The following is a 57671-nucleotide window of genomic DNA, read 5'->3' as shown; positions in this document are numbered from 1 at the left end:
CGCGGCGCGTGGCCAGGTCCGCCAGCAATTGCTTGAGCGAATCGCCGAATTGCAGGCTGCGCAGGCCCGGGGTGTTCGGCGAGCTGACGTTGACCGTGACGTAGCTGGCGTGGGCGTAGACCTTGTCCAGGCAGATCAGGTAGTCATCCACCGCGCGCTCGACCGGGGTGTCGAAGTTCTTGCCGATGTTGATCCCCAGCACGCCTTTGTATTTGGCCGCCGCCACCCGCGCCAGCAGGTTATCCACACCGAGGTTGTTGAAACCCATGCGGTTGATGATCGCCTCGGCTTCCGGCAGGCGGAAAATCCGTGGTTTCGGGTTGCCCGGCTGCGGACGCGGGGTCACGGTGCCGATTTCGACAAAACCGAACCCCAGCTGGGCGAAGCCGTCGATGGCCGCGCCGTTCTTGTCCAGACCGGCCGCCAGACCCACAGGATTCGGGAACTGCAGGCCCATGACAGTCACCGGCAGCGACGCCGGCGCCTTGCACAGCAAGCCGTTGAGGCCCAAACGCCCGCCCGCGCCGATCAGATCCAGCGACAGATCGTGGGAGGTTTCCGGGGAAAGTTTGAACAACAGCTGACGGGCCAGGGTGTACATGGACGGCTATGACTCGGGCGGCGAAAAGAGGCGGCGATTATAGCCGGGCATCGCCCCGCCGCGCGAGGCGCACGGGTAAATCGGTGCGCATGGCATATGCCTTGCACCTTCCTCGGCATCAGCCTGCAGGCCAATGGTGGCGTGCAGGCAAGGACAATGGCGTCGTCTCTCGGTTTTGCGCGGGCAAAGCCTGGGACGGCGTTTTTTTTGAGGGTGGCTTTCATGACTCAAACCTCCGCCGGGCCGCTGGCCTGGGTCAACGGCAGCGATGCCCCGGAAAAAAGCGCGATCAACCTGGGCTTCATGGCCCTGAGCGACTGCGCCTCGCTGGTGGTCGCCGCCACCCAGGGCTTTGCCCAGCCTTACGGCCTGACCCTGAACCTCAAGCGCCAGAGTTCCTGGGCCAACCTGCGGGACAATCTGGTCAGCGGCGAACTCGATGCCGCCCACAGCCTCTACGGCCTGATCTACGCGGTGCACCTGGGCATCGGCGGCGTCGCGCCGACCGACATGGCGGTGCTGATGGGCCTGAACCAGAACGGTCAGAGTCTCAACCTGTCCCACGGTTTGCAGGGCCTGGGCGTGACCGGTCCTGAAGCGCTGCACCACCATGTGCACCAAACCCGCGCAAAACTGACCTTCGCCCAGACCTTTCCGACCGGCACCCATGCCATGTGGCTGTATTACTGGCTGGCGAGCCAGGGCATTCATCCGTTGCAGGATGTCGACAGCGTGGTCGTGCCGCCGCCACAAATGGTTGCGCACCTGCAGGCCGGTCGCATCGACGGTTTCTGCGTCGGCGAGCCGTGGGCCGCCAGCGCCGTGCAACAGAATCTTGGCTTCACACTGGCCACCAGCCAGACCATCTGGCCCGATCACCCGGAAAAAGTTCTCGGCTGCACCCGCGCCTTCGTCGAGCAATACCCCAACACCGCCCGCGCGCTGGTGATGGCGATCCTCGAAGCCAGCCGTTTCATCGAAGAGAGCCCGGAAAACCGCCGCAGCACCGCCCAGTTGCTGAGCGCAGCGGAATACCTCGACGCCCCGGTGTCCTGCATCGAACCGCGCTTTCTCGGCGACTACGACGACGGCCTGGGCAATCGCTGGCAGGACCCGCACGCCCTGCGCTTTCATGGCGATGGCGCGGTAAACCTGCCTTACCTGTCGGACGGCATGTGGTTCATGACCCAGTTCCGCCGCTGGGGTTTGCTGCGCGATGACCCGGATTACCTCGCCGTCGCCCGGCAGGTGCAACAACTGGAGATCTATCGCGACGCGGCGACTGCCGTGGGCGTCGCGGCCTGGGGCAAAGACATGCGCAGCAGCCAGTTGATCGACGGCAAGATCTGGGACGGCAGCGATCCGGCCGCCTATGCCCGGAGCTTCAAGCTCCACGCGCTGAGCGACAGCGCGCCCCTTCTCGCCCAGCGCTGACAGGAGACCGCGAACATGCTGCGCATTCTGCTGATCAACGACACCGCGAAAAAAGTCGGGCGCCTGAAAGCCGCGCTGACCGAGGCCGGTTTCGAGGTGATCGACGAGTCGGGCCTGACCATCGACCTGCCGGCGCGCGTCGAAACGGTGCGTCCGGACGTGATCCTGATCGATACCGAGTCACCGAGCCGCGATGTGATGGAACAAGTGGTGCTGGTCAGCCGCGACCAGCCCCGGCCGATCGTGATGTTCACCGACGAGCACGACCCCGGCGTGATGCGTCAGGCGATCAAGTCCGGGGTCAGTGCCTACATCGTCGAGGGCATTCACGCACAACGCCTGCAGCCGATTCTCGACGTGGCCATGGCCCGTTTCGAGAGCGATCAGGCCTTGCGCGCCCAGCTTCAGGCCCGCGACCAGCAACTGGCCGAACGCAAGCGCATCGAACTGGCCAAGGGGTTGCTGATGAAAATGAAGGATTGCAACGAAGAAGAGGCCTACACCCTGATGCGCCGCCAGGCCATGAGCCGCCAGCAGAAACTGATCCAGGTCGCCGAACAGATCATCGCGATGAGCGAATTGCTTGGCTGAGCTGGCACAGATCTCGCTAAGCAATCGCTACAGGTAACCAACGGCGGTTGCCCCACCCACGACAAAGACGTCGCTCACCTTCTTCGCCCCTTTCGGCGATCCGGGTAGCGGCGTTTTTGCGTTTTGGCCCCATTGACCGGGGCCGGTGGTGCGGCCGTGGCGGCGCCCCACTGTGCTGGTTCTGATTCCTTCCCGAGATTCTCTACCGCTGAGGTGCGCGATGAATAAAAGCTTCTGGAAATCCGGCCACACCCCGACCCTGTTCGCGGCCTTCCTGTATTTCGATCTGAGTTTCATGGTCTGGTACCTGCTCGGCCCTCTGGCGGTACAAATCGCCGCTGACCTGCACCTGACCACCCAACAACGCGGCCTCGTGGTGGCCACGCCGATTCTGGCCGGCGCCGCGCTGCGCTTTGCGATGGGCATGCTTGCCGATCGCCTGTCGCCGAAAACCGCCGGGCTGATCGGCCAGGTGATCGTGATCTGCGCGCTGTTCGGCGCCTGGAAACTCGGCATCCACAGTTACGAACAAGCCTTGTTGCTTGGCCTGTTCCTCGGCATGGCCGGCGCTTCATTCGCCGTGGCGCTGCCGCTGGCCTCGCAGTGGTATCCGCCGGAGCATCAGGGCAAGGCGATGGGCATCGCCGGCGCCGGCAACTCCGGCACCGTATTCGCGGCGCTGATCGCCCCGGTACTGGCAGCGGCGTTCGGCTGGAGCAACGTGTTCGGTTTCGCCCTGATTCCGCTGATCCTGACCCTGGTACTGTTTGCCTGGCTGGCGAAAAACGCGCCGGAGCGGCCAAAGGCCAAATCCATGGCTGACTACTTCAAAGCTCTGGGCGACCGCGACAGTTGGTGGTTCATGTTTTTCTACAGCGTCACCTTCGGCGGTTTCATCGGCCTGGCCAGCGCCCTGCCCGGTTACTTCAACGATCAATACGGCCTGAGCCCGGTCACCGCCGGTTACTACACCGCCGCCTGCGTGTTCGGTGGCAGCCTGATGCGACCGCTGGGCGGCGCGCTGGCTGACCGTTTCGGCGGGATTCGCACCTTGCTGGCGATGTACACGGTGGCGGCGGTCTGCATTGCAGCGGTCGGATTCAACCTGCCCAGTTCCTACGCGGCGCTGGCGCTTTTCGTCTGCACCATGCTCGGTCTTGGCGCGGGTAACGGCGCGGTGTTCCAACTGGTGCCACAGCGCTTTCGCCGGGAGATCGGCGTGATGACCGGGCTGATCGGCATGGCCGGCGGCATCGGCGGTTTTGCTTTGGCGGCGGGCATGGGCGCGATCAAACAGAGCACCGGCAGCTATCAACTGGCGCTGTGGTTGTTCGCCAGCCTTGGCGTTTTGGCGTGGTTCGGCCTGCATGGGGTCAAACGTCGCTGGAGAACCACCTGGGGTTCGGCGGCCGTGACCGCCGCCCGGGTCTGAGGCCCGCATGGCACTGCGACTGAGCTTCGCTGAAGCCAGCGCCACCGGCCCCCGCGCGGAGAATCAGGACGCCTTGCGCCTGGTCACTCCGGCCCCGGCGCTGGCCGCCAGCAAGGGTTTCCTGTTCGCCATCGCCGACGGCGTCAGCCAGTGCGCCGATGGCGGTCTGGCTGCGCGCTCGACCTTGCAGGCGTTGGCGCTGGACTACTACGCCACCCCGCAGACCTGGAGCGTGGCCCAGGCGCTGGATCGCCTGTTGCTCGCGCAAAATCGCTGGTTGCAAGCCAATGGCGGTGGCCAGCCGTTGCTCACCACCGTCAGCGCGCTGGTCCTGCGCGGCAGGCGCTTCACGCTGGCGCATGTGGGGGATTGCCGGGTCTATCGCTGGCATGCCGACACCCTCCAGCGCATCACCGAGGATCACGTCTGGGAACAACCGGGCATGCAGCACGTGCTCAAGCGCGCACTGGGGCTGGATCAGCATCTGGTGCTGGACTTTCTCGACGGCGAACTGCGTGAAGGCGAAAGCTTCGTGCTGCTCAGCGACGGTGTCTGGGCCGCGCTCGGCGACACGGCCATCGCCGGGATCCTGCGTGATCAACCGGATCTGCACAGTGCGGCACAAACGCTGGTCAACGCCGCGCATCTGGCCGGCGCCCAGGACAACGCCAGTGCCTTGCTGGTGCGGGTGGATGCCGTGGGGGAAGCGAGCATCGGCGATGCGCTGATTCAGTTGCAGCAATGGCCGCTGCCCCCGACGCTCAAACCGGGTCAGACCTTCGAGGGCTGGCAGGTGCAAGGCATCGTCGGCCAAAGCCAGCAATCGTTGCTGTATCGCGTCCTCGATGGCCAAGGACAGGCGTGGCTGTTGAAGACCTTGCCCCCACGGCTGGCGGACGATACCCACGCAGGTCAGGCACTGTTGGCGGAGGAATGGTTTCTCAAACGCGTGGCCGGGCGACATTTCCCTGAAGTCCATAGCGCCAGTCAGCGTCAGCATTTGTACTACGTGATGCGTGAATATTCGGGGATCACCCTCGCGCAGTTGTTCGAGCGAGCCGGCCCACTACCCCTGGCTCAGTGGCAGGACGTGGCCGAACGCCTGTTGCGGGCCGTCGGCCTTCTGCATCGGCGGCAGATTCTGCACCGCGACATCAAACCGGAGAACCTGCTGCTGGGGGACGACGGCGAGTTGCGTTTGCTGGATTTCGGTCTGGCGTATTGCCCCGGTCTTTCGCAGGACACGCCGTCGACGCTGCCGGGAACCCCGAGCTATATCGCACCGGAGTCCTTTCGAGGGGATGCGCCCCAGGCTCGTCAGGATCTGTATGCGGTGGGCGTAACCTTGTATTTCCTGCTCACCGGGCATTTTCCCTACGGAGAAGTCGAAGCCTTCCAGCGTCCGCGTTTCGGGCTGCCGGTGAGTGCGGCTCGTTATCGGCCGGATCTGCCGGAATGGCTGGCGCAGTGTCTGGAACGTGGTGTCTCGACTGACCCGCTGCAACGCTATGAAACCGCTGAAGAATGGCTGCTCACGCTGGAACAGGGTGAACGCCGCAGCCTGAATGTACGTCCTCGTCCCTTGCTCGAGCGGGAGCCGCTGAAGGTCTGGCGGACACTGGCGCTGCTGGCGCTACTGGGCAATCTGGTGCTGCTGTTTCTGTTGTTTCATGGCTGATCCGACGCTCCATTAGCGAGCAGACTGCTTCCATTCAGTGCAAAAACCACAATGAACATCTGGCCAATTCCAGCCCCACCCCAATGAATTCGTGTCTGAGCGCGAATTGGCACAACCACTGCATTAACGTTTCCAACTGACATAAAGCCCGACCTTCAACGACGAAGGCCAGGCTTCCCGAGAGAACGGGACAAGGACAAAGGCGTCCTCGCTAGGTAACTGGCGGGACGCCTTTTTTGTTTGCGCCATTTTGTCGAGCAAGGCCTGACTGCCCACAAGAGGCAAGCCCGATGCTCCCGGAGAACCTGATGAAAAAACTCAAACTGGTGATGATCGGCAACGGCATGGCCGGGGTCCGCACCCTGGAAGAACTGCTGAAACTGAGCAACGAGCTGTACGACATCACGGTCTTCGGCGCCGAACCGCACACCAACTACAACCGCATCCTGCTGTCGCCGGTGCTGGCCGGCGAACAGACCTTCGAAGAGATCGTGCTCAACGACCTCGACTGGTACCTGGAAAACGGCATCAAACTGCTGCTCAACCGCAAAGTGGTGGAGATCGACCGGGTCAAACGCCGTGTGATCGCCGAAGACGGCACCGAGGCTGAATACGATCGCTTGCTGATCGCCACCGGCTCGACCCCGTTCATTCTGCCGATCCCCGGCAACACCTTGCAGGGCGTGATCGGCTACCGCGACATCGCCGACACCCAGGCGATGATCGACACCGCCAAGACCCACAAGCACGCCGTGGTGATCGGCGGTGGCCTGCTGGGCCTCGAAGCGGCCAACGGCCTCATGCTGCGCGGCATGCACGTCACCGTGGTGCACCTGGGTGAATGGCTGCTGGAGCGGCAACTGGACAAGACCAGCGGCCAGCTCCTGCAAACCGCCCTCGAATCCCGCGGCCTGCACTTTCGCCTGTGCGAACAGACCCAGGCCCTGCACGACGCCGGCAACGGTCGCGTCGGCTCGGTGCAATTCAAGAACGGCGACATTATTCCTGCCGATCTGGTGGTCATGGCCGCTGGCATTCGCCCCAATACCGAACTCGCGGAAAAGGCCGGCATCCCGTGCAATCGCGGGATTCTGGTCAACGACACCCTGCAAACCTACGACCCGCGCATCTATGCCATCGGCGAATGCGCCAGCCATCGCGGCATCGCCTACGGCCTGGTCGCGCCGCTGTTCGAACAGGCCAAGGTCTGCGCCAACCACTTGGCGCAACTGGGTTTCGCCCGCTATCAGGGCTCGGTGACCTCGACCAAATTGAAGGTCACCGGCATCGACCTGTTTTCCGCCGGCGACTTCATGGGCGGCGAAGGCACCGAGACCATCACCCTCTCCGATCCGATCGGCGGGGTGTACAAAAAACTGGTGATCAAGGATGACGTGCTGGTCGGCGCCTGTCTGTACGGCGATACGGCGGATGGTGGTTGGTATTTCCGGCAGATTCGTGAGAATCACGACATTCGGCAGATCCGCGATCACCTGATGTTCGGCGGCTCTTCTTCTATGGAGCATGCTTTAGGCGATGTAGGACATCAGGGCCAGGACAAAGCCATGAGCATGGCCGACAACGCCGAAGTCTGCGGCTGCAACGGCGTGTGCAAGGGCACCATCGTCAAGGCGATTCAGGAACACGGCCTGTTCAGCGTCGACGAAGTGAAGAAACACACCAAGGCCGCCAGCTCCTGCGGCTCCTGCGCCGGGCTGGTCGAGCAGATCCTGATCAACACCGTCGGCGGCGCGGCGGACGTCAAACCGAAAAGCGAAAAAGCCATCTGCGGATGCAGCGACCTCAACCACGGCCAGATCCGCCAGGCCATTCGCGAACAGCATTTGCTGACCATCGCCGGCACCATGAGCTACCTCAACTGGCGCACCCCGAACGGTTGCGCCACTTGCCGCCCGGCGCTCAACTATTACCTGATTTCCACCTGGCCCGGCGAAGCCAAGGACGATCCACAGTCACGTCTGATCAACGAACGGGCCCACGCCAACATTCAGAAGGACGGCACCTATTCAGTGGTGCCACGGATGTGGGGCGGCGTGACCAACCCGTCGGAACTGCGGCGGATCGCCGACGTGGCGGACAAATATCAGGTGCCGATGGTCAAGGTCACCGGCGGCCAGCGCATCGACCTGTTGGGAATCAAGAAGCAGGACCTGCCGGGGGTCTGGAAGGACCTCGACATGCCGTCCGGCCACGCCTACGGCAAATCGATCCGCACCGTGAAAACCTGCGTCGGCAGCGAGTTCTGCCGCTTCGGCACGCAGAATTCGACCCAGTTGGGCATCGATCTTGAACATGACCTGTTCAACATGTGGTCGCCGCACAAAGTGAAGTTGGCGGTCTCCGGATGCCCACGCAACTGCTCGGAAGCGGGGATCAAGGACGTAGGCATCATCGGCGTCGATTCCGGCTGGGAGATGTACATCGGTGGCAACGGCGGGATCAAGACCGAAGTCGCCGAATTCTTCGTCAAGCTCAAGACCGCCGAAGAAGTGCGCGAATACAACGGCGCGTTCCTGCAGCTGTACCGCGAGGAAGCCTTCTACCTCGAACGCACCGTGCACTACCTGCAGCGGGTCGGCATGGAGCACATCAAGAAAGCCGTGCTGGAAGATCCCGAACGCCGCAAGGCCCTGAACGAGCGCCTGCAATTCTCCCTGTCGTTCGAACAGGACCCGTGGAAAGAGCGCCTTGCCCAGCCGCAACTGAAGAAAGAATTCGACGTGATCCCCGTGAAAAATCTGGAGGTGCCGGCATGAACTGGCTCGATATCTGTGCCTTGGAAGAAATCAACGCCCTCGGTTCGCGGATCATCGCCGGCCCCAAAGGTGACATTGCGATCTTTCGCACAAGCGACGACGAAGTTTTCGCACTCGATGACCGCTGCCCGCACAAGGGCGGTCCGCTGTCCCAAGGCCTGATCTACGGCAAACGCGTGGCCTGCCCGCTGCACAACTGGCAGATCGACCTGCAATCCGGCGAAGCCCAGGCGCCGGACGTCGGCTGCGCGCACCATCACCCGGCCCGTGTGGAAAACGGCCGTGTGCAACTGGCCCTGCGGGACGCCGTCTGATGAACCGCCAGACGACCGCCTCGACCTGCTGCTATTGCGGGGTCGGCTGCGGCGTGCTGATCGAGCATGACGGCGAGCGCATTCTCGGCGTCAGCGGCGATCCGGCGCATCCGGCCAACTTCGGCAAACTGTGTAGCAAAGGCTCAACCCTGCACCTGACCGGTGACCTCGCGGCCCGGGCGTTGTACCCGGAATTGCGCCTGGGCAAAGGCTTGGCGCGCAGTCGTTGCGACTGGGACACCGCGCAGGATCACGCCGCCAATGTGTTCGCCGACACCATCGCTAAACACGGCCCGGACAGCGTGGCGTTTTACATCTCCGGGCAGTTGCTGACCGAGGATTACTACGCGTTCAACAAACTGGCGCGGGCGCTGGTCGGCACCAATAACATCGATAGCAATTCGCGGTTGTGCATGTCTTCGGCGGTGGTTGGCTACAAGCGCAGCCTTGGTGCCGACGCACCACCGTGCAGCTATGAAGACCTGGAGCTGAGCGATTGCGTGATGATCGTCGGCAGTAACATGGCCTACGCCCATCCGGTACTGTTTCGCCGCCTCGAAGAGGCCAAATCCCGCCGTCCGCAGATGAAAGTCATCGTCATCGACCCTCGGCGCACCGACACTTGCGACCTCGCCGACCTGCATCTGGCGATTCTGCCGGGCACCGATGTCGCGTTGTTCCATGGGATTTTGCATCTGCTGTTGTGGGAAGACTGGATCGACCGCGACTTCATCAAGGCGCACACCGACGGGCTCGCCGAGCTGAAAAGCCTGGTGCGCGATTACACCCCGGCCATGGTTTCGCAGCTGTGCGGGATCAGTGTCGAGCAGTTGCAGCAATGCGCCGAATGGATCGGCACCGCGCCGAGTTTTCTGTCGTTGTGGTGCATGGGCCTGAACCAGTCCACCGCCGGCAGTGCGAAGAACAGCGCGCTGATCAATCTGCACCTGGCCACCGGGCAAATCGGTCGGCCAGGTGCAGGACCTTTCTCCCTGACCGGTCAACCGAATGCCATGGGCGGGCGGGAAACCGGCAGCCTTTCCAACCTGTTGCCCGGCCATCGTGAAGTAGCCAATCCAGAGCACCGCGCAGAAGTCGCGGCGTATTGGGGTGTGGATAAGCTGCCGGAAAACACCGGCCTCAGCGCCATCGAACTGTTCGAACAGGTGCGCAGTGGCCAGATCAAGGCGCTGTGGATTGCCTGCACCAACCCCGCGCAATCGATGCCGGACCAGAACGCCGTCCGCGCGGCGCTGGAAGCCTGTCCGTTCGTGGTGTTGCAGGAGGCGTTTCGCACCACCGAAACCGCGGCGTTTGCCGATCTACTGTTACCGGCGGCCAGTTGGGGCGAGAAAGAAGGCTCTGTGACCAACTCCGAGCGGCGGATTTCCCACGTCCGCCAGGCGATTGCCGCACCGGGGGAAGCGCGTCCGGACTGGGCGATCACCGTAGATTTCGCACAGCGCCTGGAGAAACGTCTGCGCCCGCAACAGCCGGGTCTGTTTGCTTTCGAGCAACCGGCGCAGTTGTTTGACGAGTACAAACAACTGACCCGGGGGCGCGATCTGGATCTATCGGGGATCAGCCATGGGTTGATTGATGAGCTGGGGCCACAGCAATGGCCCTTCCCCGCTGGCGCCCGCCAAGGTACAGCCCGGCTGTATGACGACGGGATCTTTCCTACAGCGAACGGGCGGGCGCAGTTCGTTGCCGATCCCTATCGCGCCGCCAAGGAACAACGCGACGCACGTTTTCCCCTGACCCTGATCACCGGCCGCCTGCGTGATCAATGGCACGGTATGAGCCGCACCGGCACGGCGGCGCAGTTGTTCGGGCATGTCAGCGAAGCCGTGCTGAGCCTGCACCCGGACGAGTTGCGCCGGCACCGTTTGCAACCGGGGGATCTGGTGAGCCTGAAAAGTCGTCGTGGCGCAGTGGTCGTGGCGGTCGGCAGCGATGACAGCGTGCGTCCTGGTCAGGCATTTCTGCCGATGCATTGGGGTGATCGTTTTCTCAAGGGCGGCGTGAACTGCCTGACGCTGCCCGCCTTCGATCCCCTGTCGAAACAACCTGAACTCAAGCACAGCGGAGTACGCCTGGAACCGGTGAATCTGCCCTGGCAACTTTTCGCACTGATCGAGGGTGATGTTCAGCGGCATTTTGAGGCACTTCGCCCGCTGTGTGAGGCGTTTTCCTACGTCAGCCTCAGTCTGGTCGGTCGCGAGCGGCCGGCGCTGCTGATACGCACTGCCAGCGCCGCCGCACCCGATCCGCAATTGCTGCGCGAAATCGACCAGTGCCTGGCTCTGATCGACGGCCCGGTACTGGCCTATGACGATCCGCGCCGGGCGATCGGCAAACGGGTACGCATCGAAAACGGGCGAATCACCGCGATCCGCCTCGCCGGCGAAACCCTTGCCCGACACTGGTTGCAAGGCCTGTGGCTGGAGGGCCGCGCAGACGAACAACTGCGGCGCTGGCTGCTGGCGCCAATGAGTGCGCCGCCGGGCAATGCCGGTGTGCAGAGCGTTGCCGACAAGACCCTGTGCAATTGCAAAAACGTCAGCCACAGCGCGGTCTGCGCCGGCATTCGAGAAGGTCTGGATCTGCAGGGTTTGAAAAACACACTGGGCTGCGGCACGCAATGTGGTTCCTGCGTCCCGGAAATCAAGCGTTTGCTGGCCGCCGAAACGCGGCCGGTCGCCGTCATCTGAAGAGGAAAACACCATGAACGCAAAAGTCTGGCTGGTGGGCGCAGGTCCTGGCGATCCTGAATTGCTGACGCTCAAAGCCGTACGTGCCTTGCGCGAAGCGGATGTGGTGCTGATCGACGATCTGGTCAACGACGCAGTGCTGGAACACTGCCCCGCCGCACGGATCATTCCGGTCGGCAAACGCGGCGGCTGTCGCTCGACGCCACAGGCGTTCATTCATCGGCTGATGCTGCGTTATGCGCGCCAGGGCAAATGCGTGGTGCGCCTCAAGGGCGGCGATCCCTGCATCTTCGGCCGTGGCGGCGAGGAAGCGCAGTGGCTGCGTGAGCGCGGGGTTGAAGTGGAGCTGGTCAATGGCATCACCGCCGGGCTGGCCGGGGCGACGCAGTGTGACATTCCGCTGACGTTACGCGGCGTAGCGCGGGGGGTGACGCTGGTCACCGCGCACACTCAGGATGACAGTCAGGTGAACTGGCAGGCCCTGGCGCAGAGCGGCACGACGCTGGTGATCTACATGGGGGTGGCCAAGCTCAGCGAAATTCGTGAGCAGTTGCTGGCAGGCGGAATGGCGATGGAGACGCCGGTGGCGATGATCGAGAACGCATCCCTGCCACAACAACGTGAATGCCGGAGCGATCTGACGGGGATGGAGGAAGCAGCCTGCAGGTTCCAGCTCAAGAGCCCGGCCATTCTGGTGATTGGTGCGGTGGCGGCTTCTGCGGACCGATCCGGTTTGCTCGCCTGGCCCGCCAATCAGTCAGCCTGACCCTCTGGTTTTACCAAATCGCAGACAAAGAAAAGCCCGGCCTGAGCCGGGCTTTCCTCAAAGCAGCGAGCTAATTACTTAGCTTGAGCTTCAACCTGAGCTTCTACGCGACGGTTAACGGCGCGGCCAGCTTCGGTTTTGTTGTCAGCAACTGGACGGGTTTCGCCGTAGCCAATCGACTGAACGCGGGACGATTCAACACCGTACTGGTTAACCAGAACTTGCTTAACGGCGTTTGCACGACGCTCGGACAGTTTCTGGTTGTAAGCGTCAGGACCGACGGAGTCAGTGTGACCTTCAACAGTGGTGTGAGTCGATGGGTACTGCTTCATGAAGTCAGCCAGGTTCTTGATGTCAGCGTAGCTGTTTGGCTTGACGACCGACTTGTCGAAGTCGAACTTCACGTCCAGCTCTACACGAACAACTTCAGCAACTGCCGGGCAGCCATCAGCGTCAACAGTTACGTTGGCTGGGGTGTTCGGGCACTTGTCAACGTTGTCGCAAACGCCATCGTTGTCGCTGTCGGAGCAGACTTCAGCTGGTGCTGGAACTGGAGCAGCGGCAGGCTTGTTGCCGCCACCGAAGTTCACGCCCAGACCGATTACTGGAGCGTAGTTCCAGCGACCGTTGTCCAGCTTGTAGTCAGCGTCTACACCAGCACGGGCGTAGAAGTTTTCAGCGAAGTAGTACTTGACGCCAGCGCCAGCAGTCAGGTAGGTCGACTGATCGCGACCGGTGTGGCCGTCAGCAGCTACGTTGGTCAGGCTGCCGTGCTTAACACCACCGGAAACGTAAGGACGCAGAGCGTCGCCAGCGTTGTTGAAGTGGTACTGAGCGTTCAGACCGAAGTTGTCGCCGTGCAGTTTCTGGCTGCCGGTGCCGTCGTTCGAACGGGTGTGGTTGTTCTTGTCGTAGGTCAAGTTCAACGATACGTCGTCGGTCAAGAAGTAACCGATAGAGGCGCCTGGGTTGAAGCCGTCTTCGACATGGTTAACGCTGTCGTTGTACTGCTTCTTGTAGAACAGTTCGCCTTCAACTGCGCCTTGGCCTTGTGCCAGTGCGCCGAACGAAGTAGCGGCAATCAAAGAACCAATGGCCAAGCCCAAGGTGTTTTTCAGTTTCATCCGTTAAATCCCCATCTGGTGATTGTGAAGCAGTCCCGCAAACCGGGGGACAACTCGGCGGCAAGTCTATCAGAACTTGCCTACACGTAAGAGATATTTGCGCTGAACTAAGTTTCAGCAATGCCTGCAAATTTCTCACGCAATTTATCTAGAGCACGTTTGTACCGCATTTTTGTCGCACTCAAACCCATGTGCATGATGTCTGCGATCTCCTGAAATTCCAGCTCTGCGACAAAACGTAGCACCAGAATTTCACGGTCAATCGGGTTCACATACACCAGCCAGCGATCGAGTCCGCCCTTCTCCTCGGGTTTCGGCGCCTTTTCTTCGGACGCTTCCTCGAGGGGGTCAAGACTCAGTGCGTCCATCAAGCGACGCTTTCGCCGTTCCTTCCGATACTGTGTGATGCATTCGTTGTAGGTGATGCTATACAGCCACGTCTTGAACTTCGATTTGCCCTCGAAGTTCTTCAGGCCATACAGCACCTTCAACATCACTTCCTGACAGACATCGTCTGCGTCGCGATCGTTCCCAAGATATCGTGCACAGACGTTAAATAATGTCCGCTGGTAACGCCGCATCAGTTCTTCATAGGCGCGCGTCACGTGAAACAGCTCGGTATGCGAGCGCGCGACCAACTCCTCGTCAGAGAGCTCGCGGGGGTCGTAGCGCGTGGATAGCGTTTGGGCTTTATTCAAAACAAGTCGTGCCGACAGTCAGGTCAATGTCCACCGCTGCCAGCATCAGCTGGCATTTTGCGGCGGCATACATTAGCAGGGTTTGCCGGGTTAGCGGCTACTCACATGCTGTTCCAGCAGGATCCGATTGGAGAGAGAGACTAGCTCACCCTCATCGGTCAGCAATGTGGTTTTAACCGTGCCGATCTCTTCGATCTGGCCTTCGACCTCGCCAACACGCACTTGTTGCCCAACCTGATACAACTCACGCACATAGATTCCCGCAAGAATCTGACCGGCAATTTCCCGGCTTCCCAGGCCCATGGCCAGCGCAACCGCCAGACCAACGGTAATCAATACGATGACGATCACATGGTTCAGCAGGTCGGTCTTGACCTCAAGCTGACTGATCGCGACCGAGATACTGATGATGATCACCAGGCCCTGGGCAATTCGCCCAAGTCCTGAAGCGTAGTCCAGTCCTACGCCTTCTGCCGCACCGCGCACCAGTCCGTTGGCCAGTTGCGCCAGCAATACACCCACCAGCAGCACCAGCGCAGCGCCGAAAACTTTTGGCACATACAGCGCCAACATGTCCAGCGTAGCTGAAACTCGCTCAAGTCCAAGGGATTCTGCCGCAGAAACCAGGAAAATCAGCAGAACAAACCAATAGACGATTTTTCCGATCAGGGTCGAGATCGGCACTTGCAGTCCCGCACGGGACATCAGTTTGGTCAGGCCGGTGCCGCCCATCAAGCGGTCGAGGCCGAGTTTGGCGAGCAGCTTGGACAGCAATGTGTCCAGCAACTTGGCCACCACGAAGCCCAACAGCAGCACCACCAGTGCGCCGAACAGGTTCGGGATGAAATTAGCGACTTTGGTCCACAACGCTGTCATTGCCGTGACGAGGCTCTGAGTCCAGAGATCAAGTTCCATATTCAATCAGCCTTATCAGCAGTGCGAGCGGTAGGTTTACGGAGACGGGAAACCGGCGCGACATGAGCCGAGCCGTTGTTCAGGGCGATCATCAGCGCAGGCAGCCAGCGGCCCAGCAGGCTGAACAGATCACCGGCGCCGACCTGGCGGTTGGCGGTTTTGAGTACGCGGCCCAGGCAGGCATCGTCGTCGCGGCCGGACGGCGAGGCGTTGAGCATGTCGCGCAAAGACTGTTCAAACGGATCGTGCATACGCACCTCTCGTGATGTCTGTGAAAGACGCGGGCAAATTTGGTCGGGTCACATGACCCATCGTCAAACCCAGCGCAATCGGCGGAACAACCACCATTGTCCGAGCGCCACCAGGACCATCAGCAGGCATGCCACCAGGAAGCCGTAAGGGCTTCCGGAAAGTGGAATTCCGCCGACATTGATCCCCAGCAGGCCGGTGAGAAAACTCATCGGCAAGAAGATCCCGGTGATGATCCCGAAGCGGTACATGGTGCGATTCATGCGCACGCTCAAACGCCGGTCTTCGGTGTCCAGCACAAGCCCCACGCGCTCTCGGGTCAATTCGAGCTCTTCGAGGTAGCGGGTCAGGCTGTTGTTCAATTCATTCCAATAGTCCGCGTCGTCATCGACGAACCATGGCAGTTTTATTCGCGTCAGCTGTCCGAAAATATCGCGCTGCGGTGCGAGAAAACGCTTCAGTCCGGCGGCTCGACGACGGATGTGCAAAACCGCTCCGTGCTCGGGGGTATACCGTTCGTCGGCGTCCAGCTTTTCTTCCTCTTCATCGACCACTTCCGAGAGGCAAGTGACCAGATCCTGCACCTTGTTGGTGAGATATTGCGCAAGATAAAGAATGAGTTCGGACGACGTTTTCGGGCCCTTGCCCTCCCCCAGCATCGCCAGCAGTTCATCCGTGGCGCGCAATGGGCGCAAACGCAGGGAAATCACACGCTGGGCCGAAGCGAAAATCCGTACCGAGACCATGTCTTCCGGCTCGGCCCCAGGATTGAGGTTGACCCCGCGCAAAAACAGCAGCAACTCGGAATCGGGCAGCGGCAACAGCCGTGGACGGGTGTTCTCTTCCAGCAGCAGATCGCAGGTGAATTCGTTCAGTCCGCTGGACTTGCGCAGCCAGGTCTGGGTCTGCGGGTGACTGCGATCCCAGTGCAGCCACAGGCTTTCATGGGCCTGCAGCTGCAAATCGTCGAGTTCAGTCCGGGCTATCGAACGCGCACCGCCTTTACCATCCAGCACCAGGGCATGCACCAGCCCCCATTGCGCGTTTTCTTCCTCGAACATCCTCACCCCAGTGCTTGCCGCGATTTATTCAGGCATCTTCAGCGGGCTCGGCGAGATAATCACGCCGTTGTTGTCCGCATAGATGTATTGGCCCGGATGAAACGTAACGCCCGCAAAAGTCACCGGCACGTTGAGGTCGCCGATACCCCGCTTGTCGGTCTTCATCGGGTGGCTGGCCAGTGCCTGCACGCCGAGATCGGTCTGGGCGATGACGTCCACATCACGGATGCAGCCGTAGATGACCAGCCCTTCCCAACCGTTTTTCGAGGCTTTCTCGGCGAGCATGTCGCCCAGCAGCGCACGCCGCAGGGAACCGCCGCCATCGACCACCAGCACCTTGCCGTTGCCCTTGAGTTCAACCTGTTCCTTGACCAGCGAGTTGTCTTCGAAGCACTTGATGGTCACGATTTCGCCGCCGAAGGAATCACGGCCACCGAAATTGCTGAACATCGGTTCCAGCACCTGCACCAGCTCCGGATAGGCGTCGCACAGGTCAGGCGTGAGGTAATGGTTCATCGAATAACTCCTGTAACAAGGAAGACGATCAAGGATGTCGCACTCTTTTGAAACGAGATCCGACGGTCGCTGTTTACCTTAGTCCATGCAATGGTCGCTGAGTGAACCTGAACACAGGCTGAAACGTAATAGCGAAACAGCCACCAAATGTGACCGGAACCGTCCAATGCGTCATATCTTAGCCGCAAGCCGACCCGAACGAAATGCCCTTTTCAGAGCCCTCCGCTCATCCTGCCGCCGCCAGATCCATCTTTTCGCCAAGTAATGGCGTGTGCTGGTCAGCCAGCCAGCGCGCCACCAGTGGCCAGACTTCGGCCTGGGCAGCCTTGCTCACCAGCATTTCGACATGACCGAAATTTTCGCTGAAGCCCTGTTCACGACCCAGATTGATAAATTGCTTGTGCTCGGAGCCGACCTGATCGAACAACTTGCGGCAGGCCCAGGCCGGATCCTGATGATCCCCGACCGCCGTCACGGCCAACACCGGCACCTGGACATCGGCGAGCCCCGCCCACCAATCCTTGTCCTTGTCCCCGAAACGCCCGAACAGGCCATACCAGCGCATGCTTTCCAGCGCGAGGCCGATCGGCTCGTCTTCCGGGCCACGCTTGAGACGCGAGCCGGACAACTGGGCAAAACGCTTGAGAATGAAACGCCCGCTCCATTCCACCGGCGGAATTTTCAGCGGCCAGTAGGTACGACTGACCTGCGTGCCGAAAAACGCTGCCGACGCTACGGCCGGTTCGCCGAGGTATTCGCCGCCCAGGGCGGCCGCGAGCGTAATGCCGCCCAGCGAATGACCGATCCAGTGCGGGATCTGCCCGCTCTGTTCACGCACGAACGCGGCGATGGCCGGCAAATCGTAACGGGCGTAATCGGCGACGCGGTTGCGGCGATAGTCCTCGTTGCGCTGGGACATGCCGTGGCCGCGCATTTCCGGGATCCATACATCGAACCCCAGACGCGTCAGATAAGCGCCCAGCCCCAGACCTTTCGGGGAGAACCAGAAGCGCCGGTTGGAGAAGCTGCCGTGCAGCAAGATCACCGGCACGCCGCGTGTCGCCGGTTCATCGGCCATGCCGAGACGGGTCACCGCGATTTCCACGGACCAGTCAGGGCTGTTGCCCGGCTTCAAACGGTAGATGTCTTCGCTCAGATCACCGCGTCGTTCAGCGCTGATCAGGGCGACAGGAAATAGGTTGCTGCTGCTTTGCATAATGCTCTTGCACAAAAAAGGGCGGCATCCGGAGAGCTCGCCCTACTTCAATCTTAAAGCCCCGGCCCGGGTCAACGGGCCGGGGCTTCATTCACGGTTTATTCCGCCGCCTGGCCTTCGGCAAGGAAGAACCAGGTTTCCAGCACGGTGTCCGGGTTCAACGATACGCTTTCGATGCCCTGCTCCATCAGCCACTTGGCGAGGTCCGGGTGGTCCGAAGGGCCCTGACCACAGATGCCGATGTACTTGCCGGCCTTGTTGCACGCGGCAATCGCGTTGGCCAGCAGCTTCTTGACTGCCGGATTACGCTCGTCGAACAGGTGCGCGATGATCCCGGAGTCACGGTCCAGGCCCAGTGTCAGCTGGGTCAGGTCGTTGGAACCGATCGAGAAACCGTCGAAGAATTCGAGGAACTCTTCAGCCAGGATCGCGTTGGATGGCAGTTCGCACATCATGATCACGCGCAGGCCGTTGTCGCCGCGCTTCAGGCCGTTTTCGGCCAGCAGATCGACCACCTGGCTGGCTTCGCCCAGCGTACGGACGAACGGCACCATGATTTCGACGTTGGTCAGGCCCATCTCGTTGCGCACGCGTTTCAGCGCACGGCACTCGAGTTCGAAACAGTCACGGAACGATTCGCTGATGTAACGCGAAGCGCCACGGAAGCCCAGCATCGGGTTTTCTTCTTCCGGCTCGTACAGCTTGCCGCCGATCAGGTTGGCGTATTCGTTGGACTTGAAGTCCGACAGACGCACAATGACCTTCTTCGGCGCGAACGCAGCGGCCAGGGTACTGATGCCTTCAACCAGTTTCTCGACATAGAAACCGACCGGATCATCGTAACCGGCGATGCGCTTGTCGACGCTTTCCTTGATGTCCTGAGGCAGGCCGTCGTAGTTCAACAGCGCTTTCGGGTGGACGCCGATCATGCGGTTGATGATGAATTCCAGACGGGCCAGGCCCACACCGGCGTTCGGCAGCTGCGCGAAGTCGAAGGCGCGGTCCGGGTTGCCGACGTTCATCATGATCTTGAACGGCAGCTCCGGCATGGCGTCCACGGAGTTCTTCTTGATGTCGAAGCCCAGTTCGCCTTCGAAGATGTAACCGGTGTCGCCTTCGGCGCAGGACACGGTCACGCCCTGGCCATCCTTCAGCAGCTGGGTGGCGTTGCCGCAACCGACGACAGCCGGAATACCCAGTTCACGGGCGATGATCGCCGCGTGGCAGGTACGGCCGCCACGGTTGGTGACGATGGCGCTGGCGCGCTTCATCACCGGTTCCCAGTCCGGGTCGGTCATGTCGGAGACCAGCACGTCGCCCGGCTGGACCTTGTCCATTTCGGAGACGTCCTTGATGATCCGCACCTTGCCGGCGCCGATGCGCTGACCGATGGCACGGCCTTCCACCAGCACGGTGCCGGTTTCTTTCAGCAGGTAACGTTCCATGACGTTGGCCTGGGTGCGGCTCTTCACGGTTTCCGGACGGGCCTGCACGATGTACAGCTTGCCGTCGTCACCGTCCTTGGCCCATTCGATGTCCATCGGGCAGCCGTAGTGCTTCTCGATGATCATCGCCTGCTTGGCCAGCTCGCTGACTTCGGCGTCGGTCAGGCAGAAACGCGCGCGCTCGGCCTTGTCGACATCAACGGTTTTCACCGAACGACCGGCCTTGGCCTCGTCGCCGTAGATCATCTTGATGGCCTTGCTGCCCAGGTTGCGGCGCAGGATCGCCGGGCGACCGGCCGCAAGCGTGCCCTTGTGGACATAGAATTCATCCGGGTTCACCGCGCCTTGTACGACGGTTTCGCCCAGGCCGTAGGCGCCGGTGATGAACACCACGTCACGGAAACCGGATTCGGTATCGAGGGTGAACATCACGCCGGCAGTGCCGGTTTCCGAACGCACCATGCGCTGCACGCCAGCCGACAGGGCGACCAGTTTGTGGTCGAAGCCCTGGTGCACGCGGTAGGAAATGGCGCGGTCGTTGAACAGGGAAGCGAACACTTCCTTGGCCGCACGGATGACGTTTTCCACGCCACGGATGTTCAGGAAGGTTTCCTGCTGACCGGCGAACGAGGCGTCCGGCAGGTCTTCGGCGGTGGCGGAGGAACGCACGGCCACCGCCACATCGGGATTGCCGGCCGACAGCGCGGCGAACGCGGTGCGGATCTCGGTGTTCAGTTTTTCAGGGAATTCGGCTTCCATGATCCATTGGCGGATCTGGGCGCCGGTCTTGGCCAGCGCGTTGACGTCATCGACGTCCAGGGCGTCGAGAGCCTTGTGGATCTGGTCGTTGAGGCCGCTCAGCTCGAGAAAGTCGCGATAGGCCTGCGCCGTGGTGGCGAAACCGCCGGGGACCGACACACCGGCACCGGCCAGGTTGCTGATCATCTCGCCCAGGGATGCGTTCTTGCCCCCCACATGCTCAACATCGTGTTTGCCGAGCTTATCGAGGGAAACTACGTACTCTACCAAGGTGATCTCTCCACTAACTGTGTTGGAAAAGCTCAGAAACCGGCGGCTCGGGGGAGCATCGGCCGGTTGTATGGCCTGGACCTGGAAAATAAGTGAGAATGCGGGCCGATGGCGGCCGGCAAATCGCGCCTATCATATCCAGAAATACTCATTAGCTTAAGGCCCAAGGTGCAAATGAAACGATCTGCTTTCTTTATCTCCGATGGCACCGGCATTACTGCCGAAACCCTGGGTCAAAGCCTTCTGGCGCAGTTCGAAAACATTACCTTCACCAAGCTCACGCGGCCCTACATCGACAACGCGGACAAAGCGCGGGCCATGGTACAACAAATCAACAAAGCCGCTGAAACCGATGGTTTCCGGCCGATTATCTTCGACACCATCGTCAATCAGGACATCCGTGAGATTCTCGCAACCTCCAATGGTTTCATGATCGACATTTTCTCGACGTTCCTCGCCCCGCTCGAACAGGAACTGACCGAGCACTCTTCCTACACCGTCGGCAAATCCCATTCGATCGGCCACAACTCCAACTACATGGAGCGGATCGAGGCGGTGAACTTCGCCCTCGATAACGACGACGGCGCCCGCACCCACTATTACGACAAGGCCGACCTGATACTAGTGGGCGTGTCGCGTTGTGGTAAGACGCCGACGTGTCTGTACATGGCGATGCAGTTCGGCATCCGCGCGGCCAACTACCCGCTGACCGAAGACGACATGGAACGCCTGCAATTGCCGACCGCCCTGCGCGCCCACCAGCACAAGCTGTTCGGTCTGACCATCGACCCGGACCGCCTTACCGCGATCCGCAATGAGCGCAAGCCCAACAGCCGCTATTCGAGCTACGCCCAGTGCGAATTCGAAGTGCGCGAAGTGGAGAACCTGTTCCGCCGCGAAAACATCCCGCACATCAACTCCACGCATTTTTCCGTGGAAGAGATTTCGGCGAAGATCCTGGTGGAAAAAGGCGTGGAGCGGCGTTTCAAGTAACCCCGACGCGCCCAACCTGTCCGCAGGCTGAATGAAGTATCACAAGCTCGCCTGCGGGCCGTGTTTTTTACGCCTTTGTAACATTCCGAAATATACAATCCGCGCAAGTTGCGTATCCGGCCACAAACCGGATGCGCCAACCCTCTCGGCCCGCTGAATTCAACGGGCCCGCAGCATCCAGCCTCCCCATTGAAGTCAAGGAATGAGCGTCCGTTCATTCCCGGGTGCGCCGTGCAGACTGAAGCTACGTTCAGACTGCCGCGCCTCCATTCAGAGCACTGCAGGAATCACTGCTTATGAATAAGGTGTTCCGTCACTACATACCGGCCTCGACCCGACGTCTGCTGCCCAATCGCTGGGACTTGATCGCCCTGCCGCTGGTGATCGGCTTCCTGCTGTTTTTCTCGATCGGTGCCCGGGAAACCTGGGCCCCGATCGGCACGCTGCAAAGTGAAGTGGTCTCACTCGACCCGAGCCATTTGCCGGAATACGCCATGCGCACCACCCTGCGCATGCTCGCGGCGATGGTGGCGTCACTGGTGTTCACCCTGCTCTACGGCACCTTGGCGGCCAAAAGCCGACGCGCCGAAAAACTCCTGGTGCCGGTGCTGGATATCCTGCAATCGGTGCCGGTGCTGGGTTACATCTCCTTCACCGTGACCTTCTTTCTGTTGCTGTTTCCCGGTCGGGTACTGGGCGCGGAATTCGCCGCGATCTTTGCCATTTTCACCAGCCAGGCCTGGAACATGACGTTCAGCTTCTATCAGTCGCTGCGCATGCTGCCGCGGGATCTGGTGGAGGTCTCGACCAACCTGCAACTGTCCGGCTGGCAGAAATTCTGGAAGCTCGACGTACCCTTTGCGATGCCCGGGCTGGTCTGGAACATGATGATGAGCATGTCCGGCGGATGGTTCTTCGTGGTGGCCTCCGAAGCGATCACCGTCGGTGACCAGACCATCACCCTGCCCGGGATCGGTTCGTTCCTCGCCCTGGCCATCGCGCAAAAAGACATGCACGCCGTGGGTTACGTCATCCTGACGATGATCGTGGTCATCCTGATCTATGACCAGTTTCTGTTCCGCCCGCTGGTGGCCTGGGCCGACAAGTTCCGCATGGAGAACACCGCCTCGCAGACCGCTGCGCCGGAGTCCTGGGTGCTGAATCTGATTCAGCGCACCCGGATGATCCAGCGCATTTTGCGCCCCATCAGTCGCGCCACCAGCCGCCTCGGCAACATGCGCCTGAACCTGCCGCGTTCGGCGCGCAAGGTCATGACTTCGCAAAGCCCCGCCACCACCAAGGCCATCGACTGGATCTGGGGCTCGTTTATCGCGCTGCTGACCGCGTATGCGCTGTACCACATCGTGCTGTATGTCGGCACCGAGGTGACGTTCGCAGAGGTCGGGCATGTGTTGCTGTTGGGGCTGTTCACTCTGTTGCGAGTGGCCGGGTTGATCTTCATCGCCTCGCTGATCTGGGTGCCGCTGGGCGTGATGATCGGTCTGCGCCCGGCATTGGCGGAAAAGATCCAGCCGCTGGCGCAGTTTCTCGCGGCGTTTCCGGCAAACCTGTTGTTCCCGGTATTCGTCATCGTGATCCTGCGCTACCAGTTGAACCCGGACATCTGGCTGAGCCCGCTGATCGTGCTCGGGACGCAGTGGTACATCCTGTTCAACGTGATCGCCGGGGCCAGCGCCTTCCCCAATGACTTCAAGGAAGCCGCCGCCAACTTCCGCATTCGCGGCTGGCTGTGGTGGCGCAAGGTGATGCTGCCGGGGATCTTCCCGTATTACGTGACCGGTGCCATCACCGCCTCGGGCGGCGCATGGAACGCCAGCATCGTCTCCGAATTCGTTTCCTGGGGGCAGGACAAAGTCGTCGCCCACGGCCTCGGCGCCTACATCGCGCAAACCACGGCCGCCGGCGACTTCCCGAAAATCACCCTCGGCGTGGTGGTGATGTCGTTCTTTGTCGTGGCCTTCAATCGCGTGGTCTGGCGACCGATGTACGCCATGGCCGAAAACAAACTTCGCCTGAACTGACGGGATTCGATGTGATGAATACCTATACCGAACACACGGGTGCCACACCCGAAATCTACTCGCTCACCGACGTCAACCGAGTGTTCGGCAAGGGCAAGGACGAGCTGCAGGTGCTCAGCGGGATCAACCTGGCCCTGCACGAAGGCGAAATAGTCGGCATGCTTGGCCGCTCCGGCTCGGGCAAGTCCACCCTGCTGCGGATCATCGCGGGCCTGATCGAGCCCTCGTCCGGGGAAGTGCTGTACAACGGCAAGCCGCTGGACGGCCCGGCCGAAGGCGTGGCCATGGTGTTCCAGACCTTTGCCCTGTTCCCGTGGCTGACGGTGCTGGAAAACGTCGAGGCCGGCCTGCAGGCCTTGCAGGTCGAACGCAAAGAAGCACGCAAGCGAGCGCTGGCGGCCATCGACCTGATCGGCCTGGACGGTTTCGAAAACGCCTACCCTCGCGAACTGTCCGGCGGCATGCGCCAGCGCGTGGGGTTCGCTCGCGGGCTGGTGGTCAACCCGACGCTGCTGTTGATGGACGAACCCTTCTCGGCGCTGGACGTGCTGACCGCCGAAACCTTGAGAAACGATCTGCTGGACCTGTGGAGCGGCAAGCAACTGCCGATCAAATCGATCCTGATCGTGACCCACAACATCGAAGAAGCGGTACTGATGTGCGACCGCATTCTGGTGCTGTCGTCCAACCCGGGGCGGCTGGTGGCGGAAATCAAGGTGCCCTTCGCCCATCCGCGCAATCGCCTGGATCCGGTGTTCCGGCAAATGGTCGATGACATCTACGCGCAGATGACCGACCGCCGCAGCGCCGACGCTGGCACCGGCAAACCCGAACTGAAGATCAGCAGCCCGCTGCAGGAAGTATCCACCAACCTGATGGCAGGCCTGATCGAAACCCTGGCGGCCGAACCCTACAACGGTCACGCCGGCCTGCCCACCGTGGCCGAACGTCGCTTGCTGGAAGTGGACGACCTGTTTCCGGTGGCCGAAATGCTCGAATACCTGGGCTTCGCCGAACTCAAAGGCGCGGATATCACCCTGACCGAGGCCGGGAAACTGTTCGCCGACTACAGCACCCAGGCACGCAAGACCCTGTTTGCCGAACATCTGATCCGCTACATACCGCTGGCCGCGCGGATCCGTCAGGTATTGCTGGAGCGCAACGGCCACCGGGCGCCACGGGTGCGTTTCGAGCAGGAACTGGAAGATTCGCTGACCGAGGCCTTCGTCGAGAAAAACCTGGAAATCGTGATTGCCTGGGGTCGCTACGCCGAGATTTTCTCCTACGACGACAACACGGAGACCTTCAGCCTGGAAGATGTCGAGGGCAGCCTGTAGCCCTCGACAATCCCGGCGATTCAGATCACGAACAAGTCGACAAAGCGGTTCACCGGCGTCGCCTCTAGCCGCACCTGATCCTTGCACAGCGCAAGGATCTCGGCGCCGCGCTGGCCGGTAAAACGCGTGGCCAGGTTCGCCCTGAACTTGTCCTCCAGCAACGGAATGCCCTCGGCCCTGCGCCGACGGTGACCGATCGGGTACTCCACCACCACATTTTCGGTGCTGGAACCGTCCTTGAAAAACACCTGCACCGCATTGGCAATCGAGCGTTTGTCGGGCTCGAGATATTCGCGGGTGAAACGCGGATCTTCGACGATGACCATTTTTTCGCGCAGCACATCGATGATTGGATGGGCCCTGTGGAAATCGTCCTCGTACTGCTCGGCCACCAGATTGCCGAACGCCAGCGGCACGGCGGTCATGTACTGGATGCAGTGATCGCGGTCGGCGGCATTGGCCAGCGGCCCGACCTTGGAAATGATGCGGATCGCCGATTCGTGGGTGGTGATGACGATCCGGTCGATCTCATGCAGACGATTGCGCACCTGCGGATGCAGTGTCACGGCGGCTTCGCAGGCAGTTTGCGCGTGGAATTCGGCGGGGAAGCTGATCTTGAACAGCACGTTTTCCATCACGTAACTGCCGAACGGCCGCGAGAAGCTGAAGGCGCGCTTGCCTTCGGGCTTGAGTGCCAGATCGTTGTTGGTGTGGCTGAACAGCACGTCGTAGAAACCCCACTGCTTTGCCGTCAGTACACCGGGAATTCCCATTTCACCGCGCAGGGCGATGTCGGCAAGGCGCACGCCCCGGCTCGAGGCATCCCCCGCCGCCCAGGACTTTCGCGATCCGGCATTTGGCGCATGCCGGTAAGTGCGCAACGCCTGACCATCGGCAAACGCATGGGACAACGCCGACAACAACTGCTCGCGATTGGCGCCCATCAGTTTGGCGACGACGGCTGTCGAAGCCACTTTCACCAGAATCACATGGTCGAGGCCTACGCGGTTGAAGGAGTTTTCCAGGGCGATCACGCCCTGAATCTCGTGGGCCATGATCATCGCTTCGAGCACATCGCGCACGGTCAACGGCGCTTCGCCATTGGCCAGACGCTTTTGTGCCAAGTGATCGGCCACCGCGAGAATCCCGCCGAGGTTGTCCGATGGATGCCCCCATTCGGCGGCGAGCCAGGTGTCGTTGTAATCGAGCCAGCGTACGATGCAGCCGATGTCCCACGCGGCCTTTACCGGATCCAGGCGATAGGAAGTGCCCGGCACTCGGGCGCCGAACGGCACGACGGTGCCTTCTACGATGGGGCCCAGGTGCTTGGTGCATTCGGGAAAACGCAGGGCCAGCAGTCCGCAGCCCAGCGTGTCCATCAGGCAGTTGCGGGCGGTGTCGAGGGCTTCGGCGGATTCGATTTTGCAGGTGAGGACGTAATCGGCGATGTCCTGCAGGACATCGTCGTAGTCGGGGCGGTTGTTCAGGTCGACGTTGGCGCTCATTGCGGTTCTCCTGGGTGGGGAATGATGAGTGGTGGGGTCTTCCTCAGGGGCTTGGCTGGTTTGTTGAATGCAGGTCTGGGTTGCCTGCTCATTGTGTGTTTCTTCAGTTAGTAAAGCCCCTCACCCTAGCCCTCTCCCGCAGGGAGAGGGGACCGAATGGGGGATGTTCAAAAGCTACGCCGACCTGAAAGTGCTTTGCCGAATCCATAATCGCCACGCTTTTTCAGGTCGATGTATCCCGCAAGACACCTCGGTCAGCCCCCTCTCCCTCCGGGCGGTCCGACGTTTCGGGAGGGCTGGGGTGAGGGTAGGCTTTTGATCTTAAAAAGAGTCGCCTGGTACGCGAACGAAACCTTCCATCAGGACGCGGGCACTACGGCTCATAATCGCTTTCTTCACAACCCATTCGCCGTTTTCAAGGCTGGCCTCAGCCCCCACGCGCAACGTCCCGGACGGATGCCCGAACCGCACGGCATTACGCTCAACACCACCAGCCGCCAGATTCACCAACGTGCCAGAGATAGCCGCCGCCGTACCAATCGCCACCGCCGCCGTGCCCATCATCGCGTGGTGCAACTTGCCCATCGACAACGCCCGCACCAGCAAATCCACATCACCGGCCGCAATCGCCTTGCCACTGGATGCCACGTAATCCGCAGGTTTGGCGACAAACGCAATCTTAGGCGTGTGCTGCCGCTTGGCCGCTTCATCCAGATTGGAAATCAGCCCCATGCGCAAAGCACCGTAGGCACGAATCGTCTCGAACATCTGCAACGCTTTCGGATCGCTGTTGATCGCGCTCTGCAGTTCGGTGCCGGTGTAACCGATGTCTTCAGCGTTGACGAAGATCGTCGGGATACCCGCGTTGATCATGGTCGCCTTGAACGTGCCGACGCCCGGCACTTCCAGCTCGTCGATCAGGTTGCCGGTGGGGAACATCGAGCCACCGCCGCCCTCTTCTTCCGCTGCCGGGTCCATGAACTCGACCTGGACTTCGGCGGCCGGAAAAGTCACGCCGTCGAGTTCGAAATCACCGGTTTCCTGCACTTCGCCGTTAGTGATCGGCACATGGGCAATGATGGTCTTGCCGATGTTGGCCTGCCACACGCGAACCACCGCCACGCCGTTGTGCGGAATGCGGCTGGCGTCCACCAGGCCGTTGCTGATGGCGAACGAGCCGACCGCCGCCGACAGGTTGCCGCAGTTGCCGCTCCAGTCCACGAACGGCTTGTCGATGGACACCTGACCGAACAGGTAATCGACGTCGTGATCGGCCTTGATGCTTTTCGACAGGATCACGGTTTTGCTGGTGCTCGACGTGGCACCGCCCATGCCGTCGATCTGCTTGTCGTACGGGTCGGGGCTGCCGATGACCCGCAGCAACAGCGCATCACGGGTCGGACCGGGAATCTGCGCGGCTTCGGGCAGGTCCTTGAGGCTGAAAAACACGCCTTTGCTGGTGCCGCCGCGCATGTAGGTGGCGGGAATTCTTATTTGCGGTGCGTGAGCCATGGTGCTCCTTATCAGCAAACGCGGGTCAACCGACCCGCGTTCGCACTACGTGATTTAAACGGCAACCGCCGACTCTTCGAGGAAGTCCTGGGCGAAGCGTTGCAACACGCCACCGGCCTCGTAGATCGACACTTCTTCGGCAGTGTCGAGGCGGCAGGTCACCGGCACCTCGACGCGTTCGCCGTTCTTGCGATGGATCACCAGCGTCAGGTCGGCGCGCGGGGTGCGCTCGCCGATCACGTCGTAGGTTTCGCTGCCGTCGATGCCCAATGTCTTGCGGTCGGTGCCCGGTTTGAATTCGAGCGGCAACACGCCCATGCCCACCAGGTTGGTGCGGTGAATGCGTTCGAAACCTTCGGCGGCGATCGCTTCCACACCCGCCAGACGCACGCCTTTGGCCGCCCAGTCCCGGGACGAGCCCTGGCCGTAGTCGGCGCCGGCGATGATGATCAGCGGCTGCTTGCGTTCCATGTAGGTTTCGATGGCTTCCCACATGCGCATCACTTTGCCTTCCGGCTCGACACGGGCCAGCGAGCCCTGCTTGACCTTGCCGTTTTCCACGACCATTTCGTTGAACAGTTTCGGGTTGGCGAAGGTCGCGCGCTGCGCCGTCAGGTGGTCGCCTCGATGGGTCGCGTAAGAGTTGAAGTCCTCTTCCGGCAGGCCCATTTTCGCCAGGTATTCGCCGGCGGCGCTGTCGAGCATGATCGCGTTCGACGGCGACAGGTGATCGGTGGTGATGTTGTCCGGCAGCACCGCCAGCGGGCGCATGCCCTTGAGCGGACGCGCCCCGGCCAGCGCGCCTTCCCAGTACGGCGGACGGCGGATGTAGGTGCTCATCTCGCGCCAGTCGTACAGCGGCGCGACTTTCGGGCCGGTGTCTTCATGAATGGCGAACATCGGGATGTAGACCTGACGGAACTGCTCGGGCTTGACCGAGGATTTCACTACGGCGTCGATTTCTTCGTCGCTCGGCCAGATGTCTTTCAGGCGAATTTCCTTGCCGTCGACCACGCCCAGCACATCTTTTTCGATGTCGAAACGAATGGTGCCGGCAATCGCGTAGGCCACCACCAGCGGCGGCGAAGCGAGGAATGCCTGCTTGGCGTACGGGTGAATCCGACCGTCGAAGTTGCGGTTGCCGGACAGCACAGCGGTGGCGTACAGGTCGCGGTCGATGATTTCTTGCTGAATCACCGGATCCAGCGCGCCGGACATGCCGTTGCAAGTGGTGCAGGCGAAGGCGACGACGCCGAAACCGAGCTGTTCCAGCTCCGTGGTCAACCCTGCTTCATCGAGGTACAGCGCCACGGTTTTCGAGCCCGGCGCCAGCGACGACTTGACCCAAGGCTTACGCGTCAGCCCGAGCTTGTTGGCGTTGCGCGCCAGCAGGCCGGCGGCGATCACGTTGCGCGGGTTGCTGGTGTTGGTGCAACTGGTGATGGCGGCGATGATCACCGCGCCGTCAGGCATTTGCCCCGGGACGTCTTCCCACTGGCCGGCGATGCCTTTGGCCGCCAGATCCGACACCGCCACGCGGGCGTGCGGGTTGCTCGGGCCGGCCATGTTGCGCACCACCGAGGACAGATCGAAGGTCAGGCCGCGCTCGTATTGCGCGCCTTTCAGGCTGTCGGCCCACAGACCGATCTGTTTGGCGTATTGCTCGACGAGCTGAACTTGCTGGTCTTCGCGACCGGTGAGTTTCAGGTAATCGATGGTCTGCTGGTCGATGTAGAACATCGCCGCCGTGGCGCCGTATTCCGGGGCCATGTTGGAGATGGTCGCGCGGTCGCCGAGGGTCAGCGCGGAGGCGCCTTCGCCGAAGAACTCCAGCCACGCACCGACCACTTTCTGTTTGCGCAGGTACTCGGTCAGCGCCAGCACCATGTCGGTGGCGGTGATGCCCGGTTGCAGCTTGCCGGTCAGTTCGACGCCGACGCTTTCCGGCAGACGCATCCACGACGCGCGGCCGAGCATCACGCTCTCGGCTTCAAGCCCACCGACACCAATGGCGATCACGCCCAGCGCATCGACGTGCGGGGTGTGGCTGTCGGTGCCGACGCAGGTATCCGGGAACGCCACGCCGTCGCGCACCTGGATCACCGGAGACATTTTCTCCAGGTTGATCTGGTGCATGATGCCGTTGCCCGGCGGAATCACGTCGACGTTCTTGAACGCCTTCTTGGTCCAGTTGATGAAGTGGAAACGGTCTTCGTTGCGACGGTCTTCGATGGCGCGGTTCTTCTCGAACGCCTGCTTGTCAAAACCGCCCGCCTCGACCGCCAGCGAGTGGTCGACGATCAGTTGGGTCGGCACTACCGGGTTGACCTGCGCCGGGTCGCCGCCCTGCCGGGCAATCGCGTCACGCAGGCCGGCCAGATCCACCAGCGCGGTCTGGCCGAGAATGTCGTGGCACACCACGCGGGCCGGGAACCACGGGAAGTCGAGGTCGCGTTTGCGCTCGATCAGTTGTTTCAGGGAATCGGTGAGCGTCGCCGGGTCGCAGCGACGCACGAGGTTTTCCGCCAGCACGCGAGAGGTGTACGGCAGGGTGTCGTAGCTGCCGGGCTGGATCGCATCGACCGCCGCGCGGACGTCGAAATAATCCAGCGGCGTGCCGGGCAGGTTCTTGCGAAATTCTGTGTTCATCGGTCAGGACTCGATCACGGTGATAACAAGAGGTGAGCGCTACCTCGGTATTGAAATCAACTCGGTCAACTGTGGGAGCGGGCTTGCTCGCGAATGCGGCGTGTCAGTCGACATATCATTGACTGACACGCCGCATTCGCGAGCAAGCCCGCTCCCACATTGGTTCCCGGTTTATCCAGTCAACAACGCGGCAGCGCCACCATTCAGCGACGTTCGATGGGCACGAACTTGCGCTGTTCGACGCCGGTGTACTCGGCGCTTGGACGGATGATGCGGTTGTTGGCGCGCTGTTCGAACACGTGCGCCGCCCAGCCGGTCAGGCGCGAGCAGACGAAGATCGGGGTGAACAGCTTGGTCGGGATGCCCATGAAGTGGTACGCCGAGGCATGGTAGAAGTCGGCGTTGGGGAACAGTTTCTTTTGCTCCCACATGGTTTTGTCGATGGCTTCCGAGACCGCGAACAAGACCTTGTCGCCCACTTCGTCGGCGAGTTTTTTCGACCAGCCCTTGATCACCTCGTTGCGCGGATCGCTGTCCTTATAGATCGCGTGGCCGAAGCCCATGATCTTGTCCTTGCGCTCGAGCATGCCGAGGGTGCCCTTGATCGCCTCTTCCGGCGACGAGAAGCGCTCGATCATTTCCATCGCCGCTTCGTTGGCGCCGCCGTGCAGCGGGCCGCGCAGCGAGCCGATGGCCGCCGTGACGCAGGAATACAGATCGGACAGGGTCGAAGCGCACACCCGAGCGGTGAAGGTCGAAGCATTGAATTCGTGTTCGGCGTAGAGGATCAGCGACACGTTCATGACTTTGACATGCAGTTCGCTTGGCTTCTTGTCGTGCAGCAGGTGCAGGAAGTGGCCGCCGATGGACTGCTCGTCCGTCACGCAATTGATGCGTTTGCCGTCGTGGCTGAAGCGATACCAGTAGCACATGATCGCCGGGAACGCGGCCAGCAGGCGGTCGGTCTTGTCGCGTTGCTCGGAGAAGTCCTTCTCCGGCTCGATGTTGCCCAGGAACGAGCAACCGGTGCGCATCACGTCCATCGGGTGGGCGTCGGCGGGGATGCGTTCCAGCACTTCTTTCAGCGCTTGCGGCAGGTCGCGCAGCTTGCTCAGTTTTGCTTGATAGTCGGCGAGCTGTGCCTGGGTCGGCAGCTCTCCGTAGAGCAGCAGGTAGGCCACTTCTTCAAATTGTGCGTCTGCCGCCAGTTCGCGCACGTCGTAGCCGCGATAGGTCAGCCCGGCACCGGCCTGGCCCACGGTCGACAGTGCGGTTTGCCCGGCGACCTGGCCCCGGAGCCCGGCGCCACTGAGTACTTTTGCTTCGGCCATTGTTGTCTCCAATCTTGAATTTGTTAGGGAGTACGGTTGCGGCTTACTTCTTCGCCGCAAACAACGCGTCGAGCTTCTGCTCGAAGGTGTGGTAATCGATGCGATCGTAGAGCTCCATGCGAGTCTGCATGGTGTCGATGACATTCTGCTGAGTGCCGTCGCGGCGGATCGCGGTGTAGACGTTTTCTGCAGCCTTGTTCATCGCGCGGAACGCCGACAGCGGGTACAGCACCAGCGACACATCCGCGCCAGCCAGTTGCTCGGTGGTGTACAGCGGCGTCGAGCCGAACTCGGTGATGTTGGCCAGGATCGGCGCTTTCACGCGGCTGGCGAACAGCTTGTACATCTCAAGTTCAGTGATGGCTTCCGGGAAAATCATGTCGGCGCCGGCCTCGATGCATGCGGCGGCGCGATCCAGTGCCGATTCCAGGCCTTCAACGGCCAGCGCGTCGGTGCGCGCCATGATCACGAAACTGTCGTCGGTACGGGCATCGACGGCGGCTTTGATACGGTCGACCATTTCCTGCTGGGTCACGATCTCTTTGTTCGGACGGTGGCCGCAGCGCTTGGCGCCAACCTGGTCTTCGATGTGAATCGCTGCCGCGCCGAACTTGATCATCGATTTGACGGTGCGGGCCACGTTGAACGCCGAGGCGCCGAAACCGGTGTCCACATCCACCAACAGCGGCAGGTCGCAGACGTCGGTGATGCGGCGCACGTCGGTCAGCACGTCATCCAGGCCGGTGATGCCCAGGTCCGGCACGCCGAGGGAGCCGGCAGCCACCCCGCCACCTGACAGGTAGATCGCCTTGAAACCGGCGCGCTTGGCCAGCAACGCGTGGTTGGCGTTGATCGCCCCGACCACTTGCAGCGGATGTTCGCTGGCGACCGCATCGCGGAAACGCTGGCCTGGAGTGCTCTTGTTGGAACTCATGACTCACCTCGTTCAGTGGCTGTCTTATTGTCGGCGCCGTCCTGGTAGTGACGGGCGATGTTGCGTTTCGAGGCGCCGATGTGACGGCGCATCAACAATTCCGCGAGCTCGCCGTCACGGTCGGCGATGGCATCGAGAATCCGGTGGTGTTCGGCAAAGGCCTGGCGCGGGCGGTTGGGCGTGGTGGAAAACTGGATGCGGTACATGCGCACCAGTTGATACAGCTCGCCGCAGAGCATCTGGGTCAGGGTGCGGTTGCCGCTGCCCTGGATGATCCGGTAGTGAAAGTCGAAATCGCCTTCCTGCTGGTAGTAGCCGACGCCGGCCTGAAATGCCGCATCGCGCTCATGGGTTTCCAGCACCCGGCGCAGTTCGTCGATTTCTTCGACACTCATGCGTTCGGCCGCCAGACGGCAGGCCATGCCTTCGAGGGATTCGCGGATTTCGTAAAGTTCGAGCAGTTCGGCGTGGCTCAACGACACTACCCGTGCACCGACGTGCGGCACGCGCACCAACAGGCGCTGGCCTTCCAGACGATGAATCGCCTCGCGCAGCGGCCCGCGGCTGATGCCGTAGGTGCGCGCCAGCTCCGGCTCGGAGATCTTGCTGCCCGGAGCGATCTCGCCTTTGACGATGGCGGCCTGGATACGCCGGAAGACGTTTTCGGACAGGGTTTCCGAATCGTCGCCGCTGATAACGGGGGGATCGAGTTGATCCAGCATATTGTCGACACCTTTAAATCCAATGCGGCAAAAACTAGCGAATCAGCCCATCCCAGTCAAAGGATAAATGGATATTGTCGACAATCGTCTAATAACCCTCAGGATCAACCCCAAGGGTTATAGACCCGCTCGGGCGCTGGCGCCATAAAACCACCGTGCTAGAATGCCGCCCGCATTTGCCAGTCACTTGCACGGCTTGTCATAAAAAGCTGATAGGCACACGAAGGCGCGCGCAGACAGGATCTCCTGATGCCGTGGCCCTGAACCGAGAACGGACCGCTGCTCACCAGGATTTATGAGACTCAAGCCCTTCCCCACCTTTTTCTATCTGTTTTGCCTGCCCAGCCTGGCTGTGGCGGGGGAAAAGACTGTGTACGGCCTCAACGAATACGCTGCCCTCGACGGGATCAACCTGGAAGTGGCGGCGAAACTCGACACCGGGGCGAAAACCGCTTCCCTGAGTGCCCGCGACATCAAACGCTTCAAGCGCAACGGCGAGTCCTGGGTGCGTTTCTACCTGGCCATCGACGCCGCGCATTCGCACCCGATCGAACGGCCGCTGGCCCGGGTCAGTAAGATCAAGCGCCGCGCCGGCGACTACGATCCGGAAGAAGGCAAGAAGTACACCGCGCGCCCGGTGATCGAGCTGGATATCTGTATGGGTTCAGCAATGCGCAGCATCGAAGTGAACCTGACCGACCGCAGTGCGTTCCAATACCCGCTTTTGATCGGCTCCGAGGCGCTGAAACGCTTCGATGCGCTGGTCGATCCCAGTCTTAAATACGCTGCCGGCAAACCCGCCTGCGCCATCGCCGCTCATACCGCCGAGTAATTTCCATGCGTTCTCTAACCTTCCACCTGAAAATCCTGATCACCATCCTGGTGCTTTTGGGCGTTTCGGTTACGGCCTATCAGATTTTCGTGCTTGGCATCCCGGTGACCGAAGACGCCACCGACGACTTGTGGAACATCGACGCCAAGGTCGAGTTCGTCGCCAGCACCAAGGATCCGGTCAAGATCCAGATGTTCGTGCCGCCCCTGAGCCGCGATTACGTCAGCCTCAATGAAAGCTTCATCTCCAACAATTACGGCGTGGCGGTCAACCGTGTCGACGGCAACCGCAAGGTCACCTGGTCGGCACGCCGGGCCAAGGGCAACCAGACCCTGTATTACCGCCTGGTACTGACCAAGCGCTACACCGCCGAGAAAACCAAGGTCAAAGGCCCGACCTTCCGCGACAGCATGGCCATCGAAGGCCCGGAAAAAATTGCCGCCGAAGCCCTGCTCGCGCCGATCCGCCAGCACTCGGCCGACGTCGAGACCTTCATTGGCGAAGCGATCAAACGTGTCAACAATACCAACGACGACAACGTGAAACTGCTGCTGGCTGGCGACCCATCGACGGCCCACAAGGCAAAAATCGTTGAGCTGCTGCTGTCCATCGCCCACGTTCCTGTCGAGAAAGTCCACACCATTCGCCTCGTCGCCGATCAGCCACAAACCCCTGAACTGTGGCTGCGCAGCTTCAACGGCAACGACTGGCTGTACTTCAATCCGGAAACCGGCGAACAAGGTCTGCCGACCGACCGCCTGCTATGGTGGACCGGCGACGAAAACCTGATCACCGTCGACGGCGCGAAGAAGGCCAACGTGACCTTCAGCCTGAACAACAGCGAGATGAACGCGATTCGTCTGGCCAAGCTGACCGACGAAAACACCGACGCCAACTTCCTCGAATACTCGCTGTACGGCCTGCCGCTGCAAACCCAGCAGACGTTCATGATCATGGTGATGATCCCGATCGGCGTGCTGGTGATCCTGATTCTGCGCAACCTGGTCGGCCTGCAGACCCTTGGCACGTTCACTCCGGTGCTGATCGCCCTGGCCTTCCGCGAGACGCAGCTGGGCTTCGGCATACTGCTGTTTACCGTGATCACGGCGCTTGGGCTGTCACTGCGTTCGTACCTGGAACACTTGAAACTGCAAATGCTGCCCCGCCTGTCGGTGGTGTTGACCTTCGTGGTGGTGCTGATCGCGGCGATCAGCCTGTTCAGCCACAAGCTCGGTCTGGAACGCGGCCTGTCGGTGGCGCTGTTCCCGATGGTGATTCTGACCATGACCATCGAACGCCTGTCGATCACCTGGGAAGAACGCGGCGCCAGCCACGCTCTGAAAGTGGCGATCGGCACGCTGTTCGCAGCGTCCCTGGCCCACCTGATCATGACCGTTCCGGAGCTGGTGTACTTCGTGTTCACCTTCCCGGCGATCCTGCTGATCCTGGTGGGCTTCATGCTGGCCATGGGTCGCTATCGCGGTTATCGCCTGACCGAACTGGTGCGCTTCAAGGCCTTCCTGAAGAAGGCTGACGCCTGATGTTCGGTTTCTGGAAGACCTGGAAGGCCCTGGAAGCCCGGGGCATCATGGGCATCAATCGGCGTAACGCGGACTACGTGCTCAAGTACAACAAGCGCAGCCTGTACCCGATCGTCGATGACAAGATCATCACCAAGGAACGCGCGATCAAGGCCGGTATTCATGTGCCGGAACTGTACGGCGTGATTTCCACAGAGAAGGAAATCGACAACCTCGACGAGATCATCGGCGGGCGCAACGACTTCGTGATCAAGCCGGCCCAGGGCGCCGGTGGTGACGGCATCATCGTCATCGCCGACCGTTTCGAAGGTCGCTATCGCACCGTATCGGGCAAGATCCTCACCCACGAGGAGCTGGAGCACCATATCTCCAGCATCCTGACCGGCCTGTATTCACTCGGTGGTCACCGCGACCGGGCACTGATCGAATATCGGGTGACCCCGGACCAGATCTTCAAGAGCATCAGCTACGAAGGCGTGCCGGACATCCGCATCATCGTGCTGATGGGCTACCCGGTGATGGCCATGCTGCGCCTGCCGACCCGTCAGTCCGGTGGCAAGGCCAACCTGCACCAGGGCGCCATCGGCGTCGGTGTCGATCTGGCCACTGGCCTGACATTGCGTGGCACCTGGCTGAACAACATCATCGCCAAACACCCGGACACCACCAACGCGGTGGACGGCGTGCAACTGCCCTACTGGGACGGTTTCATGAAGCTTGCCGCCGGTTGCTATGAACTGTGTGGCCTGGGTTACATCGGCGTGGACATGGTGCTGGATCAGGAAAAGGGCCCGCTGATTCTCGAACTCAATGCGCGACCGGGGCTGAATATCCAGATTGCCAATGACTGCGGCCTGACTGCACGTACCCATGCGGTGGAAGCGCATCTGGAGGATCTCAAGACACGTGGCGTGACAGAGTCGGCTGAAGAGCGGGTGGCGTTTGCTCAGGCGTTGTTTGGGCATATTCCGGCGGTCGAGGGCTAAGTCGCACTACCTGCCACCAATCTGCCAATCCCCGACATCCCCTCTAGGAGCAATTCCCGGAGGGGACTACAATCCCCACCCCGCCTCGATGGCCGATCTGCCCCGCCCATGTTGACCTGTTCCGTACACCCGCTGCCCTACCGCGCCAACCCCGCCGACTATTTTGCGGCCGTCCGCCATGCGCCCGGCGCCGTGCTGCTCGACAGCGGCCGGCCGAGTGCCGACCGTGGCCGTTATGACCTGCTCAGTGCCTGGCCGCTGGAACAGCTGGCGGTATTGCCGGACGAGCGCGGCGACGATTTCCTGCAACGTCTGCGGGACAATCTGACCCGGCTGGGCGAAGCACAATTGCCCGACGGGTACGAATTGCCCTTCGCCGGCGGCCTGATCGGCTACCTGAGCTACGACTTCGGTCGGCATCTGGAAAACCTGCCGAGCCAGGCCCGGGATGACCTGCAATTGCCCGATGCGCGTTTTGGTCTGTACGACTGGGCACTGATCAGCGATCACCAATCGGCCACCAGCCAACTGGTGTTTCACCCCTCGGTCAGCGCCAGCGAAAAACAACGGCTGATCACTGTGTTCAGCCAACCAGTGAACACCGAACCGGCCCCGTTCAAGCTGAACAGCCCGATGGCGGCTGATCTTTCGGCCGACGAATACCGTCAGGCGCTCGAACGCATTCATCAATACATCCAGGCCGGCGACTGCTATCAGGTCAACTTCGCCCAGCGTTTCCGCGCACCCTGCGAAGGCGACCCATGGCTGGCCTACTGCAAATTGCGTGAGGCCTGCCCGACGCCGTTTTCCGGATTCCAGAGCCTTCCTGACGGCAATGCAGTGCTGAGCCTCTCCCCCGAGCGCTTCGTCAAAGTCAGCCAGCGCCAGGTGGAAACCCGTCCGATCAAAGGCACTCGCCCCCGTGGCGCGACCCCGGCCGAAGACGCAGCCAACGCCGCCGAGCTGCTGGCCAGTCCCAAGGATCGCGCGGAAAACCTGATGATCGTCGACCTGCTGCGCAACGATCTCGGCCGCACTTGCCGCATCGGCTCGGTGCGAGTGCCGGAGTTGTTCAGCCTGGAAAGCTATCCGAACGTGCATCATCTGGTCAGCAGCGTGACCGGTGAACTGGCGGAAGATCGCGACGCCCTGGACCTGATCGCCGGCAGCTTCCCCGGCGGCTCGATCACCGGCGCACCGAAGATCCGCGCGATGCAGATCATCGACGAACTGGAACCGACCCGCCGTGGTTTGTATTGCGGTTCGTTGCTGTATCTGGATGTTCGCGGCGAGATGGACAGCTCCATCGCCATTCGCAGTCTGCTGGTGAAGGATGGACAAGTGTGCTGCTGGGGCGGCGGCGGGATCGTCGCCGACTCGGACTGGGAAGCGGAGTATCAGGAGTCGATTACCAAGGTCAGGGTTCTGCTCGAAACCTTGCAGAACCTCTGACGTGTGTGGCGAGGGCATTTGCGCCCTCGTCACAGAATGACTTAAAGGCTCAAATCGCGATTCGAAGCTTTGAGGAATTCCTGTTTCAACTCGGCAAAGCTATGCACCGCCGGAAACTGCGGGAACTCGCGGATCACGTTATCCGGCGCATGGAACAGAATCCCCGCATCCGCCTCGCCCAGCATGCTGGTGTCGTTGTAGGAATCCCCCGCCGCAATCACCCGGTAATACAGGCTCTTGAAAGCCAGGACCGACTGACGCTTCGGATCTTTCTGACGCAACTGATAGCCCGTGACCCGCCCGCTTTCGTCAGTGATCAGGCGGTGACAGAGCAAGGTCGGAAAACCCAGCTGACGCATCAGCGGCTGGGAAAACTCGTAGAAGGTGTCCGACAGAATCACCACCTGAAACCGCTCGCGCAGCCAGTTGACGAACTCCACCGCGCCGTCGAGCGGCTTGAGGGTCGCGATCACTTCCTGGATGTCCGAAAGCTTCAGGCCATGCTCGTCGAGGATGCGCAGGCGCTGCTTCATCAGCACGTCGTAGTCGGGAATGTCTCGGGTGGTGGCCTTGAGCGATTCGATTCCGGTTTTTTCGGCGAAGGCGATCCAGATTTCCGGTACCAGCACCCCTTCAAGATCAAGACAGGCGATTTCCACAAGACACTCCCGTTTGTAATGTTTATTGAGTCGAGCGAGCCCGAACTCTAGCCGCTCGACCTGGAGCGCGCAACGCAGAGGCCGCCCCGACGGGCGTTGCTTTTTGTTACCATCGCCGCCATATAGAGCGCCCAGCGCCACCGACCTGTAGGAAGCCGCCCTGATGAGCCCAACGTTCGACGTCGTGGAACTCGCCACGACCTATGCCAACAAATCCGCGCAGGACATCCTCAAGCTCGCGTTCGCCGAGTTCGGCGACGACCTGTGGATATCTTTCAGCGGCGCCGAGGATGTGGTGCTGGTGGACATGGCCTGGAAGCTGAACAAGAACGTCAAGGTGTTCAGTCTCGACACCGGTCGCCTGCATCCGGAAACCTACCGATTCATCGATCAGGTGCGCGAGCACTACAAGATTGATATCGAACTGGTCTCGCCGGACTACACCAAACTTGAACCGTTCGTGAAGGAAAAAGGCCTGTTCAGCTTCTACAAGGACGGCCATGGCGAATGCTGCGGCATCCGCAAGATCGAGCCGCTGCGCCGCAAGCTGTCAGGTGTCAAAGCCTGGGCCACCGGCCAGCGCCGCGATCAAAGCCCTGGCACCCGCAGCGCCGTGGCGGTGATGGAAATCGATACAGCGTTCTCCACCCCGGAGCGCACCCTGTACAAGTTCAACCCGCTGGCGCAGATGACCAGCGAGGAAATCTGGGGCTACATCCGCATGCTGGAGCTGCCGTACAACAGCCTGCATGAGCGCGGCTTCATCAGCATCGGCTGCGAACCGTGCACCCGCCCTGTCCTGCCGAACCAGCACGAACGCGAAGGTCGCTGGTGGTGGGAAGAAGCGACCCAGAAAGAATGCGGGCTGCATGCGGGGAATATCATCAGCAAGGCGTAAATTCCCAGCCCCGATGATGCGACTGTGGGAACAAATCAGCTCCCACAGTGTTCTCTACTCACCTTAAAAAATGTGTACACACGAATGTCACCATCAGTGCCATTTATGTGTGCACTTTTAGTTTCTGCGCCCTGAAAAGTTACATCACGCTCCAGAAACGAATCCTCCCGGCGCCCGCCAAAATCCCTCCCGAAAAATAAATACCTGTTCGAACGGTCAATTTATATCGCCTGAGTTTCAGCGACTTGGCGCCATTCAATAACTTTTAGAAATCAGCGAGGGTTTGCATAGATCGATAACTGGCACAGATCTGGCTTATGTGCATACATGTTTTGTATACAAATCTGCAAAACATGAACCCACACTTCGACCCGCCAGCCTGAAGCGACCTATCCCGTACAGGCTGCAGATGCCCCTAACCTGTGATGTTTCACCGTCCCGACGAAGATCTGCCGAGCCTGAGCGCTCATGCACAGTCATCGTGGCCCGAACATCAGGAGCCTGCCGGAATGCGTACGAGTCTCTCGAACAACACCATCGCGCTGAATCAGCCCTCCTCCTCAACCCTCGACCACACCGTGCCTCGTGACGGTATCGCCGAGCCGCTGCAACTGAGCCCGCGTCTACACAACAGTGACCTCGCGCCGACCAGGGTCGAAGGACGGCGCTGGGGCAAATACAGCATCTTTGCCCTGTGGACCAACGATGTGCACAACATCGCCAACTATTCATTTGCCATCGGCCTCTACGCCCTGGGCCTGGGCGGCTGGCAGATTCTGCTGTCGCTGGGGATCGGCGCGGCGCTGGTGTATTTCTTCATGAACCTGTCGGGCTACATGGGCCAGAAGACCGGGGTCCCGTTTCCAGTCATCAGCCGGATCAGTTTCGGCATTCACGGGGCGCAGATTCCTGCGTTGATCCGGGCGGTTATCGCCATCGCCTGGTTCGGCATTCAGACGTACCTGGCGTCGGTGGTGTTTCGGGTGTTGCTCACGGCGATCCATCCGGGATTCGCCGACTACGACCACAACTCGATCCTCGGCCTGTCGAGCCTGGGCTGGGTGTGTTTCGTGGCGATCTGGTTTGTGCAGCTGGCGATCCTCGCCTACGGCATGGAAATGGTCCGCCGCTACGAAGCGTTCGCCGGGCCGGTAATTCTGCTGACCGTCGCCTGCCTCGCCGCGTGGATGTACACCCAGGCCAACGCGACCATCGCTTGGTCGATTCGCGAACCGCTGACCGGCGGCGAGATGTGGCGCAACATCTTTGCCGGTGGCGCCTTGTGGCTGGCGATTTACGGCACGCTGATCCTCAACTTCTGCGACTTCGCCCGCTCTTCGCCGTGCCGCAAAACCATCAAGATCGGAAACTTCTGGGGCCTGCCGGTGAATATTCTGGTGTTCGCCGGGATCACCGTCCTGCTGTGCGGTGCGCAATTTCAGATCAACGGCCGGATCATCGAAAGTCCGACCGAGATCATCGCCTCGATACCCAACACGTTCTTTCTGGTACTCGGCTGCCTGGCGTTCCTGATCGTCACCGTGGCGGTGAACATCATGGCCAACTTCGTCGCCCCGGCCTTCGTGCTGAGCAACCTGGCGCCGAAATACCTGACCTTCCGCCGCGCCGGGCTGATCAGCGCCACCATTGCCGTGCTGATCCTGCCGTGGAATCTCTACAACAGCCCGCTGGTGATCGTGTATTTCCTGTCCGGCCTCGGCGCCCTGCTTGGCCCGTTGTACGGCGTGATCATGGTCGACTACTGGCTGATCCGCAAAGGCCGGATCCACGTGCCGCAGCTGTACAGCGAAGACCCGAACGGCGCGTATTTCTACAGCCGTGGCGTCAATCTGCGCGCGGTGGCGGCGTTCATTCCGGCCGCGCTGATCGCGATCGTCCTCGCACTGGTACCGGGCTTCCACAGCGTTTCGCCCTTCTCCTGGCTGATCGGTGCCGGCATTGCCGGGATGCTCTACCTGATCATCGCCAAACGCCAGCCGCACTACGCCGACGTGGACGGTGAATCCATCGCCGTCGACAACGTCAGCCACTGATTTTTTTGGCGGCCCTTCGCGGGGCCGCAGAACCAACCGTAATAAGGACTTCCCATGCGAATTCTCGTGGTCAACGTCAACACCACCGAATCCATCACCCAGGCCATCGCCCGTTCGGCACAGGCTGTCGCCTCCCCGGGCACGGAAATCGTCGGCCTGACGCCGCATTTCGGCGCTGATTCCGTCGAGGGCAATTTCGAAAGCTATCTGGCCGCCATCGCCGTGATGGACCGGGTGATGTCCTACGACCAGCCGTTCGACGCAGTGATCCAGGCCGGCTACGGTGAACACGGTCGCGAAGGTTTGCAGGAATTGCTCAACGTGCCGGTGGTGGACATCACCGACGCGGCGGCCAGCACCGCGATGTTTCTCGGCCACGCCTATTCGGTGGTCACCACGCTGGATCGCACCGTACCGTTAATTGAGGATCGGCTGAAACTGTCCGGCCTCTGGGATCGTTGTGCCTCAGTGCGCGCCAGTGGACTTGCGGTTCTGGAGCTGGAACATGAACCGCAGCGGGCGCTGGAGGCGATCGTGCACCAGGCCGAACTGGCAGTGACTCAGGACAAAGCCGAAGTGATTTGCCTGGGTTGCGGCGGCATGGCCGGGCTCGATGAAAAAATCCGTCAGCGTACCGGCGTGCCGGTGATCGATGGCGTCACCGCTGCCGTCACGATCGCCGAATCCCTGGTGCGCCTGGGGTTGTCAACGTCCAAGGTGCGCACGTATGCGACGCCGCGTCCAAAAACCATCATCGGCTGGCCAGCACGTTTTGCGCGTTGAACCGCTCCGCGAGATCCAGCGTTGAAAACTGCTCGATGATGAAATCAACGAACGCCCGGGTCTTGCCCGGCAGCAGTTTGTGCTCGGCGTAATAGATGGAGATGTTGCCGTCGTCGACGTACCAGTCCGGCAGGACCCGCTGCAACGTTCCCGCCTCCAGATAGCCGACGGCAAACGGCATGCTCACCAACGCAATCCCCAGCCCCTGCGCCGCCGTGGCGCAGGCGGCTTCGGAATCACTCATCGTCATTCGTGCCTTGAGGGTCAGCGGGCTGTGTTGTCGGGTGCGATGGGTCAACTGCCAGGAGCGCACGCGACCGGTTTGCGGTGAGCGGATCAGGATGCCGTCGTGCAACTTGAGGTCGTCTGGTTCGCTGATCGGCGCGTGCCGATCCAGATAGTCTGCAGAGGCCACCAACACCCGATGCGCCGGCGTCAGCCTGCGCGCCACCACGCCCTGGGGCAGCTCGAAGCCACCACCAATCGCCGCATCGAAACCCTGGCCGATCAGATCGACCTGGCGGTTATCGAAGTGCCAGTCCGGATTGATCGCCGGAAACCTTTTCAGGAACTCTCCCAGCAACGGCACGATGTACAAGCGGCCGAACACCGTGCCCATGCTGACCTTCAGCGTGCCCGCCGGTTGACCGCCGGCGCTGGCCAGATTGCTCACGGCATTCTGGATGGTGGTCAGGCTTGCGCTGACCTCACTCAGAAACAATTGCCCCGCTTCCGTCAGGGTCAACCGACGGGTGCTACGCTGGAACAGCCTCACGCCGAGGCGCGCTTCCAGTTTCGCCACGCTTTTGCCCACGGCGGCCGGTGTCAGGCTCAGGCGTCGCGCGGCCTCGGCAAAGCTGCCGACTTCGGCGCTGCGCACGAAGCATTCGATACTGCTGAAGGTTTCCATGGCCGCCACTCTAAACTTTTGGTTTACACAGACTATAGCAACCACGGTCTACTCGCCTGGTGGCGAGGGGCAGATACTCGACACCACACCAAGGCAGCCTGCCTTGAAATTTCTGGAGATCGAACATGACCACTCAACACCTCAGCGGTAAAGTCGCTCTGATTCAAGGCGGCTCTCGCGGCATCGGTGCCGCCATCGTCAAACGCCTGGCCGCTGAAGGCGCCGCGGTTGCCTTTACCTACGTCAGCTCCGCCGCCAAGGCTGAAGAACTGCAAAACAGCATCACCGCCACCGGCGGCAAAGCCCTGGCGATCAAGGCCGACAGTGCAGACGCCAGCGCCATCCGCCACGCCGTAAGCGCCACTGTCGAAACCTTTGGCCGTCTCGATATCCTGGTCAACAACGCCGGTGTGCTGGCCGTCGCGCCGCTGGAAGACTTCAAACTGGAAGACTTCGACCAGACCCTGGCAATCAACGTGCGCAGCGTGTTCATCGCCAGCCAGGAAGCCGCCAAACACATGGGCGAAGGCTCGCGCATCATCAACATCGGCAGCACCAACGCCGACCGCATGCCCTTCGCCGGTGGTGGCGTGTATGCAATGAGCAAGTCCGCACTGGTCGGTCTGACCAAAGGCCTGGCCCGCGACCTCGGCCCACGCGGCATCACCATCAACAACGTGCAACCTGGCCCGGTCGATACCGACATGAACCCGGCTCATGGCGAGTTCGCCGACAGCCTGATCCCTTTAATGGCGGTCGGTCGTTACGGCAAAGCCGAGGAAATCGCCAGCTTCGTCGCCTACCTCGCAGGCCCGGAAGCCGGTTACATCACCGGTGCCAGCCTGACCATCGACGGTGGTTTCGGCGCCTGATTGTTTCGAGTGATCGAAAAACGCCGCCCCTCTGTTAAAGGAGGGGCGGCGTTTTTATGTCGGCGGTTTGATCAGGCCCAATCCAGCGCCGGCAATCCGCAGGCACTCGGTGTGAAGGCTTTCAACGTGCGAAGAATCCCGTCGGCGTGTGCGTATTTTTCATCGGCCATGGCGGCATCGGGAATGGCGATGGCAGTCATGCCGGCTGCTTTCGCGGCTGTCACGCCGAACGGTGAGTCTTCGAACACCAGGCAATCTTCCGGTGCCACACCCAGGCGGCGAGCGGCGGTGAGGAAAATGTCCGGTGCAGGCTTGGCAGCGCCGACTTCCGGATCGTCGGCGGTGACGATGAAGTCGAACAACGCAAACCAGTCGCGGTGCAACGTGGTTTTCTGACCGAACGACTGGCGCGACGAACTGGTGCCGACGGCAATCGGAATGTTGTGCGCCTTGAGGTGGCGGATCAGTTCCTCGGCACCCGGCATCGCTTGCGCGGTGGGAAAGCGCTCGCGCATCAGCGGCTCGCGAATCACCAGAAACTCTTCGGCGGTGATCGGCAGGTCCAGCGCTTCGACCACGTAGCGCGCCAGATCGCCGGCACCGCGACCGATGATGTTCTGCTTGATGCTCCAGTCGAACGTGCGTCCGTAACGTTCGGCAATCAGCGAGGTGACCTCGGTGTAAATGCCCTCGGTGTCCAGCAGCAAACCGTCCATGTCGAAAATCACGGCCTTGATCGGGCCGAACGCCTTCAGCGGTGCATTCATCATCGGATCCGTTATCAAAGATATCCCGGGCGGCGTGGGTAGCGCCGCTGCTCGGATCTGATTAATGGGTTCAGCAGCATAACGAGCCCAGCCGAGGTTGAGCAACGGGGAATGTCGGTTGTCCGCCGAACGTTGCCAGGCACATTTAGAGAATCGCCCTACAGACATCGCCTACTTGCCCGACTTCTTTCCTGTTTGATCCCCCGCAAAGTTTCGCGCCATTCCCTTGATGCGCGCGAGTGACTGCGAATGCTTCCATCCGATCGACTCCTGACCCTGAACAACAGCATTGGTTTGCTGGTGGTCGCTGCGCTGAACCCTGACCAGCCCGACGTCGAAACGCTGTTTCAGGAGTTCCGCCTCTGCCTCAACAACTATGAAAGCTGGGCCGAGCAGTTCTGGACAGGCGACGCGCTGGATGTCGATCAGGTGTTCGAGGTCGGTAACGATGTGCGGCTCAGTGCACCCGTGGCCAGCCGAAAGCCCATCAGTTCCTCCGTGGCCATGTGTTCCGCCACTGGCTCCATGACGCTGGTGCACATGTTCGAAGCAGCGCGCTTCGTTCCGATCGGCGACACGCCGGTGACCCTGGAACCGGTCATTTCCGATGTCGATGGTGTCCTGAAGTTCGGCGAACCGCTGCATTACACCATCGGTCCCAGTGGCATTCTCAAGGTCGACGATTGCGACCGGGGCCAGCGTTATCGCATCACCTTCTTTCCCGATGTTTCCACCGCGCATATCCAGGCGTTGTATGCCTCGTATCAGGGCCTTATCGATGGCCTGGAAGGCTGGCTGCGCGAGGAATGGAAAGGATTTCAACCGCAGTGGACGGAGTTTTCCAGCGCCGGTTTCACCGAGCGTTACGGTCAGTTGCAGCAGGCCGACTGGCGCGGTTTCGAAACGGCCCTGAATGGTGTCTGGGATGACGTGAAGCAACTGTTTGCCCTGCTCGCCGACTTGCAGGCCAACAGCGAAAAGCTTCTGCAATACCTTTCCGCTGTTGAACTGGATGCCCTGCTCACCGCGTCGTCCGAGGCCATCGCCAATGGTCTGCTGATGCTCAGCGATGAGCCGTTGTTGTTCATTTATCTGGCGGCCTTTACCAGTTGGCTGAAGATGCTGCCGCCGCACTTTCTGGCCGAGGTGGTGGCTGAGGTCAGGGCCGAACTGCTGGTCGGTTTTCTGTTGATGTGTGTGTCGGGTGGCATGGGTGTGCCGCTGCGGTTGAGCACAAAGGTATTGGGCAAGATCAAGTCGCCGCGTGCGCGGGAATGGCTGGCGGCGTCGGCGTTGCGGCTGGCAGAGCTGACCTCGGCGCCCGATCTGACCCGACATGCGAGCGCTTTGAAACCGCTGATGATCAATGCGCGCCCGGCGCCGTTACGCCCGACACCGGCCATTCCGCTGGAAGTCCGCACGGCGGATACGCTGGTGCTGACGGTGCCCAATCCGGCGGCCATTGCCCGTGACAAGTCCCACGCCATGACGCGCATGGAACGGCATGAGCCTCGGGATGATGCTTCGGAGCAGGCTAAAAACCCCAACGGTGACAGTGCCGATTGTGCGCCGCGGACCTGCACCAACGGCTGTCCGGTGTCGATGGTCACCGGCGAAGAATTGCTGACGCTGACAGACGGCGTGCTCGACGGGCTGTTGCCGTTCGAGTTCAGCCGCTTGTATCGCACCAGTGCGGCGGAGATCGATGTCGGGCTGGGGTTTGGCTGGAGTCATTCGCTGGCGCATCGGCTGGAGGTCGATGGTGCTTCGGTGGTCTGGGTTGACCATGAGAACCGGCGCACGCGTTTTCCATTGCCGAGCGTCGAGCGGCCGGCGATTCACAACAGTTTGTCGCGGGCGGCGATTTTTCTCGGGGACGAGCCGGAGGAACTGATCGTCGCGCTGGCGGGGGACGCGGCGCGGTTTTATCACTTTCGGGCTGGACGTCTTACCGCTGTCAGCGATGCCTATGCGAATCGTCTGACGGTGCATCGGGATCATTCCGACCGGATTCAGCGCCTGGATAACGGGGCCGGTCGTTCGCTGCTGCTGCGTTACGAGCGGGCGCATCTGGTCGCCGTCGATTATCAGGTTTTTTGTGAGTCGGCCTGGCGCACCGAGCAGACGCTGGTCAGCTACCGCTTTGATGCCCGTCATCGGTTGATCGACGCGACCAACGCCGTCGGCGAGAGCGAGCGTTACGACTACGACGACCAGCACGTCATTCTGCAACGGCAATTGAGCGGCGGCGCGAGCTTCTTCTGGGAGTGGGAGCGTGCCGGCAAGGCGGCGCGTTGCGTGCGGCACTGGGCGTCGTTTTCGCAGATAGATACGCGTTACGTCTGGGATGACGCCGGCAGCGTCACGGTGCATTACGTCGATGGGACTGAAGAGACCTACGTCCACGACGACACGGCGCGGCTGGTGCGTCAGGTCGCCGCCGACGGTGGCGAGCAGCTCAAGGCCTACGATGCTCAGGGCCGGCTGATCGCCGAGCAGGATGCGCTGGGCGCGGTCACCGAATACCGCTACGACGACGTCGGACGGCTGATCGCGCTGATTCCGCCGGACGATGCGCCAACGTCCTACGAGTACCGCCACGGTTTCCTGCACAGCCGTTCGCGTGGCGATGCGGTGTGGACATACCGGCGCAACGCCCAGGGCGACGTCACCGAAGCGGTCGATCCCGACGGCCATGTCACCCATTACTACTACGACCCGCAGGGGCGGTTGCTGTCGATCCGTTATCCGGATTCGGGTCGGCATGTGTTCGTGTGGAATGACCTTGGGCAACTGGTCGAGGAAAGTCTGCCGGACGGCGGGGTTCGGAAGTTTTCCTACGATGCGCTGGGACGGCGGATTACTGCGCAGGACGAACATGGCGCGATCACCCGCCATGCCTGGGACGCCGTTGGCCGGCTGATCCAGACCACGATGCCGACCGGTGCCACCCGTGCCTGGTCCTACAGCGCCTACGGCCAGGTCACCGCCGAACGCGATGAACTGGGGCGCATCACCCGTTACGAATATGACGACGACCTGCACCTGGTCAGCCGGCGGATCAACCCCGACGGCACGCGGATTCAATACCGCTACGACCATGCGCAGCTGTTGCTCACGGAAATCGAGAACGAGTCGGGCGAAAAGTACCGGCTGGACTACACGCCGACCGGACTGATCCGACAGGAAACCGGCTTCGATGGCCGACGCACCGCCTACGCCTACGACCGCAACGGTCATCTGCTGGAAAAGACCGAGTTCGGCGACGACGGCTCGACGCTGGTCACCACTTACCAACGCGACAGCGCCGGGCGCCTGCTGCTCAAGACCCTGCCGGACGGGGTCGAGGTCAGCTACCGCTATGACCGTTTGGGCCGTTTGGTCGGCGTGGATGACGGCCAGGATCACCCGCTGGCCTTCGAGTACGACCTGCAGGACCGCCTGGTGCGTGAGCATCAGGGCTGGGGCACCTTGCGTTACACCTACGACGCCTGCGGCCAGCTCACTCGCCTGCGTCTGCCGGACAACAGCAAGCTCGATTACCACTACGCCAAGGGCGGCGCGCTGACCGCGATCGACCTCAACGGCGCCTTGCTCACCCGCCACACCTGCCAGAACGGCCGCGAGCAGCAGCGCCAGCAAGGCCTGCTGCTCAGCGAATATTCCTACGACGAACAGGGCCGCTTAAGCGCCCACGCCGTAGGCCATCAACGCAGCGCTCTGTACCGCCGCGATTTTGCCTACAGCGCCAACGGCAACCTCGAACACATCGCCGACACCCGCCACGGCCAGCGCAGCTACCAGTACGACGCCCTCAACCGCTTGATCCGCGTACGTCACACCCGCGACGACCTGCCGGAAAACTTCGCCCACGACCCGGCCGGCAACCTGCTGATGCAGGACCGGCCGGGCCCGGCCAGCATCAAGGGCAACCGCCTGCTGATGCAGGGCGACCGCCACTATGACTACGACGCCTTCGGCAACCTGATCCGCGAACGCCGCGGCCGCGCTCAGCAACTCGTCACTGCATACCGCTACGACAGCCAGCACCGCCTGATCGGCCTGACCCGCCCTGACGGCACCACCGCCACCTACCAATACGACGCCTTCGGCCGGCGCATCCGCAAGACCGTCGACGGCCAGACCACCGAGTTTTTCTGGCAAGGCGAGCACCTGATCGCCGAAAGCAGCCAGGAACAGCACCGCAGCTTCATCTACGAACCCGGCACCTTTCGTCCGCTGGCGATGCTCGACGGCAAAGGCCCGAAACGCGCCTGCCCGTTCTACTACCAGCTCGACCACCTCGGCACCCCGCAGGAGTTGACCGACTACAGCGGCGACATCGTCTGGTCAGCCAAATACAGCGCCTACGGCAAAGTCACCTCGCTGGAACTGGCAACCGAGGACTACCTGGACCAGCCGCTGCGCTTTCAGGGGCAGTACTTCGATGACGAAAGCGGGCTGCATTACAACCGGCATCGGTATTACGACCCGGACGTTGGGCGGTACCTGACGCCGGATCCGGTGAAGCTGGCTGGGGGGCTGAATCAGTATCAGTACGTGCCGAATCCGACGGGGTGGGTGGATCCGTTGGGGTTGAGTAATTGTCCAGGAGGTGACGGCTGTAACAAACCATCAGTTGAACAAGATGATCCGACAAAAATAATTCAAGGCGGCGAACTCACCATTAACGTCCCTACCCCGCAAATACAGCGTAGGTATTTGTACCGTGGGGACCAAAAAGATCCTACAGAAGTTTTTGAAAACGGATTTAAAAGCAAGGGAGACAGCAATGATTTGCTACTTCACTCAATTGATAGTGACTACCCCCCAAGCAATTTCATTAGCACATCGCTATCTAGGGATATGGGCAAAGAATTTGCGACATCCAGCTTCACAACACCTGGATTTATTTACACACTTAAAATGATCCCAGGACATAATCTAAAAAACGAGCTGGGATCGGCTTATAGGTTTGGTAGGGAGCAAGAGGTTGCTATCCCCAAAGAAATCAGAAGGGAAGACATTCTGGGAGCTACTCTTATCATTGATGACGGCAGAGAGTTTGGTTATTCGATTCCCAACCCTTACAGGATGATAGACAAATGATTTCGCGATTTACCATATGCATAGGCGTTCACAATGAAAAAAAACACGCAGAGCTAATCTGTAATAGCGAGGCGAAAACCATAACTTTAAATCTCGAAGATAACGCCTGCAAAACATACGCGGGTAGCGACTTCTACAAATGTTTTGGTTCATTACGACAAGACAACCCAGAAATTACATTTTTCTGCAAAGGATCAAAACTAAACGTCCACACCTCAAGCATGTCATCACAAATGTCACTCGGACTAAAAGCTTATGAACTCACAATCGGGAAAGAGTCCAACCTAGAGGATATTGTGTTTATTTTTGACTACGAAGATCAAAATCTAACCAACGATCCAGAAAAACAACGATCCTTTTACCTGGAATGGATAAAGTCCTAAAAAATCAAATCACTCATCATCATCAAAATCCTCATACTCAAGCTCCTCCTCACCCTCCATAAGCGGAACCGTCGCATCATCCATCAACGACCCCGGATCTTCATTCCCCGGATCGTTGATAAACGGCAACCCGCTCGGACCTTTTTCTTCCTTGCCTTCGGTTTCGGGAGTCATGGCGCACCTCGTGAATATCAGTCGTGTAAACGTTCGAAAAGTATGGTCGCGAATCGTTCCTGCGCATGACGCACAGACAAGAAAAACCCGGCATAACGCCGGGTTTCCGTAGACCGATCACTCAATGATGACGGTTCTTGTGTTTGTACTTGTGCTTGTGGCCTCCCCCAGAGTGAGATCTACCACCATCGTCACCGAGGTTGTTGCCGACCGCGCCACCCGCCGCGCCACCCAATCCTGCGCCGATGGCCGAACCGGTGGAGCCGCCGAGGCTGTTGCCGATCACTGAACCGCCAGCGGCACCGAGGCCGCCGCCAATGGCAGCTTCCGTGCGATTGTGCTTGTTCGCTCCGACGGCACTGCCAGCCGCACCGCCCACGCCGGCACCAACCGCAGCACCCGTGCTGCCACCAAGCTGTCCGCCGACAACATTACCCAGCACACCGCCCAGACCACCACCGACCGCCGCGGAACCATCGCCGGCAGCCATGGCGCCCTGCGCCACAAGCAATCCTAAAACCAATGCAGTTAAAGTCGATCGCATACAGACCTCGCAGGTCCCGGATCGGGACGGTATGCCCGGAGAGGGGCTATATGCAATTGGAGGTGTATTTCGGAAAAACGTTCAGCAACGAAAAGGCCCGGCATAAAGCCGGGCCTTTTCAGACATGCATTCGCGATCAGTGACGCTTGTGGCCCTTGGACAGGTTGCTGCCCACTGCGCCGCCAGCTGCGCCACCCAGGCCGGCGCCGATGGTCGCGCCGTTCTTGCCACCCAGGCTGTTGCCGATGATCGAACCGCCCGCCGCGCCAACACCGCCGCCAATGGCCGCTTTGGTGCGGGCGCCTTTCTTCGCTGCCAAGGCACCGCCGGCCGCACCTGCTACACCGGCACCAATGGCCGCGCCTGTGCTGCCGCCCATTTTCTGGCCGACCACATTACCCAGCGCGCCACCCAGACCGCCACCCAGTGCGGCGGTACCATCACCAGCCATTGCACCTTGAGCAACCAGAAGCCCCAGAACCAGAGCAGGCAGAGTTAAACGCATGTCGAAAACCTCAACAAAAGGAAGAAAAAAGGGCGCAGATTGAATGCTGTTGTCGCGGCAATGTCCAGCACCCCCGCGCACTTGGCGCCGATTGGACAGCAATTTTTAAAAAGGTTTTATGGCAGGCAAAAAAAAGCCCGCTGGGGAGACGGGCTGGAGACTTGCTTTCTAACGGATGGCTTCACCCTACGTAGAAGGGTGTGAAAAGTTTGTGAAAGAAGCCAAATGAATCAGCAATTTCTGTAGGGCATATCTCTCGAATCAGCGATAAAAAACCCCGCTCGATGGCGGGGTACTGTGGCATCCGGATTACTTCCTGGAACGTGCCGTCACCTTGGGCAGAAATTTGGCTTTAGGCCCCTTGGGTGCTGTCGACTTGATCTTGCCGGTCTGCACCGGATCTTCTCCGAAGCCCGCCTGATACTCAGTTTGGCCACAGCGTACGCAATTGTTGAATGGAAACTCAGCCCCGTCGTCTTCGATGTACGGATCAGTCATCTCTTCACCCCTTTCAAAAGCGGGTCGATACCGGCAAGACCCTTTTGCCTGGAAAAATATCGACCTCCAAGGCTTTTGAGACTAGCCGGTCATTCCTGGACTTGTGATTCATACCGTCCGACGCCCGACGAATGGCCTACACAAAAACTCAGCGCGATGATGAACCATTGGTCCCACACAGCTAAAGATTCTCGGCGACTGGCCGTTGCCCTTTTTCCTACGCAATGAATCTCAAGGAGAGAACATGGAAATCAAAGGATTCCCACCGATGCCTGTTGTAAAGCTCACGGACGAGCAGATCGCCGCCGGTAAAGCCGGAGCGGAAAAATTCAAGGAGAAGCTTGCCTCAGGTGAAATCGTCATCAAGCCACTGGACGGACCCAGTCCAGTGCAGCCTGGCAAACCTGGCGTGATCTACCACCCAGACCCGGTCCAGCCTGGCGGTACGCCAATGGTTGCAATCGATACGCCCCTGACCTACGACTCGAAAGGCACTGTCGTACTCAAACCACAGGGCTGATTCAAGGCAAGGAGCCCATTGCGTTGAATGGGCTCACAAATCTGTTAACCGCTGCTCAGCGCAGCTTGACCGCCGTGCCCATCGCGAACACCACAACCATGCCGCCCTTCCCCGCAGGCATGCTGATCTCGAAATCCACCCCGACCACCGCATCCGCCTGCAACGCCCGTGCACGCTCCTTGATCTCGTCAGTCGCCTGCATACGCGCCTCCTTCAACGCCCGCTCCAGCGTCTGCGAACGCCCACCGAAAAAGTCCCGCATCCCGGCGAACATATCGCGAATCACATTCACGCCCTGCACCGACTCGGCACTGACGATGTCCAGATAGGCCGTAATCTGCCGGCCTTCGATGGAGTGGGTGGTGGAAATGATCATTGAGGTCGCCCTTTTACATGCCGGATAAAACCGCGATTGTACTGCCCCGGCAAAATGAAGCCGACCCCATCTCTGTGACCAAAAAATCCGGACACCAGAATGCACAAAACCCCTGATTTCTTTCGAAACCAGGGGTTTTGTTTACATCGAATTTGGCGGTGAAGGAGAGATTCGAACTCTCGATACAGTTTCCTGTATACACACTTTCCAGGCGTGCTCCTTAAGCCACTCGGACACTTCACCGTATCTCTTCAAACATGTTCTGTCTGTCGAGGCGCGCTAATGTAGTCGAAAGCTTTTCTGATGGCAAACTTTTTTTCAGAATTTTCATGCGGTTAAGAGAAAAAGTCGTTTCCGCCATCGATGGGCCATGGCGATCCGGCCAATCTCGGGTGAGCGCGGCCCTTCTATATAGGCGCGCAGGCGTTTGCCGTGGGGCACGTTGCGGTGTATCAGCCGCTCCAGGGTGACCGGCGGGTCAGTCACAGTGCTTTACCTGACCGGCGACGGTGGGTAACGTCTGCCCATCTTTCTTATAAGGAATTGCGCCATGAGCGACCTGATTGCCTACCACCTCGAAGACGGTATCGCGACCCTGACCCTGAGCAACGGCAAGGTCAACGCCATTTCCCCGGACGTGATCGCAGCCTTCAACGCGGCGCTGGATCAGGCGGTGGCGGATCGCGCAATCGTGATCATTACCGGCCAGCCGGGCATTCTCTCCGGCGGCTACGATTTGAAGGTGATGACCGCCGGCCCTAAAGAAGCCGTGTCGCTGGTAACCGCCGGCTCGACCCTCGCCCGTCGTCTGCTGTCGCACCCGTTCCCGGTGATCGTTGCCTGCCCGGGTCATGCCGTGGCCAAGGGTGCGTTCATTCTGTTGTCCGCCGATTACCGGATCGGTGTCGACGGCCCATTCAGCATTGGTCTGAACGAAGTGCAGATCGGCATGACCATGCACCACGCCGGCATCGAGCTGGCCCGCGATCGCCTGCGTCGCTCAGCCTTCCATCGCTCGGTGATCAACGGCGAGATGTTCGATCCGCAAAGTGCTGTGGATGCTGGTTTCCTCGATAAAGTAGTTTCGGCCGAAGAGCTGCAAGGTGCCGCCCTCGCCGCTGCGCGTCAGTTGAAGAAGATCAACATGACTGCGCACAAGAACACCAAGCTCAAGGTGCGCAAGGCGCTGCTGGAAACACTGGATAACGCGATCATTCAGGATCAGGAACACTTGGGCTGAGCCCCTTCGCTCCTTTCAAAGAAAAGCCCGACCATCGTGTCGGGCTTTTTCTTACGTGCACGGTTTAAAACTCCCCGGCAGCTCTAGGACGCATCTGACCGCTAAATTGGAAACATGCGCTTAAACATCGCCCATCTCCTGACTCTATAGCGGCAATTGCCGAAAACAGTGCACATCCGTACACTGCGCCACCTTTTGTCCCGGTGGGCCTGAAAATGCTGTTTGTGTTTCGTATGTTATTGATGGGTCTGCACTTTATTCTTGCGGGTGTGCTCGGAGTGATTCTCGGACTGTGCCGGCCATTCAATCCGGATAACAGTCGTCTGTGCGCCCGTCTCTATGCCCTGCCGGCCATGTGCATCCTGCGCCTGCGAGTGAAGGCAGACGTCGGACAGCTGATGAACAAGCCCGGCAGTTGCGTGATCATCGCCAACCATCAGTCCAACTATGACCTGTTCGTGTTCGGCAACGTAGTGCCGCGGCGGACCGTGTGCATCGGCAAAAAAAGCCTGAAATGGGTGCCGCTGTTCGGGCAACTGTTCTGGCTGGCCGGCAATGTGTTGATTGATCGCGGTAACGCGCGCAAGGCACGTCAGTCGATGCTGACCACCACCGACACCTTGCAGCATAAAGACACCTCGATCTGGGTATTCCCGGAAGGCACGCGCAACCTGGGCGAAGAACTGCTGCCATTCAAGAAAGGTGCATTCCAGATGGCCATCGCTGCTGGCGTGCCGATCGTCCCGGTGTGTGTCAGCAGCTACATCAAGCACATGCGTCTGAACCGCTGGCGCAGCGGGAAAATTCTCATACGCTCGCTGCCGGCGATTCCTACCGCCGGCCTGACCATGGACGACATGCCCATGCTCATCAGCCAGTGCCGCGAACAGATGCGCGAATGCATCGAAGCGATGGATCGACAACTGCAAGCTGCGTGAAAAAGAAACCCGCCCTGTGCGGGTTTTCTTTTGCCCGGTGAACTGTGCAGATTTCACTGACTCTCAAGCAGCGACACGGCTAAGCTGAAGCCATGCCTCCCCTGCCATCAGCCAAGAAGAAGTGAACCACCACCATGGGTCGAGTTGTTGCTGCTGCGGTTTACAGCGCCGGTAAGAAAGTCACCAATATTTCCCTCGATGAAGGCGCCGCCTGGGCCGCCAAGACCGGGCACTTCGTCTGGATCGGCCTCGAAGAGCCGAACGCCCAGGAGCTGACCAACCTGCAACGCCAGTTCAACCTGCACGAACTGGCCATCGAGGATGCTCTGGAAAAACACAGTCGTCCGAAGCTGGAAACCTTTGGCGACGCCTTGTTTATCGTCACTTACTCACCCGTGCGCCAGCACGGGATTTTGCAGTTCATCGAAACTCATATCTTCGCCGGCAAGGGCTACATCATCACCGCGCGCAATGGTCATTCGGCTTCCTACGCCCATGTCCGTCAACGCTGTGAGGCGCGGCCGCTGCTGCTGGAACACGGGGAAGATTTCGTACTGTATGCGCTGCTGGATTTCGTCATCGAAAACTACCAGCCGGTGGGCGAAGCAATCCACGCCGAGATCGATGAACTGGAACGCAATGTGTTGTGCAGCGCGCTGAATGAGCACGATATCCAGAAACTTCATGGCCTGCGCCGCGACGTACTGCGCTTGCGTCGATACGCAGCACCGATGGTGGAAATCGGCGAGGAATTGCAGAAACTGAGCTTCCCCTTCATCGACAAGAACATGCGCCCTTACTTTCGCGATGTGCAGATCCATGTCACACGGCAAATGGAAGACCTGACCACCCTGGCCGACATTGCGAGCCAGACCATCGAGGTTGGTGTATTGCTGGAAGCGTCACGGCAAAGCGTGGTGCAACGCAAGTTCGCGGCATGGGCGGCGATTCTGGCCTTCCCGACAGCGGTGGCCGGGATCTACGGGATGAATTTTCAGAACATGCCGGAGCTGAGCTGGCACTACGGCTATTTCGCCGTGCTGGGCTTTATCACGGTGGGCTGCGTGAGCCTGTGGGCGAGCTTCAAGAAATCAGGCTGGCTGTAAGAAAAAAAGCCCCCGCGCAGGACACGGGGGCTTTCGGGTTCAAGCAGCGTTTGGCTTGTGCGCCACGAAACGCATCATCCATTCCGCCACCGTGGTGCCGTGGTGATCGTTCTCAAGGCTGGCCACGCCCTTGCTGTACACCTGCTCGCCCAGCGCTTCCTGACGCAGATCCAGCAGCGCCCGCGAATAGTCGTGGATGAACTCCGGATGCCCCTGGAAGCACAGTACCTGATCGTTGATGTGGTACGCGGCGAACGGGCAGAAATCGCTGGAAGCAATCACCGTGGCGTTCTCCGGCAGTGCCGTGACCTGATCCTGGTGGCTGATCAACAGCGTCAGCTCTTCACGCACCGGGCTCATCCACGGCGCCTTGGCCGCCAGTTTGTAATTGTGAATGCCGACACCCCAGCCTTGCGTGGCGCGCTCGCTCTTGCCGCCCAGCAGCAGCGCCAGCAACTGATGGCCGAAGCACACGCCGAGCAGTTTGTCGCCGCGCTCATAGCGGGTCAGCAAGTATTGCTTGAGGGTTTGGATCCACGGGGCGGTGCCGAACGAGTCAGCCTTGCTGCCGGTGACCAGATACGCATCGAAGGTCAGGTCATCACTCGGATAGTCGCCCTGCATCACGTTGTACACCGTGAACTCGGCGGCGATCGGCTGTTGCGAGAACAGGCGCTGGAACATCTGCCCGTAACCCTGATATTGATCGACCAGTTCCGGACGCAGGATGTCGGTTTCCAGAATGCAGATGCGTAACGACATAAAAAATACCTGACACGTGATGGGAATAATGCACAGCTCAGAGCCTGCCTTGAAACCACCCGGCAAGGCAAGCCCCGAAATGCGTCCCCGCCCCGTTAGAACAACTCGCCCTTCGCAGCTTTTTCCAGCAACAAGGCTGGCGGTGCGAAACGCTCGCCGTACTGCTCCGCCAGGTAC

49 protein-coding genes and 1 tRNA gene (2 of these 50 only partly in view) are annotated in these 57671 nt (G+C 60.6%); 24 read left to right on the top strand and 26 right to left on the bottom strand.

Annotated elements, in window-relative coordinates:
* Positions 1 to 601: the 5' portion of a quinone-dependent dihydroorotate dehydrogenase gene (locus tag NE357_RS09145; protein WP_169429567.1), read on the bottom strand. Its footprint begins 419 nt before the window's first position; the window shows 601 of its 1020 coding nt (coding positions 1–601); its start codon is at positions 599 to 601; its stop codon lies beyond the left edge, outside the window.
* A 222-nt stretch (positions 602 to 823) separates the two neighbouring features.
* Between NE357_RS09145 and NE357_RS09140 the strand changes: the two genes are divergently transcribed.
* The 8 genes from NE357_RS09140 to cobA all read left to right on the top strand — a co-directional run bounded on the left by NE357_RS09140 (position 824) and on the right by cobA (position 12307).
* On the top strand, positions 824 to 2035 hold the full coding sequence (locus NE357_RS09140; RefSeq protein WP_169429566.1) for a CmpA/NrtA family ABC transporter substrate-binding protein: 1212 nt from the start codon (positions 824 to 826) through the stop codon (positions 2033 to 2035).
* Between the two features lie 15 nt (positions 2036 to 2050).
* Positions 2051 to 2626: an ANTAR domain-containing response regulator gene (locus NE357_RS09135; RefSeq protein WP_007916390.1), complete on the top strand. Its 576-nt coding sequence runs from the start codon at positions 2051 to 2053 to the stop codon at positions 2624 to 2626.
* Positions 2627 to 2846: 220 nt separating this feature from the next.
* Positions 2847 to 4058 carry a nitrate/nitrite transporter gene (locus NE357_RS09130; RefSeq protein WP_169429565.1) on the top strand — a complete coding sequence of 404 codons (1212 nt, stop codon included), beginning with the start codon at positions 2847 to 2849 and terminating at the stop codon, positions 4056 to 4058.
* Positions 4059 to 4065: 7 nt separating this feature from the next.
* Positions 4066 to 5736, top strand: coding sequence for a bifunctional protein-serine/threonine kinase/phosphatase (locus NE357_RS09125; RefSeq protein ID WP_169429564.1), 1671 nt, complete (start codon positions 4066 to 4068; stop codon positions 5734 to 5736).
* Positions 5737 to 6044: 308 nt separating this feature from the next.
* A complete protein-coding gene (gene nirB, locus NE357_RS09120) occupies positions 6045 to 8513 on the top strand; it encodes a nitrite reductase large subunit NirB (RefSeq protein WP_169429563.1) in 2469 nt (822 codons plus the stop codon).
* Positions 8510 to 8827, top strand: a complete 318-nt coding sequence (nirD, locus tag NE357_RS09115) for a nitrite reductase small subunit NirD (RefSeq protein WP_007951992.1) — start codon at positions 8510 to 8512, stop codon at positions 8825 to 8827. Before nirB ends, nirD begins: the two co-directional genes overlap by 4 nt.
* Positions 8827 to 11541: a nitrate reductase gene (locus NE357_RS09110; RefSeq protein WP_169429562.1), complete on the top strand. Its 2715-nt coding sequence runs from the start codon at positions 8827 to 8829 to the stop codon at positions 11539 to 11541. Before nirD ends, NE357_RS09110 begins: the two co-directional genes overlap by 1 nt.
* A 13-nt stretch (positions 11542 to 11554) precedes the next feature.
* Positions 11555 to 12307, top strand: a complete 753-nt coding sequence (gene cobA, locus NE357_RS09105) for a uroporphyrinogen-III C-methyltransferase (protein WP_169429561.1) — start codon at positions 11555 to 11557, stop codon at positions 12305 to 12307.
* A gap of 74 nt (positions 12308 to 12381) precedes the next feature.
* On the opposite strand, the gene NE357_RS09100 is transcribed toward cobA, so the two are convergent.
* From NE357_RS09100 to ppsA, 8 genes are all read right to left on the bottom strand, one after another.
* A complete protein-coding gene (locus NE357_RS09100; protein ID WP_169429560.1) occupies positions 12382 to 13431 on the bottom strand; it encodes an OmpA family protein in 1050 nt (349 codons plus the stop codon).
* 107 nt (positions 13432 to 13538) lie between these two features.
* Positions 13539 to 14129, bottom strand: a complete 591-nt coding sequence (gene sigX / locus NE357_RS09095; protein WP_011333251.1) for an RNA polymerase sigma factor SigX — start codon at positions 14127 to 14129, stop codon at positions 13539 to 13541.
* Between the two features lie 90 nt (positions 14130 to 14219).
* Positions 14220 to 15044 (bottom strand): mechanosensitive ion channel family protein, encoded by an 825-nt coding sequence (locus NE357_RS09090; protein WP_065259736.1) that lies wholly within the window; start codon positions 15042 to 15044, stop codon positions 14220 to 14222.
* 2 nt (positions 15045 to 15046) lie between these two features.
* Entirely contained in the window at positions 15047 to 15295 is a 249-nt protein-coding gene (locus NE357_RS09085) for a CrfX protein (RefSeq protein ID WP_085700244.1), read from the bottom strand.
* A 63-nt stretch (positions 15296 to 15358) separates the two neighbouring features.
* Positions 15359 to 16354 (bottom strand): zinc transporter ZntB, encoded by a 996-nt coding sequence (locus NE357_RS09080; protein WP_169429559.1) that lies wholly within the window; start codon positions 16352 to 16354, stop codon positions 15359 to 15361.
* A gap of 24 nt (positions 16355 to 16378) precedes the next feature.
* The gene (gene rraA, locus NE357_RS09075; protein WP_065259739.1) at positions 16379 to 16870 is read right to left on the bottom strand and encodes a ribonuclease E activity regulator RraA; all 492 of its coding nucleotides are present in this window, start codon (positions 16868 to 16870) and stop codon (positions 16379 to 16381) included.
* A gap of 226 nt (positions 16871 to 17096) precedes the next feature.
* Complete coding sequence (locus NE357_RS09070; RefSeq protein ID WP_169429558.1) at positions 17097 to 18086, bottom strand: alpha/beta fold hydrolase; 990 nt, start codon at positions 18084 to 18086, stop codon at positions 17097 to 17099.
* A 98-nt stretch (positions 18087 to 18184) separates the two neighbouring features.
* Complete coding sequence (gene ppsA / locus NE357_RS09065) at positions 18185 to 20560, bottom strand: phosphoenolpyruvate synthase (protein WP_102686938.1); 2376 nt, start codon at positions 20558 to 20560, stop codon at positions 18185 to 18187.
* Positions 20561 to 20734: 174 nt separating this feature from the next.
* Here ppsA and ppsR point away from each other — a divergent pair, with 174 nt between their 5' ends.
* The 3 genes from ppsR (at position 20735) to NE357_RS09050 (ending at position 24932) form a co-directional block, all read left to right on the top strand.
* Positions 20735 to 21553 (top strand): posphoenolpyruvate synthetase regulatory kinase/phosphorylase PpsR, encoded by an 819-nt coding sequence (ppsR, locus tag NE357_RS09060; protein ID WP_169429557.1) that lies wholly within the window; start codon positions 20735 to 20737, stop codon positions 21551 to 21553.
* A 296-nt stretch (positions 21554 to 21849) separates the two neighbouring features.
* Positions 21850 to 23595: an ABC transporter permease gene (locus NE357_RS09055; RefSeq protein ID WP_169429556.1), complete on the top strand. Its 1746-nt coding sequence runs from the start codon at positions 21850 to 21852 to the stop codon at positions 23593 to 23595.
* A 14-nt stretch (positions 23596 to 23609) separates the two neighbouring features.
* A complete protein-coding gene (locus NE357_RS09050) occupies positions 23610 to 24932 on the top strand; it encodes an ABC transporter ATP-binding protein (protein ID WP_169429555.1) in 1323 nt (440 codons plus the stop codon).
* Positions 24933 to 24952: 20 nt separating this feature from the next.
* Here NE357_RS09050 and prpD read toward each other — a convergent pair whose 3' ends face one another.
* From prpD to NE357_RS09020, 6 genes are all read right to left on the bottom strand, one after another.
* On the bottom strand, positions 24953 to 26437 hold the full coding sequence (prpD, locus tag NE357_RS09045) for a 2-methylcitrate dehydratase (RefSeq protein ID WP_169429554.1): 1485 nt from the start codon (positions 26435 to 26437) through the stop codon (positions 24953 to 24955).
* Positions 26438 to 26758: 321 nt separating this feature from the next.
* Complete coding sequence (gene prpF, locus NE357_RS09040; RefSeq protein WP_169429553.1) at positions 26759 to 27949, bottom strand: 2-methylaconitate cis-trans isomerase PrpF; 1191 nt, start codon at positions 27947 to 27949, stop codon at positions 26759 to 26761.
* Between the two features lie 54 nt (positions 27950 to 28003).
* Positions 28004 to 30598, bottom strand: a complete 2595-nt coding sequence (gene acnD, locus NE357_RS09035; protein ID WP_169429552.1) for a Fe/S-dependent 2-methylisocitrate dehydratase AcnD — start codon at positions 30596 to 30598, stop codon at positions 28004 to 28006.
* Positions 30599 to 30801: 203 nt separating this feature from the next.
* Entirely contained in the window at positions 30802 to 31929 is a 1128-nt protein-coding gene (gene prpC, locus NE357_RS09030) for a bifunctional 2-methylcitrate synthase/citrate synthase (RefSeq protein ID WP_169429551.1), read from the bottom strand.
* A gap of 43 nt (positions 31930 to 31972) precedes the next feature.
* A complete protein-coding gene (gene prpB, locus NE357_RS09025; protein ID WP_007951973.1) occupies positions 31973 to 32863 on the bottom strand; it encodes a methylisocitrate lyase in 891 nt (296 codons plus the stop codon).
* On the bottom strand, positions 32860 to 33582 hold the full coding sequence (locus NE357_RS09020) for a GntR family transcriptional regulator (protein ID WP_169432611.1): 723 nt from the start codon (positions 33580 to 33582) through the stop codon (positions 32860 to 32862). The genes prpB and NE357_RS09020 overlap by 4 nt, the downstream gene beginning before the upstream one ends.
* Before the next feature lie 298 nt (positions 33583 to 33880).
* Between NE357_RS09020 and rloA the strand changes: the two genes are divergently transcribed.
* The 4 genes from rloA to pabB all read left to right on the top strand — a co-directional run bounded on the left by rloA (position 33881) and on the right by pabB (position 38396).
* A complete protein-coding gene (gene rloA / locus NE357_RS09015; protein ID WP_169429550.1) occupies positions 33881 to 34417 on the top strand; it encodes a retropepsin-like aspartic peptidase RloA in 537 nt (178 codons plus the stop codon).
* Between the two features lie 5 nt (positions 34418 to 34422).
* Complete coding sequence (gene rloB, locus NE357_RS09010) at positions 34423 to 35958, top strand: osmotic stress tolerance membrane protein RloB (protein WP_085711890.1); 1536 nt, start codon at positions 34423 to 34425, stop codon at positions 35956 to 35958.
* Positions 35958 to 36944: an alpha-L-glutamate ligase-like protein gene (locus tag NE357_RS09005; RefSeq protein WP_169429549.1), complete on the top strand. Its 987-nt coding sequence runs from the start codon at positions 35958 to 35960 to the stop codon at positions 36942 to 36944. Before rloB ends, NE357_RS09005 begins: the two co-directional genes overlap by 1 nt.
* Before the next feature lie 108 nt (positions 36945 to 37052).
* Entirely contained in the window at positions 37053 to 38396 is a 1344-nt protein-coding gene (pabB, locus tag NE357_RS09000; RefSeq protein WP_169429548.1) for an aminodeoxychorismate synthase component I, read from the top strand.
* 41 nt (positions 38397 to 38437) lie between these two features.
* Here the strand turns inward: pabB and thrH are convergent, their stop codons facing one another.
* Positions 38438 to 39055 carry a bifunctional phosphoserine phosphatase/homoserine phosphotransferase ThrH gene (gene thrH, locus NE357_RS08995; RefSeq protein WP_119428417.1) on the bottom strand — a complete coding sequence of 206 codons (618 nt, stop codon included), beginning with the start codon at positions 39053 to 39055 and terminating at the stop codon, positions 38438 to 38440.
* 163 nt (positions 39056 to 39218) lie between these two features.
* On the opposite strand from thrH, the gene NE357_RS08990 reads away from it, so the two are divergent.
* From NE357_RS08990 to NE357_RS08980, 3 genes are all read left to right on the top strand, one after another.
* Entirely contained in the window at positions 39219 to 39953 is a 735-nt protein-coding gene (locus NE357_RS08990) for a phosphoadenylyl-sulfate reductase (RefSeq protein WP_007960132.1), read from the top strand.
* Between the two features lie 509 nt (positions 39954 to 40462).
* The gene (locus NE357_RS08985) at positions 40463 to 42007 is read left to right on the top strand and encodes an NCS1 family nucleobase:cation symporter-1 (protein ID WP_169429547.1); all 1545 of its coding nucleotides are present in this window, start codon (positions 40463 to 40465) and stop codon (positions 42005 to 42007) included.
* Positions 42008 to 42061: 54 nt separating this feature from the next.
* Positions 42062 to 42790 carry an aspartate/glutamate racemase family protein gene (locus tag NE357_RS08980; protein ID WP_007960127.1) on the top strand — a complete coding sequence of 243 codons (729 nt, stop codon included), beginning with the start codon at positions 42062 to 42064 and terminating at the stop codon, positions 42788 to 42790.
* Here NE357_RS08980 and NE357_RS08975 read toward each other — a convergent pair.
* Complete coding sequence (locus NE357_RS08975) at positions 42759 to 43700, bottom strand: LysR family transcriptional regulator (protein ID WP_169429546.1); 942 nt, start codon at positions 43698 to 43700, stop codon at positions 42759 to 42761. The two genes, NE357_RS08980 and NE357_RS08975, sit on opposite strands and share 32 nt — an antisense overlap.
* 125 nt (positions 43701 to 43825) lie before the next feature.
* On the opposite strand from NE357_RS08975, the gene NE357_RS08970 reads away from it, so the two are divergent.
* Positions 43826 to 44572 carry a 3-oxoacyl-ACP reductase family protein gene (locus tag NE357_RS08970; RefSeq protein WP_169429545.1) on the top strand — a complete coding sequence of 249 codons (747 nt, stop codon included), beginning with the start codon at positions 43826 to 43828 and terminating at the stop codon, positions 44570 to 44572.
* A 71-nt stretch (positions 44573 to 44643) separates the two neighbouring features.
* Here the strand turns inward: NE357_RS08970 and NE357_RS08965 are convergent, their stop codons facing one another.
* Positions 44644 to 45339 carry an HAD-IA family hydrolase gene (locus NE357_RS08965; RefSeq protein ID WP_007960113.1) on the bottom strand — a complete coding sequence of 232 codons (696 nt, stop codon included), beginning with the start codon at positions 45337 to 45339 and terminating at the stop codon, positions 44644 to 44646.
* 249 nt (positions 45340 to 45588) lie between these two features.
* Here NE357_RS08965 and NE357_RS08960 point away from each other — a divergent pair, with 249 nt between their 5' ends.
* The gene (locus NE357_RS08960) at positions 45589 to 50448 is read left to right on the top strand and encodes an RHS repeat-associated core domain-containing protein (RefSeq protein WP_169429544.1); all 4860 of its coding nucleotides are present in this window, start codon (positions 45589 to 45591) and stop codon (positions 50446 to 50448) included.
* 392 nt (positions 50449 to 50840) lie between these two features.
* Here NE357_RS08960 and NE357_RS08955 read toward each other — a convergent pair whose 3' ends face one another.
* The 4 genes from NE357_RS08955 to NE357_RS08940 form a co-directional block, all read right to left on the bottom strand.
* On the bottom strand, positions 50841 to 51005 hold the full coding sequence (locus NE357_RS08955; protein ID WP_169429543.1) for a hypothetical protein: 165 nt from the start codon (positions 51003 to 51005) through the stop codon (positions 50841 to 50843).
* Between the two features lie 121 nt (positions 51006 to 51126).
* Positions 51127 to 51549, bottom strand: a complete 423-nt coding sequence (locus tag NE357_RS08950) for a YMGG-like glycine zipper-containing protein (protein ID WP_169429542.1) — start codon at positions 51547 to 51549, stop codon at positions 51127 to 51129.
* Between the two features lie 136 nt (positions 51550 to 51685).
* Positions 51686 to 52054 carry a bacteriocin gene (locus tag NE357_RS08945; RefSeq protein ID WP_065258038.1) on the bottom strand — a complete coding sequence of 123 codons (369 nt, stop codon included), beginning with the start codon at positions 52052 to 52054 and terminating at the stop codon, positions 51686 to 51688.
* A gap of 309 nt (positions 52055 to 52363) precedes the next feature.
* Positions 52364 to 52552 (bottom strand): hypothetical protein, encoded by a 189-nt coding sequence (locus NE357_RS08940; protein WP_085690513.1) that lies wholly within the window; start codon positions 52550 to 52552, stop codon positions 52364 to 52366.
* A gap of 244 nt (positions 52553 to 52796) precedes the next feature.
* On the opposite strand from NE357_RS08940, the gene NE357_RS08935 reads away from it, so the two are divergent.
* Positions 52797 to 53072 (top strand): hypothetical protein, encoded by a 276-nt coding sequence (locus NE357_RS08935; protein WP_169429541.1) that lies wholly within the window; start codon positions 52797 to 52799, stop codon positions 53070 to 53072.
* Positions 53073 to 53127: 55 nt separating this feature from the next.
* On the opposite strand, the gene NE357_RS08930 is transcribed toward NE357_RS08935, so the two are convergent.
* Complete coding sequence (locus tag NE357_RS08930) at positions 53128 to 53448, bottom strand: YbjQ family protein (RefSeq protein ID WP_169429540.1); 321 nt, start codon at positions 53446 to 53448, stop codon at positions 53128 to 53130.
* A gap of 153 nt (positions 53449 to 53601) precedes the next feature.
* Positions 53602 to 53691 (bottom strand) — tRNA-Ser (locus NE357_RS08925).
* Between the two features lie 307 nt (positions 53692 to 53998).
* On the opposite strand from NE357_RS08925, the gene NE357_RS08920 reads away from it, so the two are divergent.
* The 3 genes from NE357_RS08920 (at position 53999) to NE357_RS08910 (ending at position 56732) form a co-directional block, all read left to right on the top strand.
* A complete protein-coding gene (locus NE357_RS08920) occupies positions 53999 to 54688 on the top strand; it encodes a crotonase/enoyl-CoA hydratase family protein (protein WP_085732367.1) in 690 nt (229 codons plus the stop codon).
* 215 nt (positions 54689 to 54903) lie between these two features.
* Positions 54904 to 55626: a 1-acylglycerol-3-phosphate O-acyltransferase gene (locus NE357_RS08915; protein WP_169429539.1), complete on the top strand. Its 723-nt coding sequence runs from the start codon at positions 54904 to 54906 to the stop codon at positions 55624 to 55626.
* Between the two features lie 134 nt (positions 55627 to 55760).
* A complete protein-coding gene (locus NE357_RS08910) occupies positions 55761 to 56732 on the top strand; it encodes a magnesium and cobalt transport protein CorA (RefSeq protein ID WP_169429538.1) in 972 nt (323 codons plus the stop codon).
* A 39-nt stretch (positions 56733 to 56771) separates the two neighbouring features.
* Here the strand turns inward: NE357_RS08910 and NE357_RS08905 are convergent, their stop codons facing one another.
* Both NE357_RS08905 and NE357_RS08900 read right to left on the bottom strand, forming a co-directional pair.
* Positions 56772 to 57494, bottom strand: a complete 723-nt coding sequence (locus NE357_RS08905) for an amidotransferase (RefSeq protein WP_169429537.1) — start codon at positions 57492 to 57494, stop codon at positions 56772 to 56774.
* 95 nt (positions 57495 to 57589) lie between these two features.
* Positions 57590 to 57671, bottom strand: the 3' end of a protein-coding gene (locus NE357_RS08900) for a 3-hydroxyacyl-CoA dehydrogenase NAD-binding domain-containing protein (RefSeq protein WP_169429536.1). Its footprint extends 2063 nt past the window's final position; 82 of the gene's 2145 nt are visible here — the last part of the coding sequence; the start codon falls outside the window, past its right edge — the gene reads right to left on this strand; its stop codon occupies positions 57590 to 57592.

It is taken from the genome of Pseudomonas sp. G7(2022), from assembly GCF_052660475.1.
This window is presented reverse-complemented; position numbering and strand designations above follow the sequence as displayed.

Coding starts and splice junctions, on each gene's coding strand:
- NE357_RS09140 (WP_169429566.1), top strand. CDS start 824: ATGACTCAAACCTCCGCCGGGCCGCTGGCCTGGGTCAACGGCAGCGAT.
- NE357_RS09135 (WP_007916390.1), top strand. CDS start 2,051: ATGCTGCGCATTCTGCTGATCAACGACACCGCGAAAAAAGTCGGGCGC.
- NE357_RS09130 (WP_169429565.1), top strand. CDS start 2,847: ATGAATAAAAGCTTCTGGAAATCCGGCCACACCCCGACCCTGTTCGCG.
- NE357_RS09125 (WP_169429564.1), top strand. CDS start 4,066: ATGGCACTGCGACTGAGCTTCGCTGAAGCCAGCGCCACCGGCCCCCGC.
- nirB (WP_169429563.1), top strand. CDS start 6,045: ATGAAAAAACTCAAACTGGTGATGATCGGCAACGGCATGGCCGGGGTC.
- nirD (WP_007951992.1), top strand. CDS start 8,510: ATGAACTGGCTCGATATCTGTGCCTTGGAAGAAATCAACGCCCTCGGT.
- NE357_RS09110 (WP_169429562.1), top strand. CDS start 8,827: ATGAACCGCCAGACGACCGCCTCGACCTGCTGCTATTGCGGGGTCGGC.
- cobA (WP_169429561.1), top strand. CDS start 11,555: ATGAACGCAAAAGTCTGGCTGGTGGGCGCAGGTCCTGGCGATCCTGAA.
- NE357_RS09100 (WP_169429560.1), bottom strand. CDS start 13,431: ATGAAACTGAAAAACACCTTGGGCTTGGCCATTGGTTCTTTGATTGCC.
- NE357_RS09090 (WP_065259736.1), bottom strand. CDS start 15,044: ATGGAACTTGATCTCTGGACTCAGAGCCTCGTCACGGCAATGACAGCG.
- NE357_RS09085 (WP_085700244.1), bottom strand. CDS start 15,295: ATGCACGATCCGTTTGAACAGTCTTTGCGCGACATGCTCAACGCCTCG.
- NE357_RS09080 (WP_169429559.1), bottom strand. CDS start 16,354: ATGTTCGAGGAAGAAAACGCGCAATGGGGGCTGGTGCATGCCCTGGTG.
- rraA (WP_065259739.1), bottom strand. CDS start 16,870: ATGAACCATTACCTCACGCCTGACCTGTGCGACGCCTATCCGGAGCTG.
- NE357_RS09070 (WP_169429558.1), bottom strand. CDS start 18,086: ATGCAAAGCAGCAGCAACCTATTTCCTGTCGCCCTGATCAGCGCTGAA.
- ppsR (WP_169429557.1), top strand. CDS start 20,735: ATGAAACGATCTGCTTTCTTTATCTCCGATGGCACCGGCATTACTGCC.
- NE357_RS09055 (WP_169429556.1), top strand. CDS start 21,850: ATGAATAAGGTGTTCCGTCACTACATACCGGCCTCGACCCGACGTCTG.
- NE357_RS09050 (WP_169429555.1), top strand. CDS start 23,610: ATGAATACCTATACCGAACACACGGGTGCCACACCCGAAATCTACTCG.
- prpD (WP_169429554.1), bottom strand. CDS start 26,437: ATGAGCGCCAACGTCGACCTGAACAACCGCCCCGACTACGACGATGTC.
- prpF (WP_169429553.1), bottom strand. CDS start 27,949: ATGGCTCACGCACCGCAAATAAGAATTCCCGCCACCTACATGCGCGGC.
- acnD (WP_169429552.1), bottom strand. CDS start 30,598: ATGAACACAGAATTTCGCAAGAACCTGCCCGGCACGCCGCTGGATTAT.
- prpC (WP_169429551.1), bottom strand. CDS start 31,929: ATGGCCGAAGCAAAAGTACTCAGTGGCGCCGGGCTCCGGGGCCAGGTC.
- prpB (WP_007951973.1), bottom strand. CDS start 32,863: ATGAGTTCCAACAAGAGCACTCCAGGCCAGCGTTTCCGCGATGCGGTC.
- rloA (WP_169429550.1), top strand. CDS start 33,881: ATGAGACTCAAGCCCTTCCCCACCTTTTTCTATCTGTTTTGCCTGCCC.
- rloB (WP_085711890.1), top strand. CDS start 34,423: ATGCGTTCTCTAACCTTCCACCTGAAAATCCTGATCACCATCCTGGTG.
- NE357_RS09005 (WP_169429549.1), top strand. CDS start 35,958: ATGTTCGGTTTCTGGAAGACCTGGAAGGCCCTGGAAGCCCGGGGCATC.
- pabB (WP_169429548.1), top strand. CDS start 37,053: ATGTTGACCTGTTCCGTACACCCGCTGCCCTACCGCGCCAACCCCGCC.
- NE357_RS08990 (WP_007960132.1), top strand. CDS start 39,219: ATGAGCCCAACGTTCGACGTCGTGGAACTCGCCACGACCTATGCCAAC.
- NE357_RS08985 (WP_169429547.1), top strand. CDS start 40,463: ATGCGTACGAGTCTCTCGAACAACACCATCGCGCTGAATCAGCCCTCC.
- NE357_RS08980 (WP_007960127.1), top strand. CDS start 42,062: ATGCGAATTCTCGTGGTCAACGTCAACACCACCGAATCCATCACCCAG.
- NE357_RS08975 (WP_169429546.1), bottom strand. CDS start 43,700: ATGGAAACCTTCAGCAGTATCGAATGCTTCGTGCGCAGCGCCGAAGTC.
- NE357_RS08970 (WP_169429545.1), top strand. CDS start 43,826: ATGACCACTCAACACCTCAGCGGTAAAGTCGCTCTGATTCAAGGCGGC.
- NE357_RS08965 (WP_007960113.1), bottom strand. CDS start 45,339: ATGAATGCACCGCTGAAGGCGTTCGGCCCGATCAAGGCCGTGATTTTC.
- NE357_RS08960 (WP_169429544.1), top strand. CDS start 45,589: ATGCTTCCATCCGATCGACTCCTGACCCTGAACAACAGCATTGGTTTG.
- NE357_RS08955 (WP_169429543.1), bottom strand. CDS start 51,005: ATGACTCCCGAAACCGAAGGCAAGGAAGAAAAAGGTCCGAGCGGGTTG.
- NE357_RS08950 (WP_169429542.1), bottom strand. CDS start 51,549: ATGCGATCGACTTTAACTGCATTGGTTTTAGGATTGCTTGTGGCGCAG.
- NE357_RS08945 (WP_065258038.1), bottom strand. CDS start 52,054: ATGCGTTTAACTCTGCCTGCTCTGGTTCTGGGGCTTCTGGTTGCTCAA.
- NE357_RS08940 (WP_085690513.1), bottom strand. CDS start 52,552: ATGACTGATCCGTACATCGAAGACGACGGGGCTGAGTTTCCATTCAAC.
- NE357_RS08935 (WP_169429541.1), top strand. CDS start 52,797: ATGGAAATCAAAGGATTCCCACCGATGCCTGTTGTAAAGCTCACGGAC.
- NE357_RS08930 (WP_169429540.1), bottom strand. CDS start 53,448: ATGATCATTTCCACCACCCACTCCATCGAAGGCCGGCAGATTACGGCC.
- NE357_RS08920 (WP_085732367.1), top strand. CDS start 53,999: ATGAGCGACCTGATTGCCTACCACCTCGAAGACGGTATCGCGACCCTG.
- NE357_RS08915 (WP_169429539.1), top strand. CDS start 54,904: ATGCTGTTTGTGTTTCGTATGTTATTGATGGGTCTGCACTTTATTCTT.
- NE357_RS08910 (WP_169429538.1), top strand. CDS start 55,761: ATGGGTCGAGTTGTTGCTGCTGCGGTTTACAGCGCCGGTAAGAAAGTC.
- NE357_RS08905 (WP_169429537.1), bottom strand. CDS start 57,494: ATGTCGTTACGCATCTGCATTCTGGAAACCGACATCCTGCGTCCGGAA.